The organism is Clostridium sp. C105KSO13, assembly GCF_001517425.1.
In the GTDB taxonomy this organism is placed as follows: Bacteria; Bacillota; Clostridia; order Lachnospirales; family Lachnospiraceae; genus Muricomes.
On sequence record NZ_FBWL01000171.1, the window covers coordinates 1 to 57,671 of the forward strand.

Annotated in this window: 54 protein-coding genes, 2 tRNA genes and 1 other annotated feature (1 of these 57 running past the window's edge); of the genes, 43 read left to right on the top strand and 13 right to left on the bottom strand. The window is 42.7% G+C overall.

The window, feature by feature from the left end:
* Nucleotides 1–181: 181 nt before the first annotated feature.
* The gene (locus BN3456_RS13535) at nucleotides 182–958 is read right to left on the bottom strand and encodes a CAP domain-containing protein (RefSeq protein WP_089984922.1); all 777 of its coding nucleotides are present in this window, start codon (nucleotides 956–958) and stop codon (nucleotides 182–184) included.
* A gap of 472 nt (nucleotides 959–1,430) precedes the next feature.
* Here BN3456_RS13535 and BN3456_RS13540 point away from each other — a divergent pair, with 472 nt between their 5' ends.
* From BN3456_RS13540 to BN3456_RS13585, 11 genes are all read left to right on the top strand, one after another.
* A complete protein-coding gene (locus BN3456_RS13540) occupies nucleotides 1,431–1,625 on the top strand; it encodes a hypothetical protein (RefSeq protein WP_089984924.1) in 195 nt (64 codons plus the stop codon).
* A gap of 35 nt (nucleotides 1,626–1,660) precedes the next feature.
* Nucleotides 1,661–5,401, top strand: a complete 3,741-nt coding sequence (locus BN3456_RS13545) for a beta-L-arabinofuranosidase domain-containing protein (RefSeq protein ID WP_089984925.1) — start codon at nucleotides 1,661–1,663, stop codon at nucleotides 5,399–5,401.
* Between the two features lie 166 nt (nucleotides 5,402–5,567).
* A complete protein-coding gene (gene rplS, locus BN3456_RS13550; protein ID WP_089984926.1) occupies nucleotides 5,568–5,915 on the top strand; it encodes a 50S ribosomal protein L19 in 348 nt (115 codons plus the stop codon).
* A gap of 82 nt (nucleotides 5,916–5,997) precedes the next feature.
* Complete coding sequence (lepB, locus tag BN3456_RS13555; RefSeq protein WP_089984928.1) at nucleotides 5,998–6,666, top strand: signal peptidase I; 669 nt, start codon at nucleotides 5,998–6,000, stop codon at nucleotides 6,664–6,666.
* Nucleotides 6,667–6,680: 14 nt separating this feature from the next.
* Nucleotides 6,681–7,532 (top strand): ribosome biogenesis GTPase YlqF, encoded by an 852-nt coding sequence (ylqF, locus tag BN3456_RS13560; protein ID WP_089984930.1) that lies wholly within the window; start codon nucleotides 6,681–6,683, stop codon nucleotides 7,530–7,532.
* Between the two features lie 33 nt (nucleotides 7,533–7,565).
* Nucleotides 7,566–8,111 carry a signal peptidase I gene (lepB, locus tag BN3456_RS13565; protein WP_089984932.1) on the top strand — a complete coding sequence of 182 codons (546 nt, stop codon included), beginning with the start codon at nucleotides 7,566–7,568 and terminating at the stop codon, nucleotides 8,109–8,111.
* On the top strand, nucleotides 8,104–8,883 hold the full coding sequence (locus BN3456_RS13570) for a ribonuclease HII (RefSeq protein WP_089984934.1): 780 nt from the start codon (nucleotides 8,104–8,106) through the stop codon (nucleotides 8,881–8,883). Before lepB (BN3456_RS13565) ends, BN3456_RS13570 begins: the two co-directional genes overlap by 8 nt.
* Nucleotides 8,880–9,239: a YraN family protein gene (locus BN3456_RS13575; protein ID WP_089984936.1), complete on the top strand. Its 360-nt coding sequence runs from the start codon at nucleotides 8,880–8,882 to the stop codon at nucleotides 9,237–9,239. The genes BN3456_RS13570 and BN3456_RS13575 overlap by 4 nt, the downstream gene beginning before the upstream one ends.
* 103 nt (nucleotides 9,240–9,342) lie before the next feature.
* Nucleotides 9,343–10,242 (top strand): mechanosensitive ion channel family protein, encoded by a 900-nt coding sequence (locus tag BN3456_RS13580; RefSeq protein WP_089984938.1) that lies wholly within the window; start codon nucleotides 9,343–9,345, stop codon nucleotides 10,240–10,242.
* A gap of 46 nt (nucleotides 10,243–10,288) precedes the next feature.
* Entirely contained in the window at nucleotides 10,289–10,444 is a 156-nt protein-coding gene (locus tag BN3456_RS15980) for a hypothetical protein (protein ID WP_176699205.1), read from the top strand.
* Nucleotides 10,445–10,613: 169 nt separating this feature from the next.
* Nucleotides 10,614–11,126 (top strand): superoxide dismutase family protein, encoded by a 513-nt coding sequence (locus tag BN3456_RS13585; RefSeq protein WP_176699206.1) that lies wholly within the window; start codon nucleotides 10,614–10,616, stop codon nucleotides 11,124–11,126.
* A 62-nt stretch (nucleotides 11,127–11,188) separates the two neighbouring features.
* Here the strand turns inward: BN3456_RS13585 and BN3456_RS13590 are convergent.
* A tRNA-Thr gene (locus BN3456_RS13590) sits at nucleotides 11,189–11,261 on the bottom strand.
* A gap of 111 nt (nucleotides 11,262–11,372) precedes the next feature.
* Nucleotides 11,373–11,445 (bottom strand) — tRNA-Ala (locus BN3456_RS13595).
* A 344-nt stretch (nucleotides 11,446–11,789) separates the two neighbouring features.
* Between BN3456_RS13595 and BN3456_RS13600 the strand changes: the two genes are divergently transcribed.
* A complete protein-coding gene (locus BN3456_RS13600) occupies nucleotides 11,790–12,650 on the top strand; it encodes an NAD(P)-dependent oxidoreductase (RefSeq protein ID WP_089984940.1) in 861 nt (286 codons plus the stop codon).
* Nucleotides 12,651–12,698: 48 nt separating this feature from the next.
* Complete coding sequence (locus BN3456_RS13605) at nucleotides 12,699–13,175, top strand: methylglyoxal synthase (RefSeq protein WP_089984942.1); 477 nt, start codon at nucleotides 12,699–12,701, stop codon at nucleotides 13,173–13,175.
* Between the two features lie 47 nt (nucleotides 13,176–13,222).
* Here the strand turns inward: BN3456_RS13605 and BN3456_RS13610 are convergent, their stop codons facing one another.
* Nucleotides 13,223–14,257, bottom strand: coding sequence for a proline racemase family protein (locus BN3456_RS13610; RefSeq protein WP_089984943.1), 1,035 nt, complete (start codon nucleotides 14,255–14,257; stop codon nucleotides 13,223–13,225).
* A gap of 355 nt (nucleotides 14,258–14,612) precedes the next feature.
* Here BN3456_RS13610 and BN3456_RS13615 point away from each other — a divergent pair, with 355 nt between their 5' ends.
* From BN3456_RS13615 to BN3456_RS13630, 4 genes are all read left to right on the top strand, one after another.
* Complete coding sequence (locus BN3456_RS13615) at nucleotides 14,613–16,688, top strand: elongation factor G (protein WP_089984945.1); 2,076 nt, start codon at nucleotides 14,613–14,615, stop codon at nucleotides 16,686–16,688.
* A gap of 194 nt (nucleotides 16,689–16,882) precedes the next feature.
* Nucleotides 16,883–18,241 (top strand): Trk system potassium transporter TrkA, encoded by a 1,359-nt coding sequence (gene trkA / locus BN3456_RS13620; RefSeq protein ID WP_089984947.1) that lies wholly within the window; start codon nucleotides 16,883–16,885, stop codon nucleotides 18,239–18,241.
* A 10-nt stretch (nucleotides 18,242–18,251) separates the two neighbouring features.
* Nucleotides 18,252–19,697, top strand: a complete 1,446-nt coding sequence (locus tag BN3456_RS13625; protein WP_089984949.1) for a TrkH family potassium uptake protein — start codon at nucleotides 18,252–18,254, stop codon at nucleotides 19,695–19,697.
* Between the two features lie 59 nt (nucleotides 19,698–19,756).
* On the top strand, nucleotides 19,757–21,364 hold the full coding sequence (locus BN3456_RS13630; RefSeq protein ID WP_089984951.1) for a hypothetical protein: 1,608 nt from the start codon (nucleotides 19,757–19,759) through the stop codon (nucleotides 21,362–21,364).
* Between the two features lie 95 nt (nucleotides 21,365–21,459).
* Here BN3456_RS13630 and BN3456_RS13635 read toward each other — a convergent pair whose 3' ends face one another.
* Complete coding sequence (locus BN3456_RS13635) at nucleotides 21,460–21,882, bottom strand: ATP-binding protein (protein WP_089984953.1); 423 nt, start codon at nucleotides 21,880–21,882, stop codon at nucleotides 21,460–21,462.
* Between the two features lie 138 nt (nucleotides 21,883–22,020).
* Here BN3456_RS13635 and BN3456_RS13640 point away from each other — a divergent pair, with 138 nt between their 5' ends.
* The 5 genes from BN3456_RS13640 to BN3456_RS13660 all read left to right on the top strand — a co-directional run bounded on the left by BN3456_RS13640 (nucleotide 22,021) and on the right by BN3456_RS13660 (nucleotide 28,195).
* The gene (locus tag BN3456_RS13640; protein WP_089984955.1) at nucleotides 22,021–22,638 is read left to right on the top strand and encodes a DUF3793 family protein; all 618 of its coding nucleotides are present in this window, start codon (nucleotides 22,021–22,023) and stop codon (nucleotides 22,636–22,638) included.
* A gap of 45 nt (nucleotides 22,639–22,683) precedes the next feature.
* The gene (locus BN3456_RS13645) at nucleotides 22,684–23,466 is read left to right on the top strand and encodes a ZIP family metal transporter (RefSeq protein WP_089984957.1); all 783 of its coding nucleotides are present in this window, start codon (nucleotides 22,684–22,686) and stop codon (nucleotides 23,464–23,466) included.
* 132 nt (nucleotides 23,467–23,598) lie between these two features.
* Nucleotides 23,599–23,817: a binding site (T-box leader), on the top strand.
* Nucleotides 23,818–23,951: 134 nt separating this feature from the next.
* Nucleotides 23,952–26,381 carry a leucine--tRNA ligase gene (leuS, locus tag BN3456_RS13650; protein WP_089984959.1) on the top strand — a complete coding sequence of 810 codons (2,430 nt, stop codon included), beginning with the start codon at nucleotides 23,952–23,954 and terminating at the stop codon, nucleotides 26,379–26,381.
* A 415-nt stretch (nucleotides 26,382–26,796) separates the two neighbouring features.
* A complete protein-coding gene (locus BN3456_RS13655) occupies nucleotides 26,797–27,339 on the top strand; it encodes a DUF6323 family protein (RefSeq protein WP_089984961.1) in 543 nt (180 codons plus the stop codon).
* Between the two features lie 46 nt (nucleotides 27,340–27,385).
* Entirely contained in the window at nucleotides 27,386–28,195 is an 810-nt protein-coding gene (locus BN3456_RS13660; RefSeq protein WP_089984963.1) for a DUF6179 domain-containing protein, read from the top strand.
* On the opposite strand, the gene BN3456_RS13665 is transcribed toward BN3456_RS13660, so the two are convergent.
* Nucleotides 28,192–28,767 (bottom strand): TetR/AcrR family transcriptional regulator C-terminal domain-containing protein, encoded by a 576-nt coding sequence (locus BN3456_RS13665; RefSeq protein ID WP_089984965.1) that lies wholly within the window; start codon nucleotides 28,765–28,767, stop codon nucleotides 28,192–28,194. The two genes, BN3456_RS13660 and BN3456_RS13665, sit on opposite strands and share 4 nt — an antisense overlap.
* A 242-nt stretch (nucleotides 28,768–29,009) precedes the next feature.
* Between BN3456_RS13665 and BN3456_RS13670 the strand changes: the two genes are divergently transcribed.
* The 3 genes from BN3456_RS13670 to BN3456_RS13680 are packed head-to-tail and all read left to right on the top strand — an operon-like array spanning nucleotide 29,010 to nucleotide 31,984.
* The gene (locus BN3456_RS13670) at nucleotides 29,010–29,585 is read left to right on the top strand and encodes a manganese efflux pump MntP (protein ID WP_089984967.1); all 576 of its coding nucleotides are present in this window, start codon (nucleotides 29,010–29,012) and stop codon (nucleotides 29,583–29,585) included.
* A gap of 45 nt (nucleotides 29,586–29,630) precedes the next feature.
* The gene (locus BN3456_RS13675; RefSeq protein WP_089984969.1) at nucleotides 29,631–30,986 is read left to right on the top strand and encodes a radical SAM protein; all 1,356 of its coding nucleotides are present in this window, start codon (nucleotides 29,631–29,633) and stop codon (nucleotides 30,984–30,986) included.
* Nucleotides 30,987–30,997: 11 nt separating this feature from the next.
* Entirely contained in the window at nucleotides 30,998–31,984 is a 987-nt protein-coding gene (locus BN3456_RS13680) for a lysylphosphatidylglycerol synthase transmembrane domain-containing protein (RefSeq protein WP_089984971.1), read from the top strand.
* A 38-nt stretch (nucleotides 31,985–32,022) separates the two neighbouring features.
* On the opposite strand, the gene BN3456_RS13685 is transcribed toward BN3456_RS13680, so the two are convergent.
* The 3 genes from BN3456_RS13685 to BN3456_RS13695 all read right to left on the bottom strand — a co-directional run bounded on the left by BN3456_RS13685 (nucleotide 32,023) and on the right by BN3456_RS13695 (nucleotide 33,325).
* Nucleotides 32,023–32,280, bottom strand: a complete 258-nt coding sequence (locus BN3456_RS13685) for a spore coat protein (RefSeq protein WP_089984973.1) — start codon at nucleotides 32,278–32,280, stop codon at nucleotides 32,023–32,025.
* Nucleotides 32,281–32,292: 12 nt separating this feature from the next.
* Nucleotides 32,293–32,475, bottom strand: coding sequence for a hypothetical protein (locus BN3456_RS13690; RefSeq protein WP_089984974.1), 183 nt, complete (start codon nucleotides 32,473–32,475; stop codon nucleotides 32,293–32,295).
* A gap of 130 nt (nucleotides 32,476–32,605) precedes the next feature.
* Nucleotides 32,606–33,325 carry a gamma-glutamyl-gamma-aminobutyrate hydrolase family protein gene (locus BN3456_RS13695; RefSeq protein ID WP_089984976.1) on the bottom strand — a complete coding sequence of 240 codons (720 nt, stop codon included), beginning with the start codon at nucleotides 33,323–33,325 and terminating at the stop codon, nucleotides 32,606–32,608.
* Nucleotides 33,326–33,679: 354 nt separating this feature from the next.
* Here BN3456_RS13695 and BN3456_RS13700 point away from each other — a divergent pair, with 354 nt between their 5' ends.
* The 3 genes from BN3456_RS13700 to uraA all read left to right on the top strand — a co-directional run bounded on the left by BN3456_RS13700 (nucleotide 33,680) and on the right by uraA (nucleotide 38,560).
* A complete protein-coding gene (locus BN3456_RS13700) occupies nucleotides 33,680–34,789 on the top strand; it encodes a flagellin N-terminal helical domain-containing protein (protein ID WP_089984978.1) in 1,110 nt (369 codons plus the stop codon).
* A gap of 111 nt (nucleotides 34,790–34,900) precedes the next feature.
* Complete coding sequence (locus BN3456_RS13705; RefSeq protein WP_176699207.1) at nucleotides 34,901–37,111, top strand: tetratricopeptide repeat-containing glycosyltransferase family 2 protein; 2,211 nt, start codon at nucleotides 34,901–34,903, stop codon at nucleotides 37,109–37,111.
* Between the two features lie 186 nt (nucleotides 37,112–37,297).
* Complete coding sequence (gene uraA / locus BN3456_RS13710) at nucleotides 37,298–38,560, top strand: uracil permease (protein WP_089984981.1); 1,263 nt, start codon at nucleotides 37,298–37,300, stop codon at nucleotides 38,558–38,560.
* A 121-nt stretch (nucleotides 38,561–38,681) separates the two neighbouring features.
* Here the strand turns inward: uraA and BN3456_RS13715 are convergent, their stop codons facing one another.
* From BN3456_RS13715 to BN3456_RS13730, 4 genes are all read right to left on the bottom strand, one after another.
* Nucleotides 38,682–39,221: a prolyl-tRNA synthetase associated domain-containing protein gene (locus tag BN3456_RS13715; RefSeq protein ID WP_089984983.1), complete on the bottom strand. Its 540-nt coding sequence runs from the start codon at nucleotides 39,219–39,221 to the stop codon at nucleotides 38,682–38,684.
* A 273-nt stretch (nucleotides 39,222–39,494) separates the two neighbouring features.
* The gene (locus BN3456_RS13720; protein ID WP_089984985.1) at nucleotides 39,495–40,721 is read right to left on the bottom strand and encodes an argininosuccinate synthase; all 1,227 of its coding nucleotides are present in this window, start codon (nucleotides 40,719–40,721) and stop codon (nucleotides 39,495–39,497) included.
* 329 nt (nucleotides 40,722–41,050) lie between these two features.
* Complete coding sequence (locus tag BN3456_RS13725; RefSeq protein ID WP_089985559.1) at nucleotides 41,051–41,485, bottom strand: NifB/NifX family molybdenum-iron cluster-binding protein; 435 nt, start codon at nucleotides 41,483–41,485, stop codon at nucleotides 41,051–41,053.
* Nucleotides 41,486–41,531: 46 nt separating this feature from the next.
* Nucleotides 41,532–41,900: a DUF134 domain-containing protein gene (locus BN3456_RS13730; protein WP_089984987.1), complete on the bottom strand. Its 369-nt coding sequence runs from the start codon at nucleotides 41,898–41,900 to the stop codon at nucleotides 41,532–41,534.
* Nucleotides 41,901–42,081: 181 nt separating this feature from the next.
* Between BN3456_RS13730 and BN3456_RS13735 the strand changes: the two genes are divergently transcribed.
* The 15 genes from BN3456_RS13735 to BN3456_RS13805 all read left to right on the top strand — a co-directional run.
* Nucleotides 42,082–43,110: a threonine aldolase family protein gene (locus BN3456_RS13735; RefSeq protein ID WP_089984989.1), complete on the top strand. Its 1,029-nt coding sequence runs from the start codon at nucleotides 42,082–42,084 to the stop codon at nucleotides 43,108–43,110.
* Nucleotides 43,111–43,139: 29 nt separating this feature from the next.
* Nucleotides 43,140–44,324 (top strand): iron-containing alcohol dehydrogenase, encoded by a 1,185-nt coding sequence (locus tag BN3456_RS13740; RefSeq protein WP_089984991.1) that lies wholly within the window; start codon nucleotides 43,140–43,142, stop codon nucleotides 44,322–44,324.
* A 500-nt stretch (nucleotides 44,325–44,824) separates the two neighbouring features.
* Nucleotides 44,825–45,826: a glutamate 5-kinase gene (gene proB / locus BN3456_RS13745; RefSeq protein ID WP_347458064.1), complete on the top strand. Its 1,002-nt coding sequence runs from the start codon at nucleotides 44,825–44,827 to the stop codon at nucleotides 45,824–45,826.
* Nucleotides 45,798–47,048, top strand: coding sequence for a glutamate-5-semialdehyde dehydrogenase (locus tag BN3456_RS13750; RefSeq protein WP_089984993.1), 1,251 nt, complete (start codon nucleotides 45,798–45,800; stop codon nucleotides 47,046–47,048). The genes proB and BN3456_RS13750 overlap by 29 nt, the downstream gene beginning before the upstream one ends.
* Before the next feature lie 104 nt (nucleotides 47,049–47,152).
* Complete coding sequence (argC, locus tag BN3456_RS13755) at nucleotides 47,153–48,193, top strand: N-acetyl-gamma-glutamyl-phosphate reductase (RefSeq protein WP_089984995.1); 1,041 nt, start codon at nucleotides 47,153–47,155, stop codon at nucleotides 48,191–48,193.
* A 505-nt stretch (nucleotides 48,194–48,698) separates the two neighbouring features.
* Nucleotides 48,699–49,145, top strand: a complete 447-nt coding sequence (locus tag BN3456_RS13760) for a GNAT family N-acetyltransferase (protein WP_089984997.1) — start codon at nucleotides 48,699–48,701, stop codon at nucleotides 49,143–49,145.
* Between the two features lie 34 nt (nucleotides 49,146–49,179).
* A complete protein-coding gene (gene argJ, locus BN3456_RS13765) occupies nucleotides 49,180–50,403 on the top strand; it encodes a bifunctional glutamate N-acetyltransferase/amino-acid acetyltransferase ArgJ (protein WP_089984999.1) in 1,224 nt (407 codons plus the stop codon).
* Nucleotides 50,404–50,412: 9 nt separating this feature from the next.
* The gene (gene argB / locus BN3456_RS13770; RefSeq protein ID WP_089985001.1) at nucleotides 50,413–51,315 is read left to right on the top strand and encodes an acetylglutamate kinase; all 903 of its coding nucleotides are present in this window, start codon (nucleotides 50,413–50,415) and stop codon (nucleotides 51,313–51,315) included.
* Entirely contained in the window at nucleotides 51,302–52,492 is a 1,191-nt protein-coding gene (locus tag BN3456_RS13775) for an aspartate aminotransferase family protein (RefSeq protein WP_176699208.1), read from the top strand. The genes argB and BN3456_RS13775 overlap by 14 nt, the downstream gene beginning before the upstream one ends.
* A gap of 71 nt (nucleotides 52,493–52,563) precedes the next feature.
* A complete protein-coding gene (locus tag BN3456_RS13780) occupies nucleotides 52,564–52,998 on the top strand; it encodes a DMT family transporter (RefSeq protein ID WP_089985003.1) in 435 nt (144 codons plus the stop codon).
* A gap of 120 nt (nucleotides 52,999–53,118) precedes the next feature.
* Nucleotides 53,119–53,766, top strand: coding sequence for a helix-hairpin-helix domain-containing protein (locus tag BN3456_RS13785; protein ID WP_089985005.1), 648 nt, complete (start codon nucleotides 53,119–53,121; stop codon nucleotides 53,764–53,766).
* A 72-nt stretch (nucleotides 53,767–53,838) separates the two neighbouring features.
* A complete protein-coding gene (locus BN3456_RS13790; protein ID WP_089985006.1) occupies nucleotides 53,839–54,528 on the top strand; it encodes a response regulator transcription factor in 690 nt (229 codons plus the stop codon).
* Nucleotides 54,473–55,957: a sensor histidine kinase gene (locus tag BN3456_RS13795; RefSeq protein WP_176699209.1), complete on the top strand. Its 1,485-nt coding sequence runs from the start codon at nucleotides 54,473–54,475 to the stop codon at nucleotides 55,955–55,957. Before BN3456_RS13790 ends, BN3456_RS13795 begins: the two co-directional genes overlap by 56 nt.
* Nucleotides 55,958–55,973: 16 nt before the next feature.
* Nucleotides 55,974–56,909 carry a GerMN domain-containing protein gene (locus BN3456_RS13800; protein ID WP_242862890.1) on the top strand — a complete coding sequence of 312 codons (936 nt, stop codon included), beginning with the start codon at nucleotides 55,974–55,976 and terminating at the stop codon, nucleotides 56,907–56,909.
* Nucleotides 56,906–57,671, top strand: partial view of a DNA internalization-related competence protein ComEC/Rec2 gene (locus BN3456_RS13805; RefSeq protein WP_176699210.1) — the 5' end (the start) only. 1,499 nt of this gene lie beyond the right edge of the window; only the first 766 of its 2,265 coding nucleotides appear in the window; its start codon is at nucleotides 56,906–56,908; its stop codon lies off the right edge, out of view. Before BN3456_RS13800 ends, BN3456_RS13805 begins: the two co-directional genes overlap by 4 nt.

Consider the following 57,671-nt stretch of genomic DNA (forward strand, 5'->3'; position numbering starts at 1 on the left):
AGCCAGATTAAAGGTTCAGAGATGAATTATACCATTATGAGCCCGGGTTTGTGGGAAATGTAACATTTCTATAGTTTTGTGAAACATAAAGATAGCGGTTCTAAAAGTAAGAACCGCCGGAAAATAGATTGAAAATGTCTTAACTAAATGACATTGATCTTATATTTATTTAAAAAATGTTTTAGTAAGTAAATTCCTGAGTCCAGTAGTTTGTGCCGGAAGCGTTCTGGTGATATCCCACACCGATTTTGGTGTATTTTGCATTCAGGATATTTGCTCTGTGTCCGTCACTGTTCATCCAACCGGTCATAACTTCCTGTGGAGACTTCTGTCCCCAGGCAATATTCTCACCGCAGCCGTTGAACTTGATACCCTGCTGTGTAAGTGCAGTATCGAAGGAACTTCCGTTCGGCCGAGTGTGTGAGAAGGATGTCTCAATTTCCTGAGCGCGTACCTGTGCAGCGGTCTGAACAGTTGAATCAGCGGTAACCGGGGAGAGGCCTGCCTTGGCACGTTCCTGGTTTACGAGATCTACAACCTGCTGCACATAATCTGCGTTTTCTACATCGGACGCCGGCTGTTCTGGCTTTTCAGGCTGACTGGTTTCAGGCTGCTCAGGTGTACCGGGCTGATTGTTGTCTGGCTGATCCGGCGTTTCAGGCTGGGATGCTTCAGGTTGTTCGTGGGCTGCAGGCTGAGTTTCACATGGCTGTGTGTTTTCAGGCAGTTCGGCTGTTAGGTCGGGGATTGTGCAGTCTACTCCGAGTTCCTCCAGCTTTTGCTTCAGCTCCTCTGGGCTGTTGGCAACAATAGTTTTTGCACCGTTTTGACATAGTGTACTGTTGTAAGCTGCGCCGGCTGCCTCTTTAGGTGCTGCCGCATGTACAGCCAGAGGGCTTAAGCCTGCGGTTCCTATTGTAGCTGCAGAGAGTAACAATGTTAATATTTTGCGTTTCATAAATATGTACCTCCTGAAATATTATGATTTTGTTACAAAAATGTTACGAGAAGATAATATCATGAAATAAATGCAGAATATACAGGTAATATCTGTCAAATGCGAGACATAAGAATATATGTTATTTATTATGCACCTGTAACAAATATAAGATAAAAAGACGTTATACCATGGATAGCTCCATCTCTGTGTTATAGTGTCTTTTTAAATTTCAATAAAATATAAAGCACTGTATCAAAATGAAAATCGTAAAAAAACACTAACTAATCAAAAAATATTCGGTAGTCAGATTATTAAAAAGTTGTTAGGATAAAAATATGAGATTTTTCCTAATAGCGCTAAAAATTCAATCTATATGTGGGAGGTGATCAGAAGATAGCAGTATTTATGGATGAGCGCTTATGTAAGGTGAGGTCTTCAGCTACTTTATAAGGCGTATTTTAACAATTAAGAACGCCGGAAAGGAAGTAAAATGAGAGGAATTAGACATTTACTTAAAAAGGTAATTGCAATGGGCACATTATGTACAATGGCAGTTGTTTCTGTCCCGCTTCCGACAGTGAAAGCGGCAGAAGAGGAGAATGGAAGATTAGTGCTGCATTATGACTCAGTTCCATTGACGGAACTATTATTAATGACTCAAGCGGAGAAGGAAAAGCCGGGGTAGTACGTCCTACAGGTTCTCAGGTAGAAACGAAGAAAGTGAATATCTTAGGCCGGGAGTATACGGCATTTGTTTTGCAGGGAGGACAGCCTGATGCAACACATACTTATGTGGAGATGCCTTCAGGCGTACTAAACGGGTTAGAGGACGTCACGGTCAGCTGTTGGGTTTATATGGATGAGGACAATAGCGGGTATCAGAGAATCTGGGAACTTGGGAGCGATACGACATCATACATGTACATGATTGCCAATGGATTCAATGAAGGACATCAGGGATATACGTGCGCACTTACAAACAGTGGGTGGGGAAACGAAAGAGGGCCTCAGAGCGGAAAAGGGCTGGAGGCAGGTAAATGGATCTATACAACAATGACCTTTGATGGTTCAGAGAAACAAATGTCTTTATATGAGGATGGCAGGCTGATAGGGACAGAAAAAACAGATGCAGACCTTTCGGTTTTACAGGGAACTACCAACAACTGGCTTGGATATGGAAATTTCAAAAACGATATTATGAACGGTATGATTGCAGACTTTAAAATTTACAATTATGCAATGTCGGCAGATGAAATAGCGGATGAAATCAGTATCCCGGACGATGAGAGGGTGGCCAGGGATAAAGAAGCACTGGATTTGGGAGATATCAGTGCGGTCACAGGAAACCTGGAGCTTGTATCCAAAGGTGCAACAGGGTCTTCAATTTCCTGGGAAAGCAGTGATACGGATGTCATAAAGAATGATGGGACAGTCATAAGACCTGAGGCAGGACGCGGCGATACAAAGGTGACTCTGACAGCAACTATCAGCTCTGGGGATGTAAATGATACAAAAGTATTTGAAGTAACAGTAAAACAGCAAATGACAGCAAAGGAAATTGTAGAGGCAGATATAGCTGCGATTAAACTGGATGGATTGAATGCGGTAACTGATAATCTGAATCTTCCTCAGAAAGGAAATCTTGGTTCGGTGATTACCTGGACAAGTTCGGATGAAACTATTATTTCATCTGACGGAACTGTGACCAGACCAGGAGGAAAGGCGAAGGAGATAACCCTGACTGCAAAGGCAGTCTATGGAGAAGAAAGCATTGAAAAAGAATTTAAGGCAACTGTACTTCCGCGGTATGAGAAGAAAGATATTGTGAAGGTTGATCCGGTAGAAGCTGAGACGGCAAAAGGTGTCCTTCCCAAGCTTCCTTCAACTGTAGGAGTAACCTATGAAAATGATACAACTGGCAGAGAAAAGGCTGTATGGCCTACAGACCTTAAAACAGAAGATTTTCAGGAGGGAGTCCAAGAAGTCATAGGAAATATCGTGGATTATGACACAGAGGTTATTGCAAAGGTCACAGTTACAGATAAAGGAATTGCAAATCCTCAGAAGTCTGCATCAGGATTTGATTTAAGTGATATCAGTCTTGACGGTACTGACACTATTTTTGGGCAGAACATGAACCGTACACTGGAATACCTTAAAATTATGAATGAAGACAGGATGTTGTATAATTTTAGAAATGCCTTCGGTCAGGACACAAAAGGCGCACAGCCACTTACTGGATGGGAGGAGCCTACGGGACTCTTAAGGGGACATTCTACCGGACATTTCCTTTCTGCACTGGCGCAGGCGTACGCCACTACAGGCAACATGGAATACAAAGACAAGATGGACTATATGATTTCAGAACTTAGAAAGCTTCAGGAAATGTCCAAAGGAGAACCACAGGATTTTAAGACGAAGTGCACCTCTGGTGATGCCCCTCAGTCAAAATGGAGCAATGACCCCTCCACATGGGGAGAAGGATATATCAGTGCATATTCTCCGGATCAATTTGCACTGCTGGAGCAATATACACCATATGCAACGATCTGGGCTCCATATTATACAATGCATAAACTTCTTGCTGGTTTTATTGACAGTTATAATTATGGTGGCAATGAAGAGGCACTGAAAATGGCAGAAGATCTGGGAACATGGGTATATAAGAGACTGAGTGCCTGCACTCCTGAACAGCGTTCCCAGATGTGGAGCATGTATATTGCAGGGGAATACGGCGGAATGAATGAATCACTGGCAAGACTCTATGAGATTACAGAAGATGAGATGTATCTGAAGGCAGCCAACATGTTTGATAATACTGACTTTTTTAACGGGCTGGCAAACAATGTGGATACCATTCAGGGACGACATGCGAACCAGCACATTCCGCAGATTATCGGTGCGATTCATGAATACGCTGCAAGCGGTGATGCAAAATATTACAATATTGCGCAAAACTTCTGGGAGATGACAATCAGTCGTTATGCTTACTCAATTGGAGGCGTCGGAACCGGGGAACGTTTTAAGGATCCTTATCAGCAGGGAAATAACATACTCGGGAATGAAGGACGTGGAGAAAACTGTGAAACCTGCGCAGCGTATAATATGTTAAAGCTTACCATGGATTTGTACAATTATAATCCGGATGATGCCTCATATATGGATTATTATGAGCGGACAATGATTAACCAAATTGCAGCATCTCAGAGCCATGATACAACAGAACACATGCATAATGGAGTTACTTATATGCTGCCCGTTGATCCGGGACAGCGAAGAGAATTTGATTCAGACTACGGCGGGTTCACCTGCTGTAACGGAACAGGAATGGAAAACCATGTAAAATATCAGGCAGCGGCATATGCACAGTCAGGCAGTAATTTGTATGTGAACTTATATATGCCGACGACTTTGAACTGGGAAGAAAAAGGTATCCAAATTAAACAGGAAACAAAGTTTCCTTCTGAGCATTCCAGGTTAATCGTAAATGGTTCTGGAAAATTCACCATGAAGCTTCGCGTTCCCTACTGGGCAACAGCAGGATTCAAGGTCACAGTCAATGGCAAAGAAATTTGCAAAACTCCGGAAGTCAGCAGTTATGTTGCAATCAACCGTGCATGGAAAGAAGGAGATGTTGTAGACATTGAGATGCCATATACATTGCACCTTGACAAATGTCCTGATAAGGTGGACAAAAGTACCGTGGCGTCCCTGATGTATGGCCCACTGGTTATGGTAGCAAAGGACAACCGGAGCAGCTATAAGCCAATGAACTGGTATACCTTGGCATTAAGTGATGAACTTTCCGAATCTGTTCAAATGGTAACAGGAACAGATGAAGAGAAAGTACCGCATTTCATATCAAACGGGATTGACTTTTACCCCATGTATGACGCATACAATTACCGTTACCATGCATATGTAAAAGTAAAAGAAACGGAGGTCGTGGTTAACAAGGACATGTTGAATGACCTGATAGCTTCCGTAACAGGAGAAAATGCACTTGATAGTAAAAATTATCCAGAGAAGCTCTGGAAGGACTTCAGTGAAGCACTGAGCAATGCACAGAAACTTGCAGCAAGCCAGGATGCTACACAGAGCGAGATATATGATGCCTATAAGACATTGAAGGCTGCTATCCAGGAACTAAAGGAAAACGAAAACCCCATTCCAAATAAGCCGGACAACCCGGATAAGCCGAGCAACCCGGATAACCCAAACAACCCGGACAACCCGGATAAGCCGAATACCCCAGACAGTCCTTCAAAACCAAACAATCCGGGAGATGACAGCATTAATCAGAACAGTACTTTAAAACCTGTAAGTACGGATAAGAATACAAAGACTGTAAAAACAGGCGACAGCATGGAGATTGGTGGTCTTTTGGTAGTGTGTACCGCATCAATATTTGTTATAACTTGTTTAATCCTTATTGCGATCAGAAGGAGAAGAAGAGAATAGTCAAAATTAATAAAAAAATCAACTTGAAACTTACCGCCAAATATGATAAAATACAACAGTTGTGAAATGAACAAGGATGGTCCTCTGATACAAAATGAATTTTACGGACATTTGATGAGTCTGCTTTCAGGTATTAAGAACGTCTAAATATGAAGGAGGTCACACAATGAATGATATTATCAGAAATATTGAGGCAGAACAGTTAAAGGAGAATGTGCCTGAATTTAATACGGGAGATACTGTAAAGGTATATGCCAAGATTAAAGAGGGTACACGTGAAAGAATCCAGGTATTTGAAGGAACAGTTCTGAAAAAACAGGGCGGAAGCACAAGAGCTACTTTTACAGTGCGCAAGAAATCCAGTGGAGTCGGTGTTGAGAAGACATGGCCGCTGCATTCACCCAATGTTGAGAGAGTAGAGGTTGTTCGCAGAGGTAAAGTCAGAAGAGCAAAACTGAACTACTTGAGAGGCCGCGTTGGTAAGAGAGCTAAGGTTAAAGAATTAGTAAAATAGTAACTGTGAGAGGGACAAATACACCATGTATATTGTCCCTTTTAATATAGTGTGAACTATCATCCGTTTACGAGGAAAAAAGATGGCAGATTTAAATTTTCGAAAAAAACGCAGAAGACAGACAAAAAGAAAGCAAAGCGTGAAAAAAGAACGAGATCTTAAGTTCAAGACAAGAAAACCGGAACTGAAATTTCAGCAAGAAAAGAAAAAAACAGAAAAACAAAATATGGACGTTATTGTAATCTGGACTCTGCAGATTGTGGCTGTCTGTATTATTGCGTTTATACTTGTCTGGCTTTTCGGACAGAGAGTAAGCAATGCAGGAGATTCTATGAAGCCTGCACTGAAAAATGGTGATGTTGTGATGATAAACAGGCTTGTGTACAATGCAAGCAGACCGAAACGGGGAGATGTCGTTGCTTTTAAGCCTAACGGAAATGAAAATGTCCATTATTTTATCAAACGGATTGTGGGCCTTCCGGGAGAGACGATACAGATTAAGGATGGAGACATTTATATTAATGGAAAGACTGCGAAGAAGCATATTTATGCGAAGAATATAAAAGACGCCGGTGTTGCGGCTGAGCCGCTTACTCTGGACGATGACGAATATTTTGTAATCGGGGACAATCATGCTGGCAGCGATGACAGCCGGATGGCCGATATTGGTAATGTAAAGAGAAGTGAAATCTATGGAAAAGCCTGGTTTGTTACCAGTTTTGGTTCTGATTTTGGCTTCGTAAAGAGATAAAGGAGGAACACTACATGCATTTTCAGTGGTATCCGGGTCATATGACCAAAGCAAAACGCATGATGCAGGAAAACATAAAACTGGTTGATCTTGTTATTGAACTGGTGGATGCCAGAATTCCAGTGAGCAGCAGAAATCCGGAGATTGATGATTTAGGGAAGAATAAGGCAAAGATGATTCTGCTGAACAAGTCTGATTTAGCCGAAGATAAATGGAATGATGCCTGGGCAGAGTATTTTAAGAAAAAAGGATACTCCGTTGTGAAGGTAAACTCCAAAAAGGGCGGGGGAATCAAGTCTATACAGGGTGTGATTCAGGAAGCCTGCCGGGAGAAGACTGAAAGAGACCGGAAACGGGGTATTCTGAATCGACCGGTGAGAGCTATGGTCGTGGGAATTCCCAATGTAGGGAAATCAACATTTATTAATGCACTGGCTGGAAAAGCATGCACAAAGACTGGCAATAAGCCGGGCGTAACCAAGGGAAAACAATGGATCCGTCTGAATAAAAGTGTGGAGCTTCTGGACACCCCGGGCATACTTTGGCCTAAATTTGAAGATCAGACTGTGGGACTTCGCCTTGCCCTCATTGGCTCTATTAAGGATGAAATTCTCAATGTGGAAGAGCTGTCTATGGAACTAATCGGGTTTCTAAAAGAACTCTATCGGGGAATCCTGAAGGACAAGTATCAGATCGAAGAAATGGAAGACAATTTTTCGTGTCTGAAAGAAATTGCAAGAAGCAGACATTGTCTGGTAAAGGGCAGTGAGCTGGATACAGAGAAGGCTGCCAGGATGCTTCTGGATGATTTCCGAAATGGAAGACTGGGAAAAATAACACTTGAATTTCCTTATAATTATGATTAAGATATAAAGATACATCAGAAAGAAGGATTTGGCATGAATCAGGAGAAAAGTATTATAAGGGAACTGCTTGGCTGGATTGTGTATATATTAATCATTATAGGATTAACGTACCTGATTGTTACATTTGTTGGCCAGCGCACGCGTGTCAGCGGATCTTCCATGGAGACTACATTGTCGGACGGAGATAATCTGATTGTGGATAAGATATCATACCGGTTCAGAGAACCAAAAAGATTCGAAATTATTGTATTCCCTTATCAATATGAGGAAAATACATACTATATAAAACGGATTATCGGTATGCCGGGGGAAACTGTACAGGTAAAAGAGGGGAAGGTCTACATCAACGGTCAGGAGCTGGATGAACATTATGGCAATGAAGACATGATTGCCCCGGGAATCGCAGAAGAACCGATTATACTGGGGGATGATGAATATTTCGTGCTGGGTGATAACCGGAACCACAGCGCTGACAGCCGCGATGAGAGCGTAGGAGTACTTCACAGAAAAGATTTGCTGGGAAGAGCCTGGATACGTATCTGGCCTTTTGACGAATGTGGAGTGATCAAGCATGAATGAGAGCGTCAGCCAGATTAAGCAGAAATTTGAACGGGCCGGGAATTGTGAACTTCCGGGTCTGTATGAAAAATATGCCGGGGACAGCCGCCAAGGGGTCAAAACTCTGATATTGAGGTATAAAAAGCAGGAAAAGAAATTGCTTGAGGAACACCACCGCCTGAAAGAAATGAGAAAATTTGAGATGGAGTATGAGCAATATACTTACATCTGTGGTATCGATGAGGTGGGAAGGGGGCCTCTGGCGGGTCCGGTGGTGGCAGGTGCAGTGATTCTCCCCCAAAATTGTGAGATACTTTATATTAATGATTCTAAAAAGCTTTCTGCAAAAAGACGGGAAGAGCTTTATGACGTGATTATGGAAAAAGCGATTGCTGTGGGAATCGGTATGGCCGGCCCCGCCAGGATTGATGAGATAAATATTCTGCAGGCAACTTATGAAGCTATGCGTACTGCTATAGCAAAATTAGACCCGGTGCCCAAGCTGCTGCTCAATGATGCAGTGACTATACCGGAGGTTACAATTCCTCAGGTACCCATTATTAAAGGGGATACAAAAAGTATTTCCATTGCCGCGGCCAGCATTATAGCCAAAGTGACAAGGGACAGGTTGATGGAAGAATACGATAAAATATTGCCCGGCTATGGGTTTGCAGATAATAAAGGCTATGGGACAGTATCTCACATTGAGGCATTAAAGAGATTGGGGCCTGCACCAATCCACAGGGCAAGTTTTATAAAAAACTTTGATATCGCAGTATGTAAAGAAGAGTGAAGAAACAGAATAAGAATAACAGAAAAGTAGGTTCGGATTATGAGCAGGCTGTAGGGTATTTTCTGGAACAACAGGGCTATGTTATTTTGCAGTTCAATTATCGCTGTTGTCTGGGCGAGATTGATATCATAGCCAGGGACGGGGCTTATCTGGTATTCTGCGAGGTGAAATACAGGCAGGACAAAATGAAAGGCAGTCCATTGGAGGCGGTTGGCGCAAAAAAGCAAAGAACACTTTACAAATGTGCCTCTTATTATCTGACCGTGAAGGGTATTTCCGACAGCCCCTGCAGATTCGATGTAATCGGAATTGAGGGAGAGAAGATTATACATATTAAAAATGCGTTTCAGGGGTGAATATCCGTTGTATTTAAAATACAGGGATTGTGAGGCGCGGGTTTTTCCACCCTCTGGGGGGTGTCAGCGATGATGCACTGTGTAAGGAGAAAGGAAAGAAGATATGAATACTACTTTGGGTGAAACAGGTATTACATCCGCAGAAGAAGTGGCAGGAGAAGTGACAAGTGAAGTGAATAGGATAACACAATATTGTCAGGAGCACCTTCCGGATATAATAAGCTTTGGAATCAAAGTGGTGCTGGCTTTTGTATTCTTTTTTATAGGGCGCCTTATCATCCGTTGGATACAAAAACTTGTCGAGCGATCTTTACAGAGAGGCAAAGCTGATCAAGGTGTGATTCAGTTTATTAGTTCTCTGCTGAAATTTAGTCTGTATGTGTTATTAGTTTTTATTATTGCAACAAATCTCGGCGTCGAATCGTCGTCTGTTGCGGCTTTAATAGCGTCTGCCGGAGTAGCTGTAGGCCTGGCACTCCAGGGAAGTCTGGCTAATTTTGCCGGCGGGGTCCTGATACTTTTGATGAAACCGTTTGTGGTGGGTGACTATATTATTGAGGATACCCAGAAGAACGAAGGGACAGTGAAGGAAATACAGATATTTTATACAAAATTATCAACTGTAGATAATAAGATTATTGTTATACCTAACGGTACACTTGCAAATAGCAGTCTGACCAATGTAACAGCACGTCCTGAGAGACAGGTAGATTTGCGGGTGAATATTTCTTACCAGACAGATTTGAAAAAAGCTAAGTCACTGCTGGAGGACCTGCTGGCCGGCGATCCCTCTGTTATACAGGATGAAGACAAAACGGTATTTGTTGATTCTCTGGGAGACTATGCTGTCACCCTGGGTCTTCATGCCTGGGTAAAGACGGAAGATTATTGGAAAACGCATTGCAGATTGCTGGAAGAAATCAAACTGGCATTTGACAAAGAAAACATTCAAATGCCTTATGAGCAGCTGGTGCATATGTATCAAGGTACAAAGAAAGAATAAAAAATTCATAAGTACACACACTAACTCTGAAAAGGAGTGTGTGAACATGAATAAAGAAACTAAATTTGAAAAATCAACAAACGTCCTACAAGATTACGCTCAAAGCAAGGATGCATATGACGGAAATATGGATTCTCCAAAACCAACAGAGCCCTTGCCTGAATCCGAGCGACCCAGAAAAGATGGCCCCGGAGGAGAGTAGAAAAGTATAAAGGTGGATTTCAATTTACTTTCGATTTGCTATAGTAATTATCAAAAACTACTAACTTTGAAATATTAAGTTAGTAGTTTTTTAATGCAGCAAAACCGAGGTTTACAAGAACAATTGCCATATTATCTTTAATACATATACTAACAGAGGGGGTGACGCTATGTCTGAATCTGCAGTGGAACAAATGAGCAGAGCACCGGCCGCATATGCCGAGATAAAAGGAACAGAGAAATATCCTAAAATAAATGGAACGGTATATTTCTTTGATGTATATGGAGGAACTCTTGTGGTGGCAGAGATTTACAGGCTGCCTGATAAACACACACAGAACATGGGAAAATTTTTTGGGTTTCATATTTGTGAAAAAAACAACTGCATAGAGGATAAGAGGGACTCCTTCAACAGTACACCAAATGATTTTAGCCCGGAGTCTGCGCAGCATCCACATCATTTAGGGGATTTGCCGGTACTCCTCTCATGTCGGGGAACTGTCTGGCTCGAAGTGTATACCGGTAGATTCTTTCCTGAGCAGGTGATTGGCAGGACTGTAGAAATTCACGAAGATCCCGATGATTTCAGGACCCAGCCTCATGGTAATGCCGGGGAAAGAATAGCATGTGGAGAAATAAAAGTTTGGGGAGCCCAGTTTAAATTATGCCTATTAGGCCTATAGAGGGCATCAAAAAAGCCGCAATCCTTTATGTGTAAACACTGGGTTTGCGGCTTTTTTCATTAAGCTGAAAATCGGACTTGAACCGACGACCCCTTCATTACGAGTGAAGTGCTCTACCAACTGAGCTATTTCAGCCTATGGTCCAAAAGACGAACCTTTGTTATTATATCTCTTTCCCAGGAGAATTTCAACCACTTTTTTACTTTTATCCTGAGCCATTCTGAGCCCTTTCTTTGAATCAACAATTGGAGTATACGGGATTCGAACCCGTGGCCTCAACAATGCGAATGTTGCGCGCTCCCAACTGCGCCAATACCCCATAAAAAGAGTATATCACTATAGATACAAAAATCAACAAAAATGTTGAAGAAAAATATTTCGATATGGTAAATATTACCATTGTATCACATGGAAGTTAGATATATACTAAAACACGTGGGAATTTTAGTACGGGCTATAATAGATGATTTATAAGTTTGGAGGGGCATCTTGAAAATCAAGATGCCCTTCCTGTATAAAAACAAATATTTAAATAGAAGGAGCGGGATTTCACCGGCTTTTTTCTCTCTACTGTGGAATAGCCGTTTCTCGGTAGATGTGGCATTGACAAAGAATAAGGTTAATTGTAAACTGGTGATAAATGGATAAGGAGGAGAAGGGCATATGAAAAAAATTGGATTTATTGGATTGGGAATTATGGGAAAGTCGATGGCACGCAATTTAATGAAGGCAGGCTATGAGCTGCATATTTATGCCAGAAATAGAGCGAAGGTAGAAGATGTGATAGGGGAAGGAGCTTTTTTCCATGACAGTATTGCCGGTTGTATTCCGGGATGTGAAGCTGTGATTACGATTGTAGGCTTTCCAAAGGACGTAGAGGAAGTATACTTTGATTCCGGCAATATTCTGGATAGTGCGGACGAGGGAGCATATCTAATCGACATGACAACCACCAGTCCTCAGATAGCGGAAAAGATTTATGAGGAAGGAAAGAAAAAAGGATTTCATGTGCTGGATGCCCCTGTGACGGGTGGAGATGTCGGTGCCAGAGAAGGTACTTTGTCTATCCTTGTGGGAGGAGACGAGGCGGATTATGAGTCTTGCATACCGTTGTTTGAGGCAATGGGTACTAATATCAACTATCAGGGAAAGGCGGGATGCGGACAGCACTGTAAGCTGGCAAATCAGATTATGATTGCGGGAGCGATTTCGGGGGTCTGCGAAGCTCTTACTTATGCGAAAGCCAAAGGGCTTAATTTAGAGACAGTTTTGAAATCGGTTTCTACAGGTGCGGCCGGAAGCAAGCAGCTTGATACATTCGGACCTAAGATTCTGAAGGAAGATTATGCTCCGGGGTTTTTTATGAAACACTTTATTAAAGATATGAAACTGGCACTGATTGAGGCAAATATAAGTGAGCTGGATTTGGGTGTGCTCAGCCAGGTACTTGCCAGTTATGAAGAACTGGAGGCAAAAGGGTGCGGTGATCTGGGCACACAGGCGCTCATGAAATATTACAATTAATCATATGTTGACGGGAATAAGAAGATGCAAAGTAGTGGAGGTAATACAATGTTAGAAGATGATTATGTAGCAGTTGAAATCGGAAAAGCGAAGCATATCGCACTGGTGGCTCATGATGGTAAGAAGAAGGAAATTGTAAACTGGTGTGACAGAAATAAAGATATATTAAAAGGACATTTTCTGTGTGGGACAGGAACGACAGCCAAGCTGATTTCTGAAAAGACAGGACTGCCGGTAAAAGGATACTGCAGCGGGCCTCTCGGAGGAGACCAGCAGATTGGGGCAAAGATTGTGGAGGGACAAGTAGATTTTATGATTTTTCTTTGGGATCCATTAGAGGCGCAGCCTCATGATCCTGATGTGAAAGCCCTGCTCAGAATTGCGGTTGTATATGATATTCCTATTGCAAATAACCTGGCAACTGCAGACTTTATGTTAAACTCTGTATATATGAATGAGTCATACAGCAGACAGATAGAAAATTTCAATAAGACGATACATGACAGAGTTAAAAAGATGAAATGAAAAGGGATTGTGCAAAATATTTTGCACAATCCCTTAAACTTTGTTATTTAGCCTACTTCGAAGCCATATTTTAATGGGTCTGTAGGATCGATCAGGTAAGTAGCTACGCCGGTTAAGTAGGCGCTTCCGGTAATCATTGGAATGACGGCATCATAATCCCCGACTTTTGTTGTCTCTTTGATTCTACCTTTGAATCGTGTTCCGATGAAGCTTTCATAGATAAACTCTTCACCTACACCGATTTCTCCCCAGTGGTGTAATGTGGCAAGTTTTGCGCTTGTACCTGTTCCACAAGGGGAACGATCTGCCATAGCATCGCCGAAAATGACTACATTTCTCATGTTAGCTTTGTCTGGATTCGGAGTAGGGCCATAGAATTCAACCAGATCAACACTTGTAATGTCAAGCAGAGGATGTTGGATAGGAATCTCCTTGTTAATTACATCAAGCATTTTCATCCCCAGTTTCTGGAACTCAGGTGTTGTCTTTGCATTGATGTCTGACATTCCGATTTTTGTTGTGTCGACTAAGGCGAAGAAACTTCCACCGAAGGAAATGGTAAAAGGAATTTCTTTTCCGTCAATTGTTACAGAAAGATTTTCTTTGTAAACGAAAGCGGGTACGTTTGTCAATGTTACAGACTCTACCTTGCCGTCTTTTACAATTGCATCTGTGTGGATCAATCCGGCAGGAGCTTCCAGAACTACATGATTGACTCCTTCTTTAGCTTCCTTAAGCCCTGCTTCCAAAATGACTGTTACGCTTCCGATTGTACAGTGTCCGCACATGTTCAGATATCCGCCTGTATCCATGAAGATTACCCCAAAATCTGCTTCTTTGTTGACAGGCTCGCAGAGGAATGCGCCAAACATATCATGATGTCCTCTTGGCTCGAACATAAGAGCTGTACGGATGTGATCGTAGTTTTTAATCATCCAGTTTTTCTTTTCAATCATCGTTGCACCTTCCGGTTCCGGAGCACCGCCGATTACTACACGGCAGAATTCTCCGACGGTATGAGCATCTACAACCTGTAATGCAGCCTCAAACCGGCCGAAATTAACATTTGATTTTAATTCCATTTCTAAATTCCTCCCTTGATTGTAAAACCTCTCTGAACTACCGAATTGTCTTTTAATTAACAATTAGTACGCGGTCTAGAACCTTGTTCAGTTTATAATACTATTATAAGTGCTAATCTCTCTAAAATCAAGGGATTTGAGTAGATAAAAAAGTTGCAATAAGATGGGTTTCAATTTCCGCTCATTATATAACACTTTAGCTGTGCTGTACTAAAAATTTAATATTGGATTGTTAAAAATTAATAAAGGAGTTGTAAAGGCGTAAGTTTTTTAGTACAATATACACATAACTCGTGTGCGCAAACAGTACAGCAGGGAGGTGCACATAATAAACGACATACAAGGAGGCAGCAGCATGAAGGTTTACAGGACAGACGAAATTAGAAATGTGGTATTGCTTGGTCATGGAGGATGCGGCAAGACAAGTCTTGCAGAGGCAATGTTGTATGTATCGGGGACAACGAACCGTATGGGAAAAGTTTCTGATTCTAATACGGTCAGTGATTTTGATAAAGAAGAGCAGAGGCGCGGTTTCTCTATCAGCACATCACTCATTCCAATTGAATGGGAAAAAGCTAAAATCAACATTCTGGATACTCCGGGATATTTTGACTTTGTCGGAGAAGTGGAGGAGGCAGTCAGTGCCGCGGATGCAGCGGTTATTGTGGTTTCAGGGAAAGCAGGGGTTCAGGTTGGCACTGATAAGGCATGGGAGCTCTGTGAAAAGTATAACCTTCCCCGTATGGTTTATGTGACTGAGATGGATGTGGATGATGCCAGCTTCAGGCAGGTGGTGGCGGACTTGACGGAGAAGTACGGAAAGAAGATTGCGCCTCATTTTCAGCCCATCCGTGAGAATGAAAAGCTGGTCGGCTATATCAATGTAATTAAGAACGCAGGAAGAAGATACACAGGAACAGGACAGAGGGAAGAGTGCGAAATACCTGATTATTGCCTTCCAAATCTACAGATTTTGCGGGACTCACTGATGGAAGCAGTGGCGGAGACCAGTGAAGAGTTCATGGAGAGATATTTTGCAGGAGAAGAGTTTTCTGTTGAGGAAATCCGTTCTGCAATGCGCACAGAGGTTATGGACGGCGATATTGTTCCGGTAGCAATGGGGGCGAATCCACAGGCCCAGGGGGTATCAAATCTGTTATCGGACATTGTCAGATTTTTCCCCAGTCCTGACAAGAGGAAATGTGCGGGAATTAACAGAGTTACGAATAATATATTTGAGGCGGACTTTGACTTTTCCAAGGCCAAGACCGGATATGTATTTAAGACCATGGTCGATCCGTTTATTGGTAAATATTCATTTATTAAGGTGTGCTCCGGTGTGTTCAAAGGTGAGGATGTTCTTTACAATGCAGATACGGATGCGGAGGAAAAGCCGGGTAAACTTTTCACAATGTGTGGCAATAAGCCAACAGAAGTGGAAGAGCTGTTTGCAGGAGACATTGGCGCTGTGGCTAAGCTTTCCGGCACAAGAACCGGAGATACATTGTCTACAAAAGGGACGCCTGTTTCTTATGCAAAGACAGAATATTCAGCTCCCTACACATATATGAAATATACGGTAAAGACAAAGGGAGATGAAGATAAAGTGTCCCAGGCTCTTGCCCGTATGATGGCGGAGGACGTGACTTTAAAAGCTGTAAATGACGGTGAGAACCGCCAGTCTTTACTTTATGGTATGGGGGACCAGCATCTGGAGATTGCGGCCAGCAAGCTTGCATCCAGGTACAAAGTTGAGATTAATCTGGAGATGCCGAAGGTGGCATTTAGGGAGACTATCCGCAAGAAGTCTGATGTAGATACAAAATATAAGAAACAGTCCGGCGGGCACGGACAGTATGGTCACGTCAAGATGAGATTTGAGCCTTCCGGTGACCTGGAGACTCCTTATGTATTTGAAGAACAGGTTGTGGGAGGAGCTGTGCCTAAAAATTACTTTCCGGCAGTTGAAAAAGGTCTGCAGGACTCTGTGGTTAAAGGTCCGCTTGCAGGATACCCGGTGGTAGGTGTGAAGGCGGTTCTTTACGACGGATCTTATCACCCGGTTGATTCTTCTGAGATGGCATTTAAAACGGCTACCGTCCAGGCTTTTAAGAAGGGCTTTATGGAGGCGGGCCCTGTTCTTCTAGAGCCGATTGCCAACCTTAAGGTGACTGTGCCGGATGAGTATACGGGAGATGTCATGGGTGATCTGAATAAACGCCGCGGGCGGGTGCTGGGTATGAATCCGTCATCAGAAGGCAGGCAGGTAATTGAAGCAGATATTCCGATGACAGAGTTGTTTGGATATTGTACAGCACTGCGTTCCATGACTGGTGGCAGTGGCACATATGCGTATGAATTCGCAAGGTATGAACAGGCACCTGCAGATGTACAGAAAAAAGAAATTGCGGCAAGGGCTGCGGAAGAATAGAAGTGTAGAAAAAGATAACAGCGGTCTGTGAGGAAGTTGGTTTGAAATTTCCGGTACAGGCCGCTGCTTTAGTTTTTATACTGAAAGAAGCAATTGATGCAAAGTGATTGTAGTTTCGCTACAAAGGTGTTATAGTTACTTTACCATTGAGTAGAAGTGGTAATAAACAAATGGATGAAGTTGAGGGAAGATGAATGAAAATAGTCATTATTGGAGATGGCAAAGTCGGTTATAAACTGGCTCAGGAACTCTCTGCAGAGAATTATGACATTGTCATGATTGACAGTAATGAAAAGAAGCTTCGAGAAGCTATTGACAAGCTGGATATTATTTGTGTGACCGGTGACGGCGGAAGCGTAGAGGTTCAAAAGGAGGCAGACGTGCCCCACGCGGAGCTTGTGATTGCGTGTACTTCCATGGATGAATGTAATATGCTGGACTGTCTGATTGCAAGGAGTCTCGGTGCAAAGCACACGATTGCCAGGGTGCGAAACCCAATTTATTACCGTCAGATCGATCTTTTGAAGGAGGATCTGCATCTGAGCATGGCGGTAAATCCCGAACTGGCTGTCGCAGGAGAGATAGGACGTCTTTTGGTGTTTCCGGATGCAAGCAAAATCGAAACGTTTGTAAAAGGAAGAGTGAATCTGGTTGAATTTCCGGTCACTCAGGACAGCCGTCTTGTGGGAATGTCCCTGTTGGAGATATATAGCAAGTTCCAGATTAAAATGCTTGTCTGTGCGGTAAAGAGCGGTGATAAGGTCATGATTCCCGGAGGAGATTATGTGATTCGCGGGGGAGACCGCCTGCACATAGCAGTTTCTCAGGCAAATACTGAAGTATTTTTTAAGCTTTTGAAGCGAAAGAAGAATAAGGTAAGGAAAGTCGTAATCTGCGGAGGCGGACGTGTCAGTTACTATCTTGGACGCCAGTTATGTAAAATAGGAATGCAGGTAAAAGTTATAGAAAAGTCAGAGGAAAGATGCGAAGAGCTCTGCGAACTCCTTCCTGATGCCATCATTATTAACGGAGATGCTTCGGATCATGATCTGCTTCTGGAAGAAAATGTACAGGAGGCAGATGCCGTGGTCGCATTGACCGGAAAGGATGAGGAAAACATCATTATGTCGTTGTTTGCAAAAGGCCAGGGTGTACCTAAAGTTATAGTCAAAGTTAATGAGGACAGACGGGCAAAGATGGTAGAGGAATTTGGTATTGACAGTATTGTTTCTGTTAAGGCCGTGACGGCAGATGCAATCCTCAGATATGTACGTGCAAGGGGGAATTCAAGAAGCAGCGCTAACATTGAGAGTTTATACCAGCTTGTGGGAGGACGGGTTGAGGCCCTGGAGTTCATTGTGAAGTCTGAGACCGAATATACAAATATTCCGCTTAAAGAACTGCCTCTGAAAGCAAATAACCTGATTGCTTGTATTGCCAGAAAGCGTAAAATCATCATACCGGGAGGTAATGACTGCATTCAGGCTGGGGACAGTGTGATTGTTATAACGATGGAAAGGCAAACACAAGATATTCGGGATATATTGTTGTAGGGGTGAGTAGATGAACTATAAAATGACTGTCTATATTTTAGGGAAAATGTTAGGGGTAGAGGGTGCACTTCTTTTAATCCCGGCGACAGTATCCCTTATATATGGTGAAAAGAGTGGTTTTTCATTTTTGGTGGTTGGTGCGATACTTTTCTTGATTTTTTTGATTTTCGGGCGGAAGACACCGGACAACAGAACGATATATGGAAAAGAAGGTATGGCAATCGTAGGGTTGGCCTGGATATTATGGGCTCTTTTCGGGGCAATGCCCTTTGTACTTTCTGGAAGTATACCTAATTATCTGGATGCATTTTTTGAGACAGTGTCAGGTTTTACGACCACAGGTTCCACAATATTGACGGACATCGAAGCACTCCCAAAAGGTATGCTGTTCTGGCGATCATTTACCCAGTGGGTTGGGGGAATGGGCGTTTTGGTTTTTGTAATGATGCTGACTACCCTGGATGATGAGAATTCTATGCAGCTGATGCGGGCAGAGGTACCCGGGCCGGTGGTAGGAAAACTTGTCCCTAAAGCGAGAAGCACGGCAAGAATATTATACACTATGTATTTTGTATTAACGGCAGCCCTGGTGATTTTTCTTCTGCTTGGAGGGATGAACCTTTACGACGCGTTGATTCACTCATTTAGTGTTGCCGGCACCGGAGGGTTTACAAACAGAAACGCCAGTGTCAGCTTTTACAACAGTGCATATATTGAAGGGGTACTTTCAGTCTTCATGGTTTTATTTGGAGTGAATTTTAATTTATACTTTTTGATATGGATAAAGAACTGGAAAGCAGCCTTAAAAGACGGAGAACTGCGTGCATATCTGGGAATAATAGGCGGGGCCATAGCAATCATCACGGTAAATACTTTAAATATATATGGCAGTGTAGGTCATGCTTTTCGATATGCGGCATTTCAGGTGACGACAATTATTACAACTACCGGATTCTATTCTGTTGATTTTGATTTATGGCCGCAGCTGTCAAAAGTGATTTTACTGGGGCTGATGATAATCGGCGCCTGTGCAGGCTCCACAGGAGGTGGTATTAAGGTATCACGGCTGGTTATACTGTTAAAGAGTGTGAAACAGGAAATGAAGAAGATGTTTCACTCAAAATCCGTGACAGTTGTGAAGATGAACAAAAAGCGGGTAAGCAAGGAAACCGTACATGGTGTATATGTCTATTTTATCTGCTATGTCATAATAATGCTGGTGTCTGTTGTACTCATTTCTATCAATGGTTATGATTTGGACACAACAGTCAGTGCTGTACTTACTACGTTGAATAATGTGGGGCCGGGTTTGGAATTAGCAGGACCGGTGGAAAGCTTTCACATATTTTCTCCGCTGTCTAAAATCGTATTTTGTATTGATATGCTTTTAGGAAGACTGGAAATATTTCCATATCTGCTTTTAGCATCACCTGAAGTATGGCGCAGAAGATTTTAACGGATTTTTTGTAGAAATGAAAACAAATAGTAAAAGAAAAGATAAAAGGAAGAGGGAGTATGAAAAAAAGTAAAATGAAACTGGCGGCGATTATCGGAATTTTGCTGATTGCCGCAATTTATTATTATGCTGCCCTGCCGGCGCTCAATATTCATTCTGCAGATCTTTGGATATTTTTGTTTGTACTGATTATAGTGGCAGCGATTATTTATGTCAGAAGGAAGCGGATGAATCTGCAGGAGTTGAAGCAGGATAGAGGAGTAAAGGCAATTTTAGCCGTATTATTTCTGGCGGTTGTATTTTATCTTGGGGGAACGCTGCTGTCTTCGCCCATCGTAAATGCAAAGAAATATCAGAAACTTCTGAAGGTAGAAGACGGGAAGTTTACACAGGATATTCAGGAAATGTCTTTTGACCAGATACCGCTTCTGGATAAGGCTTCTGCAGAGATACTTGGAAACCGTGAAATGGGAAGTATGGTGGACATGGTTTCTCAATTTGAGGTGGATGAGTTATACAGCCAGATTAATTATCAGAACCGGCCTGTCAGAGTATCCCCTCTTCGTTACGCAAATCTGATTAAATGGCTGACAAACCATAAAGAAGGAATACCGGCATATATTAAAATAGACATGGCAACACAGGATACAGAACTCGTTAAGTTGGATGAAGGCATGAAATATACCACAAGTGATCACTTCAACAGGAATATTTACCGCCATTTGAGATTCAGATATCCCACATATATCTTTAATGAGCTCAGTTTTGAAATTGACGATGACGGAGTGCCATACTGGATCTGTCCGGCGAAGAAGTTCAACATCGGTCTTTTTGGAGGGGCTACGGTAGGGCATGTTGTGCTCTGCAATGCTGTCACAGGAGAAACGATAGATTATAAGATAGGGGATGTACCACAGTGGATAGACAGGGCATACTCTGCAGATCTGCTCGTTGAGTTATATGATTATTACGGCACCTTAAAACACGGCTATTTTAACAGTGTTCTGGGGCAAAAAGATTGTTTGGAAACAACCAGTGGATATAATTATCTTGTGAAAGATGATGATGTATGGGTATACACAGGTGTAACCTCTGTCAGCGGAGATCAGTCTAACGTGGGGTTTGTACTCATAAATCAGCGCACGATGGAAACTAAATATTATGAAGTGGAAGGTGCCACCGAAAGATCTGCGATGTCTTCTGCTGAGGGACAGGTACAGCATCTGAAATATAAGGCTACGTTTCCTTTGCTTCTGAATATTTCCGGGGAACCAACTTATTTTATGGCATTGAAGGATGATGCAGGGCTTGTAAAGAAATATGCCATGGTGAACGTGCAAAAATATCAAATAGTAGCCATAGGAGATACAGTCGGTGCCTGCAAGGAAAGTTATGGGGATCTGATGTATGAAAACGGAATCAAAAAAGCGGAAGAAGATAACCGTGAGGTGAAAACCATGACGGGGAAAATTGTAAAAATAGCCCAGGGCGTCGTAGAAGGCAATTCGCATTATTATATTATGCTGGAGGGTTCGGCTGATATATTTGATGCACCGGTGGTAGAATTCATAGATGTTATCAGATATGAAACAGGTCAGGAACTCATGATTGAATATAAGGAAGGCGAGAAAACAAACACAGTAAAGTCAATTACTTTGGTGGAATGATATAAGATTCAAAGAGAATTAAAAAAAAGAAAAGGGACAAAATAAATGGGTGTATCGAGAGGTTAACTACTTTTTGATACACCCATTTAAACTCATCAGCTCAGGACGTTATAATCCGGTGAATCTATATTGGGTATATCTTTTTTCTCAGCACTGATGCTGACATAGGATTCGATGTTATTTTCTTTGGAAATTTTATTCAGTTCGTTCAGGAATGTTGGCAGAGTGTCCAGCGAAATATCTGCCTGCTTTAATAATCCGTCAATGAAAATAGTTTCAATGTCATGGTTGGCGGCCACCATTCCATATATGAAGCCTATAAATGCCTCCTGGGTTTTGATGTCTGCGTAATCTGCCATGCAGGTTGCACGAACATTGAAATCTACGCTGGAAGTATCACGATGACTTTTTTTAATTAACACTACGTATCCATTGGATGTTTTCACCTTCTCGTTTGCAAGTTTGATGATTTGCTGTGTTTTTCCACTGCCTTTCGGCCCTGTTATTAAATTTACCATGGCGCATCTCTCCTTTTTGTATGTATTATGAGCCTTCTCAATGCTCAATTGTCTTACAACTATTATAGCACTAAAGCGGGTGTGGGAACAACTAAAAAAAGAATAAAATAAGGTGACTATATATTAGGAGGATATGCTATGCCTGCAGAAGTATTGTCATATTTTTTAAAACATAAAGATATAAAGATGAAATTGAAATTCCAGATTGTGCTCCAATGTGCTCCGCTTCTTAAAGGACTGAAAATTTCATGTAGTATTACAATGGACAGTGTATTATATTATGAGTTGGAACATATCTTCGGAGGAACAGGAATTTTGTACAGGAAACTGACGGAGGACGGGGGCAGATGCTTTGTTCTGTTTTATCGTGAAGAGGAACTGTGTGAATATTTAAAGAGGCCGGAAGTTAGAAAATTTATCCGCAAATTTGGATATGAAGACATGGATCTGAAAAATATGATCAGCAGACTTTCTTACAGAATTTCCTTACTATTAGCAAATCATATGGGTTTTCCTCATGAAATCGGGGTGTTTTTGGGATACCCGGTGGAGGATGTGAGAGGGTTTATAGAAAATCAGGGACAGAAGTATCTACTGCTGGGATATTGGAAAGTTTATTCAAACCCTGTAGCCGCTAAAGTACTTTTCATACAATACGACCAGGCCAAAACGTCAGCGGTCAATGAATTTCTGACAGGGAAAAGTATGCGGGAAATTGTACAAAACCCATTGACAAACCCACTGCTTCATGCATAAGATGTATTCATAGCAAATGACTATAAGATAAACGGGGGAAAGAACATGAATCAAAATATTTTTCTAGGTGTACTAATTCCTTTTGTCGGGACTACACTGGGCTCAGCTATGGTATTCTTTATGAGAAAGGAGATGAACACGAACCTGCAAAAGGCACTGCTTGGATTTGCGTCCGGGGTCATGATAGCGGCTTCTGTCTGGTCTCTGCTGCTGCCTGCAATAGATATGTCACAGGAAAAAGGAGGCATTGCGTGGATGCCGGCGGCAGTGGGTTTTCTGTTCGGAATGGCTTTTTTGCTGCTGCTGGACACAATAACCCCTCATATGCACCTTACAGGCGATGAAGAAGGGGTAAAGACCCATTTGAAAAAAACTACTATGCTTGTGCTTGCCGTAACCTTACATAACATACCGGAAGGTATGGCGGTAGGTGTGACATTTGCCGGTGTGGCAACGGGAAGTTCTGCCATATCCCTTGCAGGAGCCTTTGCCCTGTCCATGGGTATTGCAATACAGAACTTTCCTGAGGGGGCAATCATTTCCATGCCGCTGCGCAGTGACGGTGGTATGTCAAAGAGCCGTGCTTTCGTATATGGAACACTTTCGGGCATTGTAGAGCCTATAGCGGCAGTCATTACAATATTGCTTACCAGCCTGGTAGTTCCAATTCTTCCATACCTGCTGTCTTTTGCAGCCGGTGCAATGATTTACGTCGTGGTGGAGGAACTGATACCGGAGGCACAGGCAGAACCACATACCAATATCAGTACAATTGGTGTGGCGATAGGCTTTACCTTGATGATGATACTGGATATAGCCCTGGGATAACAAAAAGGGGTCTGACCCTTTTGCAGCCTATTTTCAGAATATTCTGACTTCGGACCGCAAAAGGGACTGACCCCTTTTTCAATAAATCCCTTGACTTATTTTAACAATATTCTTATAATGAGTAAGAATATTGCAGAAACACGGAAGAGGAGTATTAAGAGCCTATCGTTTTCAGAGAGCTGCCGGAGGGTGCAAGGCAGAAACGTAATCTCCCAACTGGCCTCGGAGTTCTCTTATTGAAATGACAGTAGGTAAGAGCGGGTCTTCCCGTTACAGAAGCAACGAGTGCATTCGGCGATGCCGGGTGAATGAGAGTGGTACCACGGAAAACAAAGCCTTTTCGTCTCTTGGATGAGATGAGAAGGCTTTTTTAAGGTAACAACCATGCCGCTAAGTTCGAAAGAACCTCACTAAGCCCGCAGGTTGTACTTTATTTCTAGGTTCGAAAGAACCTCACTAAGAAATATAAGCAGGAGGATTATGAGATGTCTAAGATTGTTTATAATCATAAGGCGATTGAAAAAAAATGGCGGGAAAAATGGGCGGAAAATCCTGTAAACCCGAAGGTTGACGACAAGGGCAATAAGAAACCGAAATATTACTGCCTGGATATGTTCCCCTATCCGTCAGGAAACGGTCTCCATGTGGGTCATTGGAGAGGGTATGTAATCTCCGATGTATGGAGCCGCTATAAACTGCTTCAGGGATACTATATTGTACATCCCATGGGCTGGGATGCATTTGGTCTTCCGGCAGAGAATTATGCTATTAAGATGGGAGTACACCCTGCAAAATCTACGGCAGAGAATGTGTCAAACATTAAGCGCCAGATCAATGAGATTGCGGCTCTTTATGACTGGGATATGGAAGTAAATACAACAGACCCGGACTTTTACAAATGGACCCAGTGGATTTTTGTAAAAATGTTTAAAGAGGGTCTAGCCTATGAGAAGGAATTTCCCATCAACTGGTGTCCTTCCTGTAAGACAGGTCTGGCAAATGAAGAAGTGGTAAACGGCAAATGTGAACGCTGTGGTACGGATGTGACAAAGAAGAATCTGCGGCAGTGGATGCTTAAGATTACGAAGTATGCAAACCGTCTGCTGGATGATCTTGATAAATTGGACTGGCCGGAAAAAGTTAAGAAAATGCAGGCTGACTGGATTGGAAAATCTTATGGCGCAGAGGTGGATTTCCCTTTAGAGGGCAGAGAAGAGAAGATTACGGTTTACACAACAAGGCCGGATACCTTGTATGGTGCCACATTTATGGTACTGGCACCTGAACATGCACTGGCAGCAGGACTTGCCACACCCAAGACGAAGGAAGCGGTAGAAAAATACATTTATGATGCTTCTATGAAATCCAATGTAGACCGTATGCAGGATAAGGAAAAAACGGGTGTATTCACCGGAAGTTACGCAATCAACCCGCTAAACGGGGCAAAGACACCAATCTGGCTTTCTGATTATGTACTGGCTGATTATGGCACAGGGGCAATCATGTGTGTACCCGCCCATGATGATCGTGACTTTGAATTTGCAAAGAAATTTGATATTCCGATTCTTCAGGTTATAGCAAAAGACGGAAAAGAAATTGAAAATATGACCGAAGCTTATACGGAGGCTGCGGGAACCATGATTAACTCAGGAGAGTGGAATGGTATGGAATCTGCAGTATTGAAAAAGGAAGCACCCCATATCATTGAAGAAAGAGGTTTTGGGCATGCCACTGTAAACTACAAGCTGCGCGACTGGGTCTTTTCCCGTCAGCGCTATTGGGGAGAGCCGATTCCGATTATACACTGTCCTGACTGCGGTGCGGTTCCGGTGCCCGAGGAGGAGCTGCCTCTTCGCCTGCCGGATGTGAAATCCTACGAGCCTACAGGGACAGGTGAGTCACCTCTTGCAGGTATCGAAAAATGGGTAAACTGCAAGTGTCCTGTCTGCGGGAAGCCTGCAAAACGTGAGACGAATACTATGCCTCAATGGGCTGGTTCTTCCTGGTATTTCCTGCGCTATGTGGATAATCACAACGACAAAGAGCTGGTGTCCAGAGAAAAAGCAGATGAAATGCTTCCGGTTGATATGTATATCGGTGGGGTGGAACATGCTGTATTGCATCTGCTGTATTCACGCTTCTACACAAAGTTTTTATGTGACATTGGAGTGATAGATTTTAACGAGCCGTTCCACAAACTGTTCAACCAGGGAATGATTACCGGAAAGAACGGTATCAAGATGAGCAAGTCAAAGGGAAATGTTGTATCTCCGGATGATCTGGTAAGAGATTATGGCTGCGATTCCCTGAGAATGTATGAACTATTTGTAGGCCCGCCGGAACTGGATGCAGAATGGGACGACCGTGGAATTGATGGAGTAAATCGTTTCCTGAAACGTCTCTGGAATCTGCTCATGGACAGTAAGGAGCATGAGATTAAGGCAACGAAGGAAATAATAAAGCAGCGCAACAGGCTGGTCTGCGATATTACAACCCGTCTGGAGAACTTCAGCCTGAACACGGTCATTTCCGGTTTTATGGAATACAACAATAAATTCATAGAAATCGCGAAGAAAGAGGGAGGCGTCGACAAAGAGACATTGGAGACAATCGCAGTGCTTCTGTCACCTCTTGCACCGCATTTTGCTGAAGAAATGTGGGAACAGTTGGGACATAAGGAAACAATTTTTAAAGAAAAATGGCCCACATATGATGAGTCTCAGATGAAAGATGACGAGATTGAAGTCGCAGTACAGATTAATGGAAAGACAAAGAGAGTAATAACAATTTCTGCTGACATAGATAAGGATGGGGCAATTGCTGCCGGAAAAGAGGCAGTAGCTGACAAACTGACAGGCACAATTGTAAAAGAAATCTATGTGCCCGGAAGAATTATTAATATAGTGCAGAAATAATTGATGAAGAAAATGATGCAGATAGTGGAGAACGTTATCTGCATCATTTTGTTGTTGTTATGAGATGGATATCCAATATAACTGCATAGTCAGTGGACTTGCACTTTCAGCGATACATTACTAATGGAGGAAAAGGGAGAGAATATGCACACAAAGACAAAAGCAGGCAGAGCGACTGGATGTATAAAAGAAACAGATTGAAGCATTTTGCAGCATTAATCTGAAACAGAACGAAAACAGGTATACAGGAACCGGCGTTCCTTTGCAGTGTTGAAAAATGGTAAAACTTGAGCTTTAGAAAGAAGTAAACAATATCTCCATTATCATATTACTACAAAACCAGCTTTTTTTCAAGTCTTGTAAAGATAAGCCCGCGGACGTATAATGACATATCACATATAAAGGGGGTGGTTTTGTGAAAGAAGATGTGTTTGAAATTCTGCAGATGGCAAACCAACATAAGGAATTGGCGGTTTTGTCTTCACTGAATCAGAAGACTGAGAGATTTGGACTTGCTCTACGGGAAGAAGAGGTACAGGAACTGATGGAGTGCAGGAACCAAAGCCTGAAAGCACACGGCAGAGTAGAATTTGGAGAGGGAATACTGGACAATATTATTTATACGTTTTGCGATTCACAGTATATCAATCAGCAAAATTATCTGCAGAGTCTGGAAAAATTGCAGGACATCTTTTATGAGTTCAAAAATGCTGCCCTGGAGCTTATGACAGACGATGAGATTCTCACCTTTATGAAGGAACAGTTTGAAACAGTATGTGCGGGTGACCTGGACTATCTGGAAGGGACATGCATGGAGAACTTTACCACTGCGGTCCGGGCAGGATATGAAGGGTATAAGAAGACCGGCGGAAAAGGGCAATACGAGCAGTTTGATGAGGTAACCCGCTGGGATAAAGACCTTTACATGCAGGTTCTTAAAGAATTGTTTTGGGAGTAAACGAATTAGCAGGCAAGGAGTCTGAATTCACGGAAGGAGAATTTAAGTGGACTATAAAATGGAGGAACTGCTGCCCATCGCGGCAAAGCTTGCAAAGCGATATACATCGGGTGAAAGTACATCTGTCTCTTACAACACTGCAAGGCGGCTTATGGAAGCGGTAGTATACTGTATCAAAGAATGTGAAACAGAAAATGAAGCTGCAATGCTTGCAGGACAGCGTGTGGACAGCATGACCGCATATGAGAGGGGGTACCGTATTGCTCTGGACAAAGCAGAGCAGGCAAAAATAGTGTATCACCAGATGATAATCGATTTTGAAGACTATGGCTGCCAGAATTACAGAGATACGATTTTAAAAGGAATACCTGCTTTTTTCCTGAAATATGATGCCAGATTTGAACCCCAGAATCATATTCTGACGCTGGATTATCCTGTACTGGAGCTATCTGACAGTGTGGCCGGGGTAGACCGGGTCCTGGATTATTTAACAGAGGCAGAGTATGAGCAGACGTTTCTTCGGAATTTTGACCGGGAGGCAATAATGGATCTGCTGGAATATGTCCGGCCTGATTATGGCGGGCTGTATTTTGATAATCTTTGCATACCTGTCCTCATAAGGGCAGCGGCTTGCATGATAAGTGATGAGGATGTCTATAGCTTGAAATTGGACGAGATAGGAGAACGGGAGGCAGCAGTCTACTTTTCAGAAATCAACCCGGAGACGGCCAGAAACAGACTTGGCGGTCTGCTGGATATCTTAGAAAAAGAAGCTATGAGTGAAACATACAGGGGAATATTCAGAAGTTGTGCCCGCGATCTCGCGGTAAGAATCCAAAATGGCATCCGATTTTAGAATTTATTGTCAGGGAGGTCAATCAAATCGAGAATAGAGTTATGGATAATATAATCATATGCATCACAAATCTGCTCGGAAGAGTATGAAGAGTCACATACAATCCAATGCTTCAGGGAATCGGCCAGGCCAAAGGCATAAAATCTCCATATGGCGTCTGAAGAAAATATCTCCCGTCGACCGGATACTTTCAGAGGATATTTATTCTTCAGGGACATAAGCATATTAAATATAAAATGATTCATCAGTTCATCAAAGGAGTTGGGGCCCTCTATAGCATATAGCTTTTTGTAGAGTCCTTTTTCTCTTTCCAGGCAGCTGCACAGAAGCTGGAAGATATCTTCTTCCATATCATTGTCAATCAAAATCTGTATCTTATCAGCCAGCTCCTTTTTTAAAATCCATTCCAGTATCTCATATTTATCCTGAAAATGCTTATAGAAAGTTGGACGGATTACGCCTGCGCCGTCTGTAATCATCTTAATTGTTATTTTTTCAAACGGAATTTGCAGGATTAGCTCTTTGAAAGATGTGGTAAGTAAATCTTTCGTCAAGTCTTTTTTATCTTCCATAACCTCGTCCCCTTTTGAATGCATTATAGCAGACCCGAAAAGAACTCGTCAAGTTTGGGTATTATATTCACTTTTATGTATAAAATAGAAACAGAGTATACAAATTATCCGGTTTGTAGCCAAGAGGGAGCAACTGTACGATATTGTACTTATCCGGATACAGGAAAAGCGCATTGAAGCTTATAAGATGAGCTGTAAAATGATATAATATAATAAAAATATACAGGAAAGAAGGGAGGAAATTGGTTATATATGAAATTCTTTTGTTTTCGATCGGGCTGTCTTTAGATGTATTTGCGTATGCCCTATATAAAGGAGCTATGATGCCAAAAGTCAGCAAATCTTCCTTGCTAAAAATCGGCAGTATTTTTGTACTGTGGCAAATGACAAGTCTTCTGCTCGGCCATATGGTCACCAATATCCCAATGGTAAAGGAATCAGCACAGCAGGCAGCTGTACACTGGCGCTACATATCGGTGTTTATCTTTTGGGGCCTGGGCCTGTATATGATACTGAAAGGGGGGCGGCAAAAGATAATTATTGAACGTAAGGAAGAAAAGATAGAGCTGCGCCAGATTGTTATATGGGCATGTATAACAAGTATAGATACATTTCTTGCAGGAATAGGCTTTGGATTCTTTCAGACGGATTTTTTGGTCACGATTCTAAGTATCGGGATTATTACAGCACTCAGTGTTATTGCAGGCATCTATTCTGGATATTGGATGGGGTGTCAGTCTAAGACAAAAGTCGTAACCCTTGGAGGCTGTATTTTGCTGCTTGGAGGCGTCGAATTGTTAATCCGGGGGATAAATTAAAGAAGGTAGTGGAAGTACAGCAGAAAGAAAAGGAGGAAATGAGCTATGGGAAAAATAAGACATCAGGCAGAACGAGCTGCATTTGGAAAGATAACAGATTCAATACTGAAATATGTAAATAAAGACAGAGAAAAGAGTTTTTTAAAGGCGGTGGATTTGACAGAGAGTTTTGCAAAAGATAGGTTTACCTCCGGGCAATATGAATCTGCCAGAAAATTGATCCGGGATCAGGACGGGAAGTGGATGACTTATACAAATCGCCTGCTTGATGAAATCAGCCCTAATGTTATCCGTACTACAGCCATGAACCTGGGCTTTGAAGCTATGCTGAGCGGTACGAAAATCATGCACGAGAGCCGAGAGAAGTATGACTGCAATATACCCTGGCTGATTCTGATGGATCCGACAAGTGCATGCAATTTAAAATGTACCGGGTGCTGGGCCGCTGAATATGGACATACACTTGCATTGACATACGATGAAATGGACAGCATTATTACACAGGGAAAGAAACTGGGAATATATTTTTACATGTACACAGGCGGTGAGCCCCTTGTAAGAAAGGCAGACATCATTAAATTGTGCGAAAAACACAATGAATGTGCTTTTCATGCGTTCACCAACGGAACTTTAGTTGATGATGCATTCTGCGAGGAAATGGACCGTGTGGGAAACCTTTCCCTTTCTATCAGTTTGGAAGGATACGAGGAAGTAAATGATGGCCGGCGGGGCACAGGGGTGTTTGACAAAGTAATGAAGGCAATGGACACATTGAAAGCACACGGCCAAATATTCGGCACATCTATCTGCTATACAAGGGCGAATATCGATACGGTAACTTCCGATGAATTTTTGGATATGATTATTGAAAAAGGATGCCGTTTTGCCTGGTATTTCCACTATATGCCGGTTGGGAATGAGGCTGCAGCCGAGCTGCTGCCAACTAAAGAGCAAAGAGAATACATGTATCATCGGATTCGTGAAATCCGTGCTATGGAAGGCGGCAAACCAATATTTGCTTTTGATTTCCAGAATGATGGCGAGTATGTGGGCGGCTGTATTGCAGGAGGAAGAAATTACTGCCATATCAATCCAAACGGAGATGTGGAGCCATGTGTGTTTATACATTATTCGGGGGCCAATATCAGGGAGGTAAGTCTTCTGGATGCATTGCAGCAGCCGCTGTTCAAGGCATACAGAGAAGGGCAGCCCTTTAATGACAATCACCTGCGTCCCTGCCCGATGCTGGAAAATCCGGAATTATTAAGACAAATGGTGGGGAAATCCGGAGCAAAATCTACAGACTTGCAGTCACCGGAATCCGTGGAGCATCTTTGTGCAAAATGTGATCTGTATGCACAGGAATGGAAAGAAAAGGCTGATGAGCTTTGGGCTAAATAGGGTGAATATAGTTGAAAAAGAAGCTATCAAAAATCTGGAGACCGGCGTTTTTTGTTTTCGTGCTTTTCATTATTTATATGATGTTCAAGGATTCCTGGGGGGATATATGGGAAGCTCTCAAAAAAACCTCCTGGAAAGTGCTGGCAGGAGTCGTAATCTGCAGTATTCTGTACAACTGTTTTGACGGAATTGCAGTTGCAAAACTCCTGCGCAGCTGTGACAATAAATTCCCATGGAATGAAGGGATTAAGTGTTCTTTTTATTATAGCTTTTTTCGTGTAGTCACTTTTGGAAGCGGAACAGCGCCGGCCGGCATGTATTATGTAAACAAACGAGGAATCCCTGTAGACAGGAGCTTAGGGATATTTACTTTGAATTATATAGTGCAGAGGATTGCAGTATGCCTGTATTTTATAGTTAGCTTTTTATTAAACTATCAAACCATGCATCCATATTTTGGCAGCTATAGGAGATATATGATATATGGTGTTGTGCTGGCAGTGCTGATTGTAACAGCGCTGATAACAGCCTGTATCTGTGAAACGCTGCATACTTGGCTGCTTGGGCTGGCAGAAAAAGTGCTGCGGAAAGAAAAATACGGAGAAAAGATTAAAGAGTGGGAACAAAGGGCTGTTACGGTACGAACAGAAGCAGAGACGCTTTTGAAAGATAAGAAATTGCTTTTAGAGGTCCTGTTGCTGAATTTTTTGAAATTGAGCGCATGGTTTTTGATACCGGTTATCGTCTTTCGCAAGGCGGGTCTCCTGGAAGTCCCCCTTCTGATAGCCACTGCATCTATGATGCAGGCCCTTTCAGGGGTCATTCCGGCACCCGGCGGCATAGGGGCCGTTGAGTTCGTGTTTGTTTCACTATTTACACCACTCGTGGGCAGAGTGGATGCTGTTTTCGGCATGCTTCTTTACAGGTTTTCCACATATATACTTCCCTTTATTCTAGGGATACCACAAGTAATAAAGAATTCCCGGCAAAAAAAATGAAAAATCTGAATTTTCAGATTTTTCATTTTTGCTTTCATTTAAAAAGTTTTCGGCTGTGTCAGGATTGATTTCACATGGTCTACTTCCTGCTGACTTGCTTTTTCTGCAGGGACATAGTAGCTTTTTTCTCTTGCAATCTGATAAAGTTTCTCCTGAGACATTTCGCATTCATTGCGGATCTGCTTCAGGCATTGCTTCAGCTCCTTGTTTTCCGTCTGTGGAATCATGTCGCCGAACATTTTCAGTTCTCCGTTTACTCCGACTAAGGCGTCGGATACCATAGTTTTTTCATTCATATACGTCACCCCTTATAAAAATTTCATTAGTTCCTGTTTGTTTTTCATTGCAGAATCAGCGGCATCCTGGAAGAGCTTTTTCACTTCAGGATCCTGAGTCTGTGATGCATAATCAGTCATTTTGCAGTGTGTTGTGTCATAGCCGCCAATCAGGTGACGTAAGTTTTGCAGATCAAGCATTGAAATATCGGACATAATTTGACCTCCTTTGAGAAATAATATTTTCGTGGTTTATTATGTCCGATGCAAAAAAAAATATGCATACTTAAGCAGAGATAAAATGGAGTTAAACAGACCCTTTTAAATAACAATGTTTTTTAAAATTTTAATTTGAAACGGCAGGGCATAGCCGGGTATGGAGAATAAATTCAGAAAATAATTCTCTCATTTCGGGTGATGAGCGGTACATACATTCGGGATGCCATTGGACTCCTATAGCAAATGGGTGAGCGGGCATCTCAACTGCCTCAATTGTTTTGTCTGTTGCATGGGCACAGGCAATGAGATTCTTTCCCAGCATACCCACGGTCTGGTGGTGAAAGCTATTTACCTTCAAGTGGGAGCCGATGTATCTGCAAAGCTGCGATTTTTTTTCTACATAAATCTTGTGGCTGACCTCTGCCCGGGAATAGGATTGCTGCATGTGGTTCAGCGGATGCCCGGGCTGCAGGGAGATATCTTGATAAATGGTGCCACCGCAGGCTACGTTAAACACCTGCATACCCCGGCAGATGGAAAAGACGGGCTTTTTAGTGCTCAATACAGCTTTCATCAGGCGGAGCTGAAACAGATCAAGCGTGATATCAGTTTTTCCAATACCATTTTTGGGTTCCTCTCCGAACAATAGAGGGGTGATATCATCTCCCCCGCAGAATAGAAAACCATCACAATAGGAAATGTATTCCTGCATGGCGTTGTCTGAACGTATTAAAGGAAGAATAAAGGGGAGTCCTCCGGAATATCTGACGGACTGGATATAAGTATTCGTTACAAATTGCCTGTCATCTGTGAGGCCGCAGACAACAACTCCGATTTTCGGTCTCATAAGCACTCCTTTGTGGGTATAGGGTATTTCCTGCAGGGGAAAACCTGCCGGTTATGTGGTTATAGCGTATGTAAAAATGTGGAAAAATATACCTGTACATGGATGCGTTTGCCTTAAGTTATATAATGTGGCTGAAAAGATAATGAAGTGAATCAATAAAAATATAAAAAATGTCTTATCTAAAATATTTTCATGACGATATTAAAATTAGAATGTAAAAGAACTCATTTCAGAGTTACTATTATATTCCTTACATAACTATCAGCCCTTCGTCCAGGGCCCGGATGAATGGTTTGTATAGATAAAACAGGGGGAAAGGGAATTCCCCGACACAATTCAAGGAGGTATTTTACTATGAGAATCCAACATAATATTGCGGCTTTAAATTCATACCGCAACTTAACAAACAATAACAACTCGGTATCCAAGAACCTGGAAAAACTGTCATCAGGTTACAAAATCAACCGTGCAGGTGATGACGCAGCAGGACTTGCTATTTCCGAAAAAATGCGTGCTCAGATCACGGGTCTTGAGACAGCACAGAAAAATGCCAATGACGGTATTTCTTTAGTACAGACAGCAGAAGGTGCACTGACAGAAGTTCACTCCATGCTGAATCGTATGGTGGAACTGGCTGGTCAGTCGGCCAACGGAACATATGACAATGACACAGACCGTGCAAATATTCAGAAAGAAGTTAAATCCCTGACAGATGAAATTGACAGAATTTCAGAAGGAACAAACTTCAATGGAATCAATCTGCTGGATGGCTCTCTTACAGGGGAAGCACGTACTGAGGCAAGCATTGGCGGATTCACAATCACTGGAATGAAATCTGATATTAAAGGTATCAAAATAGTAGCTGGGGCATCTGGTTCAACAAACACCGCAACTCTTGATTCCTCTGGAATTATGACAGTTACTGTTAATTCTGGTACTGATCTTAAAGCGGCTGATTTAACAACTGCTATAAAAGCGAAGACTGGTTACGATGTAACTGTTTCGGGTACTGATATTGCGTCGGCTAGTATAACAAACTTAGATGAAGTTGCTAATAAGGCAAAAGGTTCACTTAGTCTTCAGATTGGTGATACTGCTCAACCATTCAATCAATTAAAGATTACCGTGCAAAGTATGTCTGTTAAATCATTGGGATTGAGCAATGTTGATCTTTCTACACAGAAAGGCGCAAAGGATGCCGTAGATGCAATTAAGACAGCAATCAATACTGTTTCTAGTACTCGCGGTGAACTTGGAGCTAACCAGAATCGTCTGGAGCACACCATCAATAACCTGAGTGTAACATCAGAGAATATGACAGCGGCTGAAAGCCGTATCCGTGACGTCGACATGGCAAAAGAGATGATGTCTTATACTAAGAATAACATTCTGGTACAGGCTTCTCAGGCAATGCTTGCACAGGCTAATCAGATCCCACAGGGCGTTCTTCAGTTATTACAGTAATTTTTATAAGCGAATCAGTAATAAAAACAAAAAGGGTTGCTACACGAATTGGCTATGGCTGTTGTGTACAGCCCTTTATTTTAGAATATGCAGCAGAGAGGAATAAAAACAATGGGGAAAAGTGTGCGTCTTTCACAGTGTATGATTGTGAAAAATGAAGAAAAGAATATAGAAAGGGCACTGACATGGGGCAGAGAGGTCGTTTGTGAACAGATTGTGGTGGATACAGGCTCCACGGACAAAACAGTGGAGATAGCCCAGCAGATGGGAGCAAAGATTTTTCATTATAAGTGGGACAATGATTTTGCATCGGCGAAAAACTATGCCATAGCTCAAGCCTCGGGAAACTGGATCGCCTTTTTGGATGCGGACGAATATTTCACACGGCAGGATGCAGAGAAAATGAAAAGATTTCTCGAAAAACTTACTTCACAAAAGATGATTCCTGATATTGTTACATCTCCCATGCTGCAGCTAGATGATGAAGGAAAGATTTTTTCTACAATGATTCAACAGAGAATTTTTCATAATACTTCTTTAATTCAATATACAAATCGAATTCATGAAGTTTTGTGCCGCAAGGATGGAAAAACACCAACAGGAGTCGTTACAGACAACCAGTTTCCCATCTATCATACAGGATATACACATACTGCTTATGAAGAGACAAAGAAAGCTGCCAGGAACAAAGAAATCTTGCTTGGTATAGTAAAAGAAAATCCGGAGGATTATGATAATCTTTCCTATCTGGGGGATTCTTATTTTGCAGATGGGGAGTGGGATAAAGCCAAGGAATGCTATGAAAAGGTTGTAGCACATTACTTAGAAGTGCATATGGACTCACGCAGAAACACAGCATTCAGTTCTCTGATGAGAATTATGTTTTTGGAGAATAAGACGGATGCAGAGGAGAAAATGCGCAGCCTTCACACCTCGTTCCAAAAAACCGGAGCAGAACTTCCAGATATGGAATACTGGATGGGTATGTACATGGTACAAAAGGGCAAGTTTCAGGATGGAGTGTACTGGCTGGAACTTGCTTTGAAAAAGGCTGAGAAATATCAGGGAACTACCGTTCTGTTCATCACAGGAAATCTAAAGGAGGTTTACAGAATTCTTGCAGAAGCGTACAAAGAACTGGAAAATCCGGCTCAGTCTGTCCGCTATTGTACAATAACACTTAAAGCCGATAAAAAGCAGGAAAAACCCCTTGTGCTGCTACTTCAGCTACTGGAAGGAGATAAAGGCACAACTGCCCCTGCTGCCTATCAGTTTTTGACAAAGCTATATGATTTTTCTGATCTGAGGGAGCGTCTTTTTGTGATAAAGCAGGCTAAGATTGCCCCCTATCCTGAACTTGTGGATGAACTGATCAAATCCATGCCCAAAAAGGAGCGGGAGTGGTTTGAGGAAAGAGATAAAATCACCTGGCAGCTTCCGTTGGAGGAAATGAAGAAAAAATATCCTCAGGTCCCGATTTCTAACCGTATAGACTATAATTTTCTGACATTGATGGAGTGTGCAGCTCAATTATCGGAAGAAGAATTGGTGAATCGGATGAGAGGAAGTCTCTCCCTGATGAAGAAGGCTTCTGAAGCAGAGTATCAATTGCTTCTGACAGGCTTTTCCCTATCTTCAAGCTGGGGGAGATTGTATCCTGATACAGATAAATATGATGCTTTTTTCAGGCGGGCGGAGGCCTTGAAACAGAATCGGGAGGAATTTCTATGGCTGTATATGACCCTTAAGGACAACCGCTCCAGACAGGCATTGTATGGTATTCTTGAGAACTGGATTCATCTGGAAAAAAAGGTGCTGACGGTGGTAAAAGACGGTGGGTTGCCATATTTTGATCTGGATCTTATACCGTCCTGCAGTCAGAGCGTATTTGCAGATATCGGTGCAGGAGATGGAAAAGCATTAAATGGCTTTCTGTATTCGTATGGGGAAGAATATCACCGTATATACTGCTTTGAATCCGAGGATAAGTCACTGGAGGCCCTTGAAAAGAATATGGGGGACCATGAGAATATTGTACTGCGTCAAATAGACCCAGGTGAGGCAAATGCAGATGAAGAAGTGCAGGAGCGAATAAATCTTATAAAAATATATGCACCCGGTTCTGCCCAGGAAGCTCTGAAGAAATGTGAAAGACATATATGCGAGGAACATCCTAAACTGGCAATATGCACAGATTATATGTATGAGGATATTTGGAAAATTCCTCGAATGATAGCAGCAATGGACGATTCCTATAATTTCTACATGAGATATTATGGAGACAATCTAACGCCGTCAAACTTTGTGCTCTATGCAGTCTGAGTTGGGATTGCAAACAGTAATTAAATGAAAGAAATACATGGAAAACCAACACACCAGAATAGAGAAAGCCGACAGATGCAGCCGCTCCTCCATCCTCTTTAATTTAAAGTTATTGCGCCGGGACAGCGATAGTGCTATAATAGGCAAGATAAAAATTTTTAAGAAACAAGAGAAACGGAGGGTTATATGGAGAGTAAGAAAATCATACAGGTGGAGGAGAAAGTACCATTTAAGCTGTTGGTGCCTTTGAGTATCCAGCATATGTTCGCAATGTTCGGAGCATCCGTTCTGGTTCCTTTTGTATTTGGAATTAATCCGGCAATTGTATTGCTTATGAACGGAATCGGAACTCTATTATTTATTTTCATAACAAAGGGAAAAGCACCGGCATACCTTGGCTCCAGTTTTGCATTCCTGGCACCGGCAGGAATTGTTATCAGCAAATGGGGCTATAATTATGCCCTGGGTGGATTTGTAGCTGTTGGGATCGCCGGGTGTATTGTGGCATTGATTATTTATAAATTCGGTTCGAACTGGATTGATATTGTGCTTCCTCCGGCAGCTATGGGTCCGGTTGTTGCATTGATCGGATTAGAACTGGCAGGAACAGCTGCGTCAAATGCGGGACTGAAAGATGAAGTGATAGATATGAGAAATGTGATTGTTTTTCTGGTGACTCTTCTGACGGCAGTTTTGGGATCTGTTTTATTCCGGAAATTTTTATCAGTTATTCCGATTTTGGTTGCGATTATTGCAGGATATGTGGCATCACTCCTCTGCGGTATAGTAGATTTCAGTGAGGTCAGCAATGCAGCCTGGTTTTCACTGCCTAATTTTGCAGCACCGAAGTTTAAATGGGAAGCAATCATCATTATTCTCCCGGTTATACTGGTTGTAACATCGGAGCATATCGGCCATCAGATTGTTACAAGTAAGATTGTCGGAAGAGACTTGATTAAGGACCCCGGTCTTCACCGCTCTTTGCTGGGTGATTACATATCCACCACCCTTTCCGGTCTTCTCGGTTCTGTTCCAACCACAACGTACGGTGAGAACATCGGTGTTATGGCAATGACTAAAGTGTACAGTGTCTATGTTATCGGAGGAGCGGCAGTGCTTTCTGTCATCTGTTCCTTTATCGGCAAGATGACTACATTAATCAATACCATTCCGGGACCTGTAATCGGCGGAATTTCATTTTTGCTGTATGGAATGATAGGGGCCTCCGGTATCCGTATTCTGGTGGATGCACAGGTGGATTACGGAAAATCCAGAAATATGGCTATGACATCAGTGATTTTTGTCACAGGACTTTCCGGGGTTGCTGTGAAATTTGGAAGTATTCAGCTTTCAGGCATGGTTCTCGCCTGTGTAGTGGGGATGCTGATGGGGCTCATGTTTTTTGTACTGGACAAATTGAAACTGACAAATGACAGGGAAGAAGGATAGTCAGTCGTAACAGTTCAGCCTGCAGCCTGATTCCTAAGTAAAACAGAAATGCCGCAAAACAACTGAACTTCAGAGGTTTTGCGGCATTTGTTTACATGATAGTTTCTGCTTATTGAGCGCTTTATAAATCGATGATTTTGTAGGTGTGCTTTGAGTGGGGCAGTAAAACATTGAGTATATGATCTGTTTTTACCTTTATATATCCGGTTGTTGTCCCGTCGCTGCAGCCGTAATATTCATTCTGTATAACATCACGGTCGAAAATCACCTGTATTGCTTTTTCCCAGTCAGTCAGTGTACTGAAAACAGTTGCAGCACCGATTTTTGTCCCAAGTATTTCCTCAAACAGTTCCTGGGGAGCAAATGATACCCGGGAAATATCCAAAGCCTTACAGAAATTTTTAGTGTTAAATGATTTTGCGCCCGCTGTAATAAAAAGGTAAAACAAAGTCTTCTTTTTATTACATAAAAACAAGGTCTTCACCATCTCCATATTCAGTTTTTCGTTAATCAGAATACAATCTTCCATTGAAATTGCTTCATCTGTTTCCACCCGCTCAAAAGGTATTTTAAGCTGTCCCAGTGTCCTGTAGACTTCTTTCTGCAAGTCCGTTGTAAACTGCGCCGGCGGTGTGTTAAAAACATTACTTATATAAAACATATCAATCTCCTGTTCTTCCTATCAGCATGGTTAGTTTGACATTACAAATAGAAGTTTGAATGTTAAGTACAAGTAAATGTATTACCTTTTATATATTACTAAGCGTAAATACATCAAGGTGTACTTAACACTCAGCATGTGGGGGCGGGTTAACGCCTGATGCAAAACCGGAAAAAATAGGATGATTTGACATCCCGGGTTCCTCCTTCTTAAAAAGTTGCTGGAAATCAAGTTATTCTAATTTTATCAGAACCAGGAAGGATTATCCAGCATTTATTTCTGGTTTTTCAGTTCCTGCATTTTCATAGCACGTACTTTAAGCGGCAGTCCGAACAGATTAATGAATCCTTCTGCATCATGATGGTCATACAATTCACCTGTGGTGAAGCTTGCCAGTGATTCGCTGTATAAAGAGTATGGAGAAGTTGTTCCTGCTTTAATAATATTTCCTTTATATAGCTTGAATTTTACTTCACCGGTCACATATTGTTGTGTAACGTCCACAAAGGCCTGGATTGCTTCACGCAGTGGTGTAAACCATTTTCCTTCGTAGACAATCTGAGCAAATTTATTGCCCATATCTTTTTTTACTTCATATGTGGCACGGTCCAGTACCAGCTCTTCCAGCTGATCATGTGCCTCCATCAGGATGGTTCCGCCCGGTGTTTCATAGACGCCTCGTGATTTCATGCCGACAACACGATTCTCTACGATATCCACAATACCAATGCCATGCTTTCCGCCAAGGGCATTCAGCTCTGTGATAATTTCTGGAACTTTCATTTCTTTTCCGTTTACGCTCTTTGGAACCCCGGCTTCGAATGTCATAGTGACATATTCCCCTTCATCTGGTGCTTTTTCGGGAGAAACACCCAGTACCAGCAAATCATCATAGTTTGGCTCATTTGCCGGGTCTTCCAGCTCCAGTCCTTCGTGGCTGATGTGCCATAGGTTGCGGTCACGGCTGTAGCTGTGTTTTGCGTCGAAGGGAAGATCAATTCCATGTTGGTGGCAGTATTCGATTTCATCCTCACGGGACTGCATAGTCCACACATCGGTCATTCTCCAGGGGGCGATAATTTTAATATCCGGTGCCAGTGCTTTGATTCCAAGCTCAAACCGAATCTGATCATTTCCTTTTCCGGTAGCGCCGTGGCAGATAGCGGCAGCACCTTCTTTTCGTGCAACCTCGACCAGCTTTTTGGCGATAACGGGACGGGCCATAGAAGTTCCGAGTAAGTATTTGTTTTCATAGACAGCACCTGCTTTTACACATGGCATAATGTATTCATCGCAGAATTCATCAATTATGTTTTCTATGTATAACTTAGAAGCACCTGATAATTTTGCTCTTTCTTCTAACCCATCAAGTTCTTCCCCCTGTCCGCAGTCGATACAGCAGCAGATAACCTCATAGTCAAAATTTTCTTTTAACCAGGGGATGATTGCGGTAGTGTCAAGTCCGCCGGAATATGCCAGTACTACTTTTTCTTTACTCATTTCATTTGCCTCCTAAATGTATTCATTCTATATTATTATATTTCACTTTTCCGTGAAGCTCTAAGTAAGCTACAACACACTATACACCATATTTCATAATTATGCAATAATAAATGCAAAACATTTAGTTTTATACATAAAAATCAAATATATATGCATATAAACAACAAAAATATACAACTTTGACGGAAGGGGAAACAGTTGAAACTGTATTTCCAGCAGCAAGCGGAAACAGTGATATTGAGCTTACCGTTGCTGAATTACAAAAATACTCTCATGCAAAGAAATGGATTGATGTTTTCCCTAAGACCGGGCATACAGCGGATCATCTATGATAGTGCTTGTTCGCTGTGGACGCCGCAGTTATGCCCTTTTCCGTGGGATTCATTATGGCCGCTGCAATTGTGGCCCTCCCCATGATGATGCTCACCGTGGCGGCTGCACGCTGCAGCAGAATCGTATTGCAAATTACCCATAAGAAAATCCTTCACAGCCCGGTCGCTGTCTCCGGAAACGCCGCCGTATAACTTGATGCCTGCCTCGGTTAAAGCACGCTTTGCACCGTCTCCGATTCCGCCGCATAGCAAGGTGGTAATGCCATTTTCTTTCAGAAAGCCGGCTAACGCTCCATGGCCGCTGCCGTTTGTGTTCAAAGTAGAAGTTAGCTTAACTTTCTTATCCGCAACGGTATAGACCTTAAATTGTTTTGTGTGCCCAAAATGCTGAAATACCTTTCCATCCTCATATGTTACTGCAATTTTCATTTTTTCCTCCATTTCTGTAAACAGGTTGATTGCTCCGTTTAGATTGTCATTCTCGAACTCTGCGTTCATTTTCACTTTGAAAATTTTGTCCTCTGCAACAACAGCCTTTGCTGCAGGATGGATGATAATGCTCACAAATACATACATCGCCGCCGGCAATTTCCAGAGGGCGCCCTTCCACGATGCATTGGGCCAATATTTTCCTGGCACTGGCATAAATGGCCTGTATAGTAGTGCGGGCGACTTCCATCTGTTTAGCACATTGTTCCTGTGTCAATCCTTCTAAGTCGATCAGGCGAATAACCTCATATTCGTCGAGGGTCATAGTGATTACTTGACCGCTCCTGCCGCATGGCTTGAAACTGGTACATTGGGGATGTGAGCATACACGCCTACGCTTCTTTGGTCTTGACATCTTTTTACCTCACTTCAGTTATCGATATATGTCAATATTATTATACGCTTTTTATGTCATATGTCAATAATAAAGAGACAGAATATTCTGAAAATGGACCGCAAAAGGGTCTGACCCCTTTTTCTTTTCCTCTATTCGTAGTATAATAACCCCACTACTATAACAGATGAGGAGTTTGGGTATGCTTTATTTTAATTGTGACTATAATGAGGGGGCTCATCCCCAGGTACTGGACAGGCTCTGTGAGACGAATATGGAGCAGACGTCCGGTTATGGGGAAGATAGTTATTGTGAGCGGGCACGAGAGGTTATCCGGGGACTCTGTGGGAATGATAAGCTGGGGGTACACTTTCTGGTCGGAGGAACACAGGCTAATCTGACGGTGATTGCTGCTGCGCTTAGGTCCCACCAGGGGGTGCTGGCGGCTGAATCAGGACATATTCATGTGCATGAGACAGGAGCGATTGAGGCATGCGGGCATAAAGTGCTGACAGTTCCTTCGGAGAATGGGAAAATTGCGGCCCGGCAGGTGGAGGAAGTTTACCGCAGTCATGTGGAGGATGAGAGTTTTGAACATACTGTGCAGCCTAAGATGGTATACATCTCCAATCCTACAGAGCTGGGAACGATTTACAGCAAAGTTGAACTGGAGGAATTGTCTGCAGTGTGCAAGAGGAATGACCTGTATCTATTTATGGATGGGGCCAGGCTTGGATATGGACTGACGGCAGAGGGAAATGATTTGGATTTGAAGACAATATCAAAACTTTGTGATGTGTTTTACATCGGAGGAACAAAAGTGGGCGCCTTGTTCGGGGAAGCTGTGGTAATCGCAAATCCGGTGCTTCAGAAGGATTTTCGTTATATTATAAAGCAGAAAGGCGGGATGCTGGCAAAAGGGAGACTGCTTGGGATACAGTTTCTTGCACTGCTGGAGAATGGACTCTATTTTGAACTGGGAAAGCGGGCAAATGGGATGGCAGATAAAATCCGCCTGGCATGCAGAAAAGCAGGGTATCTTCTTTTGATTGAAAATACGACAAATCAGATCTTTGTGGTGATGCCCGACAGCAAGCTGGATAAGCTTCGGGAGAAGTATGCGTTTTCCTATCAGCAGAGAATAGACGAATCCCACAGTGCTGTGCGTTTTTGCACCAGCTGGGCCACAATGGAAGAAAATGTACAGAAGCTTGCAGAAGATATATTATAATTATTGCAGATAAGGAAGGAGAGATAAGTATGCAGAATTTTCAGTACTATACACCGACAAAGGTGGTTTTCGGAAGGGAAACAGAGTTACAGACAGGGAGCCTGATACAAGAGAATAATTGCAAAAAAGTCCTGGTACATTATGGCGGAGGGAGCGTGAAGAAATCCGGACTTCTTAACAGAATATGTAAATCTCTTGAAGCGTGTGGTATTTCATACATTACACTGGGAGGTGTTGTGCCAAATCCTCATTTATCTCTTGTTTATGAGGGGATAGAACTGTGTAAAAAAGAAGCGGTTGATTTTATTCTGGCCCTCGGAGGCGGAAGTGTGATTGACTCTGCAAAAGCAATAGGATACGGAGTGACCAATTCCGGAGATGTGTGGGATTTTTATGAGGGGAAACGGAAAGCAAACGCATGTCTTCCTATAGGGGTAATTTTGACAATTGCTGCAGCGGGCTCTGAGATGAGCGACTCTTCTGTTATTACAAAAGAAGACGGAGGAATAAAGAGAGGGTACAGCAGTGATTTTGCCCGTCCTAAATTTGCCGTCATGAATCCGGAATTGACCATGACACTGCCGGAATATCAGACCATGAGCGGCTGTGTGGACATTATGATGCATACAATGGAGCGATACTTAAACCGTGTGGACAATATGGAGTTGACAGATGGAATCAGTGAACATCTTATCCGTACCGTAATGAAAAATGCAAAGCTTCTTATGCGTGACCCCAAGAACTACAATGCAAGGGCAGAAGTAATGTGGGCGGGCAGTCTCTCACATAACGGTCTGACCGGCTGCGGCACAGATGGAGGAGACTGGGCAACCCATCAGATAGAACATGAACTTGGCGGTATGTTTGATGTGGCTCATGGAGCAGGTCTGGCGGCGGTATGGGGAAGCTGGGCCAGGTATGTAGTCTCTGAAAGGCAGGAGCGATTTGCCGCATTTGCAGTGAAAGTGATGGGAGTACCGGAGATGAGCAGTGAAACAGAAACAGCTCTAAAAGGGATTGAAGCCATGGAAGAATTTTACCGTTCGGTGAATATGCCCACATCCTTAAAACAACTTGGTATAGAACCCACGGAAGAGCAGATGAGAGAAATGGCAGAAAAGTGCAGCTTCTGGGGTGAAAGAACAATCGGATGCGTGAAAGCCCTGGATCAGGATGATATTTATCAGATATACCGGAAAGCGGCGGAGTTATAATACAGCTTGAATTATCAAAGAATTCCTTGACAAACCATAAAATATGTGTAAAATGAAACAAAACGGAAGAAATTATATGACACACATGAATGATTGGAGTTGTAGTAATGAGAGCAAAGCACAATAGTCTTGAAATCATGAATCATTTTAATCATGTTCTGCCACTTGCTGACAGTGTTGTTTTTGTGCCGTGCGTCCCGAGTCCCTTTGGGGTATGCGCATAGTATAAAAATGAATAATGACAGCAAAGAGGATACCGTTGTGCCAGACGTTTGATAGGGATAGGTTTCAAAGGGTGGAGTATGACAATATACCTCCATCCTTTTTCTGTAGTCTTTCTTTTCTAGAAAATGAATGAAAAGAAAATTAGACAGTAAAAGAAATCGAGCGGGAGAGGCGGGTGAGAATATCCGGCTCTCTTTTTGTATAGCAGGGAATTACAGACCTTCCACAGAGACGATTCGGCAGATGCGTGAGATTAAAGTGAAAGAAGGTCGTATATGATGGAAAGAAAAGAGATTCTGGAAGGTAAGAAGAGGATTGTCATTAAAGTAGGAACAACTACAATTACGCATGAAGAAACCGGAAATATTAACTTGGGGAAACTGGAGAAATTCGTAAGGATTTTGACTAATCTCCGGAATAAAGGCAGAGAGGTCATTGTTGTTTCTTCCGGAGCGGTGGGAATTGGCCGGAATGTGCTTGGACTTGACCAAAAGCCGGAAACGATAGCTGCAAAGCAGGCGTGTGCGGCCGTTGGTCAGGGAAGGCTTATGATGATCTATGAAAAATTATTTAATGAATACAGCCAGCTGACTGCACAGGTGCTTCTTACCAAAGAATCTATCACAAATGAGGAGTGCAGAAAAAAAGCCAGACTGACCTTTGACGAGTTGTTCCGTATGAAAGTGGTTCCTATTGTAAATGAAAATGACGCCATATCTGCAGATGAAATGTTATACGGCAACTTTGGAGATAACGATACGCTGGCTGCCTATGTGGCGGAACTGGTAGATGCAGACCTGTTGATTTTGATGTCTGATATCGAGGGTCTGTACACTGATGACCCAAAGCAGAATCCGAATGCAAGATTCATTCACACAGTCACCGGCATTGACGGACAGCTGGAAAAGATGGCAAAAGGAGCTTCCGGTGATATGGGAACCGGGGGCATGAGAACCAAAATAGCTGCGGCAAAGATCGCTGCCGCCTCAGGTGTAGATATGGTGATTGCCAATGGCGGGAATATTTATTCTATTAATGACATTATGGCAGGCAAAAAGATCGGAACCTTGTTCTTATCCGGGCAGCATGAACGGGAAGCGGAGTATGAACTCTCTCCCCAGCGGGCACAATACCGGAGGCCGGTTAAAAAACAGAAAAAAGAAAATCAGAGAGAAGGGTATGCAAAGTCTCTTTATCCTATAGAACAGAAAACAATGGAAACAGCAATTCAAACGATTGGAGGGTGTCATGGTCAGTTACATGGAAACACTAGGTAGCCGGGCAAAGGCCGCATCAAGAGAAGTGATGACTTTTACAACAGAGGAAAAAGACAGAGGACTGATGTCTGTCGCAGAAGAATTGTGTCAGAACACGAACGCTATTTTGCTGGAAAACGAGAAGGATATTCAGGCAGCAGAGGAAAATGGGATGAAGAGTGCTCTGCTGGATCGTCTGCGGCTGACAAAACAGAGAATTCAGGATATGGCGGAGGGACTTAAGGAGATCGCTGCTTTAGAGGACCCGGTCGGAGAAGTCATTTCTATGAAGAACAGACCTAACGGGCTGAGAATCGGAAAACGCAGGGTGCCTGTAGGAGTAGTGGGGGTTATATATGAGTCCAGACCGAATGTAACCGCAGATGCATTTGGACTGTGTTTTAAAACAGGAAATGCAGTGATACTCCGGGGCGGGAGCGATTCAATCAACTCCAATAAAGCAATTGTACATGCAGTCAAGGAAGGACTGCGCAAGGAAAAGTTGCCTCAGGACTTGATTCTTCTTGTGGAAGATACGGACAGAGGGATCGTGTATGAGATGATGAAATTGCATCATTATATTGATGTACTGATACCAAGAGGAAGTGCCGGCCTGATCTCCAGTGTGGTTGAGAATAGTACTGTGCCGGTAATTGAGACTGGGACCGGGAACTGTCATATATACGTGGATGAATGGGCGGACCTGAACATGGCAGTGGATATTATTGAAAACGCCAAGACACAGAGAATGGGGGTGTGCAATGCCTGCGAATCTCTCGTCATACATGAGAACGTGGCATGTCAGATAATTCCAATGATTGTCAATCGCTTAAAACTAGATAAGGTAGAAATACGGGGAGATGAGAAAGCATGCGCATACAGCGAAGACATTACGGCAGCTAAAGAAGAGGACTGGGGCAAAGAGTATCTTGATGCAATCATTTCTTTAAAGATTGTGGATTCTTTTGCAGCAGCGGTTGACCACATCAACACGTATAACACAGGACATTCCGAGGCAATCATTACAGAAAATTATGAAAACGCACTTCGTTTCCAGGATGAAATTGATGCCGCCGCAGTTTATGTAAATGCTTCTACACGATTTACAGATGGATTTGAGTTTGGATTTGGGGCAGAGATTGGAATCAGTACACAGAAACTTCATGCCAGAGGCCCGATGGGGTTGGAGGCGCTGACGACGTACAAATATATTATTTTTGGAAATGGACAGATTAGAAAATAAAAAGATTAGAAATAGCGCTTGCATATTATGCACGATAGATGTATAATTATGCAAACGCTATTTTCGATATGTGCAGTAGGGTACAGAGAAAGGAAGTTACATATATGATCAGAGTAGGAATAATAGGCTCAACCGGGTATGCCGGCGGGGAGCTTGTGCGGATTTTAACAGCACACAAAGATGCAGAAATTGTATGGTATGGATCCAGAAGTTATATAGATAAGAAATATGCAGACGTATATCAGAACATGTTCCAGATTGTAGATGCTGTATGTATGGATGACAATATGGAAGAACTTGCGGACCAGGTGGATGTAGTATTTACAGCAACTCCCCAGGGGCTGTGTGCTTCTCTGGTGAATGAAGAAGTTTTGTCGAGGGTAAAGATTATCGATTTGAGCGCAGATTTCCGAATAAAGGATGTAGCTGCATATGAAAAGTGGTATGGCCTGAGACATAAAAGCCCCCAATTTATAGAAGAAGCAGTGTATGGTTTATGCGAAATCAATAGAGAGGGTATAAAAAAAGCGAGATTGGTTGCAAATCCGGGATGTTATACTACCTGTTCCATTTTGACGGCATATCCCCTGGCAAAGGAAGGCGTGATAGATATGAGTACATTGATTATTGACGCTAAATCAGGGACTTCAGGCGCCGGTAGAGGGGTGAAACTTCCGAACCTTTACTGTGAGGTGAATGAAAATATTAAGGCATACAATGTGATTACCCACAGGCATACACCTGAGATCGAAGAACAGCTGGGACTGGCAGCAGGGGAAAAGGTTTTGCTGAATTTCACCCCCCATCTGGTTCCCATGAACAGGGGTATACTTGTCACGGAATATGCAAAGCTAAAGAAACAGGTCACCTATGAAGAAGTAAAAGCTATTTATGATAAATATTATGCAGATGAGAAATTCGTTCGGATACTGGAAAAGGATGAAATTCCCGAGACGAAATGGGTAGAGGGAAGTAATTATGCAGACATTAATTTTAAGATTGACGAGAGAACCGGACGCATTATAATGATGGGTGCCATAGATAATCTTGTAAAAGGGGCAGCGGGGCAGGCGGTACAGAATATGAACCTGATGTTCGGTCTCAAAGAGTCAGAAGGTCTTGAGCTGGTACCGATGTTTCCGTAAGGTAACAACCATGCCGCTAAGCTCGAAAGGACCTCGCTAAGCCAGCAGGTTGTACTTTACTACTAAGCTCGAGAGGACCTCGCTAAGTAGTATAAGCAGGGTAACAACCATGCCGCTAAGCTCGAAAGGACCTCGCTAAGCCAGCAGGTTGTACTTTACTACTAAGCTCGAGAGGACCTCGCTAAGTAGTATAAGCAGGGTAACAACCATGCCGCTAAGCTCGAAAGGACCTCGCTAAGCCAGCAGGTTGTACTTTACTACTAAGCTCGAGAGGACCTCGCTAAGTAGTATAAGCAGGGTAACAACCATGCCGCTAAGCTCGAAAGGACCTCGCTAAGCCAGCAGGTTGTACTTTACTACTAAGCTCGAAAAGACCTCGCTAAGTAGTATAAGCAGGGTAACAACCATGCCGCTAAGCTCGAAAGGACCTCGCTAAGCCAGCAGGTTGTACTTTACTACTAAGCTCGAAAAGACCTCGCTAAGTAGTATAAGCAGGAGGATAAGCATGATTCGTTTTATGACAATGGAGGATTATGAAGGTTTATATAGTTTATGGGAAAAAATCAATGGTTTTGGACTGCGGAGTGTTGATGATTCACGGGAGGGAATCCAAAGATTCCTGAAAAGAAATCCGGCTGCCAGTGTTGTGGCTGAGGAGGACGGCAGGATTGTGGGAGGGGTTCTTTGCGGACATGACGGCCGCAGGGGGTGTCTGTACCACGTATGTGTGGACGAGGATTACCGGAGACGGGGCATAGGGAAGGCTATGGTCGTAAAAGCGATGGAGGCCCTAAGGCGTGATGAAATCAGTAAGGTGTCCCTCATAGCTTTTACAAAAAATGATGTAGGGAACGCATTCTGGAATACAATTGGCTGGATAAAGAGAATGGATTTAAACTATTATGATTTTGTGCTGAATATAGAAAATATTACAGAGTTTAATGAACAGTAGATAAAGAAATGTACTTAGAAAGGAAGAATTGAGTATGGTGATTGTCAAAGGTGGAGTTACCGCAGCGAAAGGGTTTGAAGCAGCTTCAGCAGCTGCCGGGATTAAGTATCAGGATAGAACAGATATGGCTCTTATATATAGTAAGCAACCTTGCAAGACGGCAGGAACATTTACTACAAATGTAGTAAAAGCGGCACCGGTGAAATGGGACAAAAATATAATAGCAAGCGATGTAAAAAGTCAGGCTGTTATCATAAATTCCGGCATTGCCAATGCCTGCACCGGAGAAGAAGGGTATGACTGCTGCAAAGAGACTGCCATGGCAGCCCAAACAGCTCTGGGGGTGGATGCCAGGGGGGTTCTTGTGGGCTCTACAGGGGTTATAGGAATGCAGCTGCCCATAGATAAGCTGAAAAACGGAGTTCATGAACTGGCGGAAAATAAAAACGAATCCCTTGAAAACGGGACATCGGCAGCGAAGGCGATTATGACTACGGACACGTTCCATAAAGAAATTGCAGTATCGATTCAGGTGGGAGATAAAACCGTCACAGTCGGGGGAATGGCAAAGGGTTCGGGGATGATCCATCCAAATATGTGTACAATGCTTTCATTTATTACCACGGATGCTGCTATTTCAAAAAAGGCCCTGCAGAAGGCCCTGAGTGAGGATATAGAAGACACCTATAACATGATTTCTGTGGACGGTGACACTTCCACAAATGACACTGTACTTCTCCTTGCAAATGGAATGGCAGAGAATGAAAAAATTAAATATAAAACGGAGGAATATGAGAAATTTGCGGAGGCTCTCCATCTGGTAAACGAGTATCTGGCCAAAAAAATAGCCGGTGATGGAGAAGGTGCCACTGCTTTATTTGAAGTAAGGGTTATTGGGGCATCCACGAAAGAACAGGCAAAAACCCTTGCGAAATCTATTGTGTGTTCCAATCTGACGAAGACTGCCATTGCAGGACACGATGCAAATTGGGGACGTATTTTGTGTGCTATGGGATATTCCGGTGCACAGTTTGATCCTGAAAAAGTAGATTTGTTCTTTGAGAGCAGAGCCGGAAAAATGCAGATTACTGAGAACGGATCGTCTGTGAATTACAGCGAGGAACAGGCAGCCAAAATATTATCGCAGCCTGAGGTTACAGCAGTTGCAGACATTAAAGAGGGGACAGAAAACGCAACAGCCTGGGGCTGTGATCTGACCCACGGCTACATTGACATCAACGCAAATTACAGGAGTTAGGAGGACATCATGGACAAAAATATGAAGCAATATCTGGACAAGGCCCAGGTACTTATAGAAGCGCTTCCTTATATACAGCGTTTTAACCGCAAGATTATTGTTGTAAAATATGGTGGCAGTGCTATGGTTGATGAGGAGCTGAAAAAACAAGTCATCGAGGATGTCACTCTTTTGAAGCTGGTTGGTTTTAAACCAATTATTGTCCACGGCGGCGGGAAAGAAATCAGCAGATGGGTCGGCAAGGTAGGTATGAAACCACAGTTTATCAACGGTCTGCGTGTGACAGATGAAGAAACAATGGAAGTTGCCGAGATGGTGCTGGGAAAAGTGAATAAAAGTCTGGTCCAGCTGGTGGAAGAACTGGGTGTGCGTGCAATCGGTATCAGCGGCAAGGACGGCGGTCTGCTTAAGGTGGAAAAGAAGCTGTCAAATGGGAAAGACATTGGCTTTGTAGGCGAAGTCAGCCAGGTAAACACAGATATTATTTATGATCTTTTGGAAAAAGATTTTCTTCCCATTATCTGTCCTGTAGGACTGGATAATCATTATAACACATATAATATCAATGCAGATGACGCGGCCTGCGCCATTGCCCGTGCGGTAAAAGCAGAGAAGCTGGCATTTTTGACAGATATTGAAGGCGTCTACAAAGACCCCACTGACCCGGCAACTTTAATTTCAGAATTAAGTGTGGAGGAGGCCGGGAAACTGATGGCGGAGGGCTACATAGGGGGCGGGATGCTGCCAAAACTTAAGAACTGCATTGATGCAATAGAAAACGGTGTTTCAAGAGTTCATATTCTGGACGGCAGGATTGCCCACTGCCTTTTACTGGAAATCTTTACAAATAAAGGCATCGGCACTGCAATTTTACATGGAGAGGAAGGCAGGTATTATCATGGTGAACAGTAAAATTCAGGCAGGGGAAGAAAATCTCCTGCATGTGTATAATCGTTTTCCCATTGCCCTGGATCACGGGGAGGGGATGTACGTATATGATACAGACGGAAAAGAGTATCTTGATTTTGCTGCAGGCTTTGCCGTCACAGGCCTGGGATATAATAATAAAGAGTTGAATGAGGCATTGAAAGAACAGATTGATAAAATTTACCATATCTCTAACCTTTATTATCACGAAAACTGCGGAGAAGCCGCTGCGGCACTGAACAAGATAACAGGGATGGACCGGGTATTCTTTACCAACAGCGGAAGTGAGGCGAACGAAGGTGCTTTAAAATCCGCAAGACGTTATGCCTATACAAAGCAAACCGGAAGGTATGAATTTATTGCCATGGAAAATTCCTTTCATGGCAGAAGTTTTGGCGCCGTGTCTGTCACTGGACATGCTTCTTATAGAGAACCTTTTGAGCCGCAAGTGCCGGGAGTGTACTTTGCAAAATTCAACAATCTTGACAGTGTAAAGTCACTGATCAGCAAAAAAACCTGTGCCATTATCCTGGAGCCCCTTCAGGGAGAAGGCGGAATTAACCTTGCCACTCGGGCATTTATGGAGGGAATCCGGCAGCTCTGCAATGAGAATGATATTTTAATGATCTGTGATGAGGTACAGTGTGGAATGGGGCGCACAGGCTCCATGTTTGCCTGCCAGGGGTTTGGCGTGAAGCCAGATATTATTACTGTGGCTAAAGCAATCGGTAATGGAATGCCGGTAGGGGCCTTTGCCATGACAAAAGAAGTGGCAGAGTATTCCTTAAAGCTGGGAGAACACGGCACAACTTACGGCGGAAACCCTTTGGCCTGCACTGCGGTAAAAAAAGTACTGGAGATTTTTGAGAAGGAACATATTCTGGATCATGTAAATGCGATTTCACCTTATCTGACAAAATGTCTGGATGAAATGACCGAAAAGTGGGAATGCATCATACAGAGGAAAGGTAAGGGGCTTATGCAGGGGCTTCAATTTAAGGTTCCCGTTGCAGAAATTAATAAAAGAGCTGTAGAAAGTGGTCTTCTGGTCATTCAAGCCGAAGGAAATGTGATTCGCTTTGTACCGCCGCTGATTTTGGAAAAAAAACATATTGATGAGATGGTGGAAAAACTGGAGCAGGTACTGGCTGATTTTTGCTGATGCAGTGTTTTCGCCGGGATAAAAACCAATCATTGAGGACATACTATGGTAAGGCAGGAGGTATGAGGAATATGATTGGTTTTTTTATTGCACTGCTATCTGGTGCGCTCATGAGTGTGCAGGGAGTATTTAACACACAGGTGACTAAAACAACAGGAATGTGGGTCGGCAATGCATGGGTTCAGCTGACGGCATTTCTTGTTTGTATGGTGGCCTGGTTTTTTGCAGGAAGAGACAGCATTACTGCAATTGGCAAAGTAGACCCTAAATATATGCTGCTGGGAGGCGTGATTGGTGCAGGAATCACTTGGACCGTCATAAAAAGTATGTCAGCGTTAGGACCCGCCAAAGCAGCCTTGTTGATTGTTATTGCCCAGTTAATTGTTGCATATGTGATTGAACTTCTGGGATTGTTCGGTGTGGAAAAACAGCCCCTTGACTGGAGAAAAGTGGGAGGGCTGGCTCTTTCACTGATAGGAATAGCAATTTTTCAGTGGGAGAGATGATACCTGTAATAAAAATGTAACAGAAACGTAAAAATATGTATTGTAATTTAGACCGTTATTCGTTACAATATTAATGTCCGGTGAGGGGATTCCAGGCAGCCAGAAGACTGTGAGGGAATTATGAAGGACAGAAGAAATATTGGAATCTGCAGATTCCTGTGTATAATTTTTACCACAGCGGTACTGACCGCAGGATGTACGAAGGATAAAGCAGACGATTTAACAGAGTTGGAGTTAGGGATAAGCGGTGATAAGGGCACAGAGACAACACAGGAAGTTCCCGATAAGACGAAAGGGGACGCCGGGGAACAGAGGGAGAAACCTTCCACGGTTTTTGTTTATGTCTGTGGTGCGGTGCATACACCGGGAGTATATGAATTAGACAGTGATTCCAGGGTATACGAAGCTCTTGCACGTGCGGGCGGTGTGACAAAAGCAGCGGCCGGTGAGGCTTTGAATCAGGCAAGAGTGGTGACAGACGGAGAGCGCATTTATATACCTACAGCGGAGGAACTGGAAAAAGGGGTTGTAGACGGCAGTATGCCGGAAGTGACAGGTGCGGATCGTGAAAATGGGGGAAAGATAAATATTAATACCGCTTCAAGAGAGGAACTGAAAAGTCTGCCGGGAATCGGTGATTCGAAGGCAGACAGCATTATTTCTTACCGGGAATCTAACGGAGGGTTTCAGGCTGTAGAAGATTTGATGCAGGTGGAGGGAATCAAAGAAGGAGTATTTAATAAAATAAAGGACAAAATCATGATATGATACCCGGGGGTACGAAGTGCGGAGCAATCCGCAGGTATCATAGAAGCTAAGGGAGCTAAGGGAAAGAAGAGAATGGGAAAAAAGAAAATTTTAGTAGTGGACGATGAAAAATTAATAGTAAAAGGGATTCGTTTCAGCCTTGAGCAGGATGACATGGCAGTGGACTGTGCTTATGACGGTGAGGAGGCACTGGAATATGCCAGAAACTGTGAATATGATCTGGTATTGCTGGATGTCATGCTTCCTAAGCTGGACGGATTTCAGGTATGCCAGCAGATACGGGAGTTTTCAGACATGCCGGTTGTCATGCTGACGGCAAAGAGCGAAGATATGGATAAAATACTGGGTCTGGAATATGGAGCAGATGATTATATCACAAAGCCTTTTAATATTCTGGAAGTGAAAGCCCGCATTAAAGCTATTATGAGAAGGACTGCAAAGCGGGAGGAACCGGCAGGCAGCCCTGTTATCGTGAAAGGGATTATGCGGATAGACTGTGAGAGCCGCAGGGTATTTATCGGCGAGAAGGAGGTCAATCTAACAGCGAAAGAATTCGATGTACTAGAGCTTCTGGCAACGAATCCAAACAAGGTATACAGCAGAGAAAACCTGTTAAACCTGGTGTGGGGATATGATTATCCGGGGGATGCGAGAACGGTAGATGTACATATCAGACGTTTGCGAGAGAAGATAGAGAAGAATCCAAGTGAACCAAAATACGTACATACAAAGTGGGGAGTTGGTTATTATTTCCAAGGATAATTTTCATTTTAAATATAACGGAAAGTTTCTGAAAAGTCTGCGGTTCTGCATCATACTTTTGATTCTCGTGATATCTATGATTCCCTGTTTTGCAGCTTACAGCGGAATTATTAAAGCTTTTGAGATAAGAGCAGCTTCTTTGAGGACAGCAGACATTCAGAATCAGTGTACAATTCTAAGCAATCAGCTTAACAGCTACAATTACCTGGCAGACCCGTCTTCTGAGGTAATTAATGCAAACTTAACCCAATTGACAAATATATACAATGGCAGGGTAATGATTATCAATAAGGATCTTGGAGTCGTAAAGGATACTTATGGACTGGATGAAGGAAAGACAATGGTATCGGAAGATGTTATCCGGTGTATGAAGGGCAGCAGCACCAATTATTATGACAAAAAGAACCGATACATAGAGGTGACTTCTCCTATTACGGCAGGGGAATCCAAGAAGATATCGGGCGTGATGCTGGCCAGCGTATCTACGGATACAATTGAGGACAGTATTAAGATACTGCGCACGAAAGGCAGTACTATTTTGGGAATTGTGTTTATACTGATGCTGGGACTGAGTCTTTTTCTGGCAAACTGGATTGTGAAGCCACTGCATAAAATCACAGAATCTATTGCGGATGTATCTGAGGGATATGATGATGAAGTGCTGCATGTTAATACATTTACGGAAACCAGGCAGCTCTCTGAGGCCTTCAATAAAATGTTGGGCAGATTAAAGCAGCTGGACGAAACCAGAGAGGAGTTTGTATCCAATGTATCTCACGAACTAAAGACACCGCTGACCTCTATGAAGGTACTGGCGGACTCCCTCTTGTCACAGGAGGACGTTCCCATAGAGTTATATCAGGAATTTATGGGGGATATAGGAGAAGAGATTGACCGTGAAAATCATATCATTACAGATCTCCTGACTCTTGTTAAGATGGACAAAGCAGCCCAGGATATGAATATTAAGTCAGTAAATATCAATGAGCTGATGGAGCAGATTCTAAAGCGGCTGAAACCAATAGCAAAAACCAAGAATGTGGAACTTGTTTTAGAGAGTTTTCGCCCGGTATCTGCCGATATTGATGAGGTAAAACTGACTCTTGCATTTTCCAATCTGGTGGAGAATGCCATTAAATATAATTATGAGGATGGCTGGGTTCATGTTTCTCTGAATGCTGACCATAAGTATTTCTATGTGAAAGTGGCTGATTCGGGGATTGGAATACCGGAGAGTGATCAGGCCCATGTGTTTGAACGCTTTTACCGTGTAGACAAGTCCCATTCCCGTGAAATCGGCGGCACAGGTTTAGGACTCGCAATTGCAAGAAATGCGGTGCTTATGCATAGAGGTTCTATAAAAGTATACAGCAATGAAGGAGAAGGAACCACATTTACAGTGAGAATCCCTTTGATTCATGTTGTTTAAAGGAGGCAGAATATATATGAAAAGGAAAATATCAGCAGTAGTGTCTGTTTTTTTCTGTATGCTCTTTATGCTGTCTGCCTGTGGAAAACAGATGGATGAAAAGAAGAACAATCTGGACATATTTTATTTGAATTCTGATAGGACCGGTCTGGTGAGGGCATCCAGCGAAGTGTCGAAAAGTGAAAATGCACAAAAGGCAATAAAGTATATGTTGAAGGCTTTGAAGAAGCCGTCGGAGGACATTGATTATACAGCACCTATTCCAAAAGGAGTTAAAATTAATAGTTATAAACTGGAAGGAGAGATTCTGTATCTGGATTTTAACAATCAATATGCAAAAATAGACCCTTTGGAAGAAAAGCTGATAAGGGCAGCAGTTGTCAGGTCTCTTATCCAGATAGACAGAATCAGTGGTTTATGGTTCACCGTTGAGGGAAAAGATTTAGTTGATAGTTCAGGAAAAGTGACAGGATATTTAAATGAAGACGATTTTGTTCAGAATATAAGCTCGTCTTTGAATTCTTATGAGACCGCAAGTCTGACTTTATATTTTGCAAACGCAACAGGAGACAAACTTGTTGAACAGAAAATAGACGCAAAATACAACAGCAATATGTCCAGGGAGAAGTTGATTGTAGAAAAGCTGATGAAAGGACCCCGGAAATTTACGGGCTATCCTACAATCAATCCGGAAGTCACTCTCTTAAGTGTTACGATTAAAGATGAGATATGTTATGTGAATCTGGACGATGAATTCTTAAGCGGCGGGGTTGACGTTAAGCCGGAGATTACGATATATTCTATTGTCAACTCTCTGGTAGAAGGAACAACAGCCAATGAAGTGCAGATTATGGTAAGTGGAGAAAAAATTGTTTCCTACATGGAAAAGATAGACTTAACCCAACCTCTTAAAGAAGATATGAGCTGGGTAGAAAAAACGGAGGAAGAATGATAAAACGGCCTCTATGCGTGGTTTCCATTCTTCTCCTGAGTATACAGGCAATTCTCACCGGAGGGGTTCATCTGTCACCCGAGAGGGAACCTTCCGGGCTGGAAAAGCACATAGCCGGCAAGGCCCGTGTGGTTCTGGAAGGGACTGTATGCCGCAGAGAAGAAAAGACGGAGTATGAAGCATTATATCTGAAAAACAGTCAAGTTAATTTGAACAATCAGGTTTTTCATGAATCTAAAATTCTAGTTTATCTCGAAACAAAAAATCAAACAAGAATCGGTAACAGAATAAAAATCTCAGGCCAGGCGGGGGTGTTGCAAGATGCCAGGAATCCGGGAAATTTTGATCAAAGGTTTTATTATGGAAAAGAAGGCATCCATGTTTTGGTATGGGCAGACGAGATACAGATCCGTGATACAAAAGTAAATGTGATCAGTGAGAGGCTGGCCGAAATTCGAGGACATTGGAAAGATCTTCTTATAGAATATATGGGAGAGTATTACGGAAGCATCATGAGTGCCATTCTTCTGGGAGATAAGGGAAATCTGGACAGTGATGTAAAGGATTTATATCAGAAGAGCGGGATAGGTCATATTCTTGCTATTTCCGGCCTTCACATGTCATTTTTAGGAAATGGAATTTACAAGCTTCTGCGGAAAATGAGATTGTCCTTTACGATTGCGGGCACAGCCGGAATCTGCTTCCTGCTGGCATATACTTTAATGACCGGATGCGGTGTGTCGAGTATCAGGGCTTTTATTA

What these genes read in the sequence shown, in the direction of transcription:
- BN3456_RS13535 (WP_089984922.1), bottom strand. Translation starts at nt 958, where the DNA reads ATGAAACGCAAAATATTAACATTGTTACTCTCTGCAGCTACAATAGGA.
- BN3456_RS13540 (WP_089984924.1), top strand. Translation starts at nt 1,431, where the DNA reads ATGAGAGGAATTAGACATTTACTTAAAAAGGTAATTGCAATGGGCACA.
- rplS (WP_089984926.1), top strand. Translation starts at nt 5,568, where the DNA reads ATGAATGATATTATCAGAAATATTGAGGCAGAACAGTTAAAGGAGAAT.
- lepB (WP_089984928.1), top strand. Translation starts at nt 5,998, where the DNA reads ATGGCAGATTTAAATTTTCGAAAAAAACGCAGAAGACAGACAAAAAGA.
- ylqF (WP_089984930.1), top strand. Translation starts at nt 6,681, where the DNA reads ATGCATTTTCAGTGGTATCCGGGTCATATGACCAAAGCAAAACGCATG.
- lepB (WP_089984932.1), top strand. Translation starts at nt 7,566, where the DNA reads ATGAATCAGGAGAAAAGTATTATAAGGGAACTGCTTGGCTGGATTGTG.
- BN3456_RS13570 (WP_089984934.1), top strand. Translation starts at nt 8,104, where the DNA reads ATGAATGAGAGCGTCAGCCAGATTAAGCAGAAATTTGAACGGGCCGGG.
- BN3456_RS13580 (WP_089984938.1), top strand. Translation starts at nt 9,343, where the DNA reads ATGAATACTACTTTGGGTGAAACAGGTATTACATCCGCAGAAGAAGTG.
- BN3456_RS15980 (WP_176699205.1), top strand. Translation starts at nt 10,289, where the DNA reads ATGAATAAAGAAACTAAATTTGAAAAATCAACAAACGTCCTACAAGAT.
- BN3456_RS13585 (WP_176699206.1), top strand. Translation starts at nt 10,614, where the DNA reads ATGTCTGAATCTGCAGTGGAACAAATGAGCAGAGCACCGGCCGCATAT.
- BN3456_RS13600 (WP_089984940.1), top strand. Translation starts at nt 11,790, where the DNA reads ATGAAAAAAATTGGATTTATTGGATTGGGAATTATGGGAAAGTCGATG.
- BN3456_RS13605 (WP_089984942.1), top strand. Translation starts at nt 12,699, where the DNA reads ATGTTAGAAGATGATTATGTAGCAGTTGAAATCGGAAAAGCGAAGCAT.
- BN3456_RS13610 (WP_089984943.1), bottom strand. Translation starts at nt 14,257, where the DNA reads ATGGAATTAAAATCAAATGTTAATTTCGGCCGGTTTGAGGCTGCATTA.
- BN3456_RS13615 (WP_089984945.1), top strand. Translation starts at nt 14,613, where the DNA reads ATGAAGGTTTACAGGACAGACGAAATTAGAAATGTGGTATTGCTTGGT.
- trkA (WP_089984947.1), top strand. Translation starts at nt 16,883, where the DNA reads ATGAAAATAGTCATTATTGGAGATGGCAAAGTCGGTTATAAACTGGCT.
- BN3456_RS13625 (WP_089984949.1), top strand. Translation starts at nt 18,252, where the DNA reads ATGAACTATAAAATGACTGTCTATATTTTAGGGAAAATGTTAGGGGTA.
- BN3456_RS13630 (WP_089984951.1), top strand. Translation starts at nt 19,757, where the DNA reads ATGAAAAAAAGTAAAATGAAACTGGCGGCGATTATCGGAATTTTGCTG.
- BN3456_RS13635 (WP_089984953.1), bottom strand. Translation starts at nt 21,882, where the DNA reads ATGGTAAATTTAATAACAGGGCCGAAAGGCAGTGGAAAAACACAGCAA.
- BN3456_RS13640 (WP_089984955.1), top strand. Translation starts at nt 22,021, where the DNA reads ATGCCTGCAGAAGTATTGTCATATTTTTTAAAACATAAAGATATAAAG.
- BN3456_RS13645 (WP_089984957.1), top strand. Translation starts at nt 22,684, where the DNA reads ATGAATCAAAATATTTTTCTAGGTGTACTAATTCCTTTTGTCGGGACT.
- leuS (WP_089984959.1), top strand. Translation starts at nt 23,952, where the DNA reads ATGTCTAAGATTGTTTATAATCATAAGGCGATTGAAAAAAAATGGCGG.
- BN3456_RS13665 (WP_089984965.1), bottom strand. Translation starts at nt 28,767, where the DNA reads ATGGAAGATAAAAAAGACTTGACGAAAGATTTACTTACCACATCTTTC.
- BN3456_RS13675 (WP_089984969.1), top strand. Translation starts at nt 29,631, where the DNA reads ATGGGAAAAATAAGACATCAGGCAGAACGAGCTGCATTTGGAAAGATA.
- BN3456_RS13685 (WP_089984973.1), bottom strand. Translation starts at nt 32,280, where the DNA reads ATGAATGAAAAAACTATGGTATCCGACGCCTTAGTCGGAGTAAACGGA.
- BN3456_RS13690 (WP_089984974.1), bottom strand. Translation starts at nt 32,475, where the DNA reads ATGTCCGATATTTCAATGCTTGATCTGCAAAACTTACGTCACCTGATT.
- BN3456_RS13695 (WP_089984976.1), bottom strand. Translation starts at nt 33,325, where the DNA reads ATGAGACCGAAAATCGGAGTTGTTGTCTGCGGCCTCACAGATGACAGG.
- BN3456_RS13700 (WP_089984978.1), top strand. Translation starts at nt 33,680, where the DNA reads ATGAGAATCCAACATAATATTGCGGCTTTAAATTCATACCGCAACTTA.
- BN3456_RS13705 (WP_176699207.1), top strand. Translation starts at nt 34,901, where the DNA reads ATGGGGAAAAGTGTGCGTCTTTCACAGTGTATGATTGTGAAAAATGAA.
- uraA (WP_089984981.1), top strand. Translation starts at nt 37,298, where the DNA reads ATGGAGAGTAAGAAAATCATACAGGTGGAGGAGAAAGTACCATTTAAG.
- BN3456_RS13715 (WP_089984983.1), bottom strand. Translation starts at nt 39,221, where the DNA reads ATGTTTTATATAAGTAATGTTTTTAACACACCGCCGGCGCAGTTTACA.
- BN3456_RS13720 (WP_089984985.1), bottom strand. Translation starts at nt 40,721, where the DNA reads ATGAGTAAAGAAAAAGTAGTACTGGCATATTCCGGCGGACTTGACACT.
- BN3456_RS13725 (WP_089985559.1), bottom strand. Translation starts at nt 41,485, where the DNA reads ATGAAAATTGCAGTAACATATGAGGATGGAAAGGTATTTCAGCATTTT.
- BN3456_RS13730 (WP_089984987.1), bottom strand. Translation starts at nt 41,900, where the DNA reads ATGTCAAGACCAAAGAAGCGTAGGCGTGTATGCTCACATCCCCAATGT.
- BN3456_RS13735 (WP_089984989.1), top strand. Translation starts at nt 42,082, where the DNA reads ATGCTTTATTTTAATTGTGACTATAATGAGGGGGCTCATCCCCAGGTA.
- BN3456_RS13740 (WP_089984991.1), top strand. Translation starts at nt 43,140, where the DNA reads ATGCAGAATTTTCAGTACTATACACCGACAAAGGTGGTTTTCGGAAGG.
- proB (WP_347458064.1), top strand. Translation starts at nt 44,825, where the DNA reads ATGATGGAAAGAAAAGAGATTCTGGAAGGTAAGAAGAGGATTGTCATT.
- BN3456_RS13750 (WP_089984993.1), top strand. Translation starts at nt 45,798, where the DNA reads ATGGTCAGTTACATGGAAACACTAGGTAGCCGGGCAAAGGCCGCATCA.
- argC (WP_089984995.1), top strand. Translation starts at nt 47,153, where the DNA reads ATGATCAGAGTAGGAATAATAGGCTCAACCGGGTATGCCGGCGGGGAG.
- BN3456_RS13760 (WP_089984997.1), top strand. Translation starts at nt 48,699, where the DNA reads ATGATTCGTTTTATGACAATGGAGGATTATGAAGGTTTATATAGTTTA.
- argJ (WP_089984999.1), top strand. Translation starts at nt 49,180, where the DNA reads ATGGTGATTGTCAAAGGTGGAGTTACCGCAGCGAAAGGGTTTGAAGCA.
- argB (WP_089985001.1), top strand. Translation starts at nt 50,413, where the DNA reads ATGGACAAAAATATGAAGCAATATCTGGACAAGGCCCAGGTACTTATA.
- BN3456_RS13775 (WP_176699208.1), top strand. Translation starts at nt 51,302, where the DNA reads ATGGTGAACAGTAAAATTCAGGCAGGGGAAGAAAATCTCCTGCATGTG.
- BN3456_RS13780 (WP_089985003.1), top strand. Translation starts at nt 52,564, where the DNA reads ATGATTGGTTTTTTTATTGCACTGCTATCTGGTGCGCTCATGAGTGTG.
- BN3456_RS13785 (WP_089985005.1), top strand. Translation starts at nt 53,119, where the DNA reads ATGAAGGACAGAAGAAATATTGGAATCTGCAGATTCCTGTGTATAATT.
- BN3456_RS13790 (WP_089985006.1), top strand. Translation starts at nt 53,839, where the DNA reads ATGGGAAAAAAGAAAATTTTAGTAGTGGACGATGAAAAATTAATAGTA.
- BN3456_RS13800 (WP_242862890.1), top strand. Translation starts at nt 55,974, where the DNA reads ATGAAAAGGAAAATATCAGCAGTAGTGTCTGTTTTTTTCTGTATGCTC.